Origin of the sequence: Micromonospora sp. NPDC049274 (genome assembly GCF_040678875.1) — a bacterium.
GTDB lineage: Bacteria > Actinomycetota > Actinomycetes > Mycobacteriales > Micromonosporaceae > Micromonospora.
Map to the genome: position 1 here is coordinate 1 of NZ_JBFAQS010000003.1, position 56013 is coordinate 56013.

Consider the following 56013-nt stretch of genomic DNA (forward strand, 5'->3'; position numbering starts at 1 on the left):
CGGCGGGCGGCCCAGCGAGGGCCAGCACGAGCAGGGCTGCCACCGCGAACGTGACGGCGTCCAGAGCGAACGGCAGGGCGGGCGCGGCAGGCACCCGAAGGTGCCTGCCCCGCCCGGTGGGAAAGGTTCTGCTCAGCTGCTCAGCGCAGTGATCGTGAGGGTGGTGCGGTAGCTGCCCTTGGCGATGCTGTCCGGGATCTTCAGGTCCAGGTCGGCACCGAGCTTGGCGCCGCCCCGGGGGTGGCCCTGAACGGCCGCGCCGAGCCCGCTGGAGGCCGAGAGGCCCTTGCCCTGGTCGTCGAGGGACGACAGGACGGCGGCGCCGGCCTGTGCGCCCGCGCCTGCGTCCAGGACGTACGGGGTCCAGCCCAGGTACGAGCCGGAGAACGTCTTGTCGGCGTCGGAGAAGTCGCCGACGCTGGCCGAGATCGACCACGGGGCGAGCGAGCGGCGGCTGTCCGACACCAGGATCGGGTTGATCTTGCCCGTCGCCTCGAAGTAGGTGCCGTCGCGCTCCTGCGCGGTGCCCAGGTCGACCAGACCGTTGTAGCCGTCGATCGTCCAGCCGAACTCGCCCGGCGCCGCGTTGGGAACGTTCACCTGGATGGCCTGGCCGTCACCGTGGTACGGGTGCACCGTGACCTTGTCGACGATCGAGCCGACCGGCTGGCCCTCAGGCGTGTTGACGCAGGAGAGGCCGTTCTCGACTGCCGCGTTCGGGGCCGCGCAGGTGCCGCTGCGGACGTTCGCCAGGACCAGCTTGTCGCCGCGCACCTGCACCTTGACGTAGCTGCGGACGTGCTCCTGGTTCTGCACGGAGTTGTACCAGTACTTGTTCGGGTCCAGCGGGTCCGCGCCGTTGCCACGGATGCCCGTGCCGGTGTCGTCGGGCTTCTTGATGTCGTAGTACTTCGAGCCGGACGCCGAGTTGGCAGTCACGTAGATGACGCCACCCGGGCCGGGGTAGACCTCGGGCGCACCGGGCTTCTCAGCCGGGTTCTCCTTCTGGCCGTTCTTGATCGAGTAGCTGCGCGAGTAGCTGTGGTCGTGACCCTGCAGCACCATGTCGACGCCGAGGTTGGAGAAGGCGGTGGTGAAGTCTTCCCGCCGCTGCTTGTTGTCGGTGTCGGTCGCGTGGCTGGCCGGGGAGTAGATGGAGTGGTGGTAGACCAGCACCTTCCACTTGGCCTCGGAGCCGTGCTTCTTGATGACGTCGGTGACGTACGCGACGTGCGCCGCGTCGCCGCCGGCCGAGCCGTCCGCCGGGTTGGCGTAGCTGTTGCTGTTCAAGTCGATGAACAGCACGTCCTTGTGGATGAACCAGTAGTCGCCACCGGACCGGGTCGCCTGGTCCCCGTTGTAGTACTGGGCCGAGCGGTCGGTGTTCGGGGTGAAGTGGTGCTGCTCGTAGGCCTTGCCACCGACGTCGTGGTTGCCGATGGTGGCGACGAGCGGGATCTGACGCAGCTGGTCGGGGGCCAGGAACGAGGTCCACTGGCCCTCGTCGTTGGCGCTCTCCACGTGGTCACCGGCGGAGACCAGCAGCTCGGCGTTCGGGTTCGCGCCGGTGGCGACCTTCAGGGTCTCCTCCCAGCCGGCCTGGTCCTTGAGCCGGTCACCGGAGGAGCCGATCTGCGGGTCACCGAAGAACAGGAAGTCGTAGTCGCCCTCGAAGTCCTGGGTCTTGAAGGCGTACGCGGGCGACCAGCTGCCCTCGGCGCCGACCCGGTACGAGTACGCCGTGTTCTCGCGCAGGTTGCTGATCGTGGCGTGGCGGTTGAAGCCGGTCGTTGAGGTGTTCGCCGCGCCGACCGCGTCGAAGCTGACGGCGCTCGCCGGGAACTCGCCGTTGACGATCTCGGCGGTCGGGGCGAGCTGGATCTTCTGGGCGGTGTCGGCCGAGGAGTACCAGGACACGATGCGCTGGGTCTCGTTGGCGCCGACCCCGAGGACGACGCCGGACACCGTGGTGGGGTCGGCGGCGCTGGCGGCGGTCAGCAGGCCGCTACCAAGGGCCGCGCCCATTCCCAGGAATCCGGCTACGACCCCGGCGACAACGCGTCGCCGCACGGGCCCGGGGACCCGTGTCGAGGTGCTCAATGTCATCGACATTGTTCCCTTTTCGAATAGAGAAATGGATTGCTCTTCACCCGACGCCGGGGAAGCAGATCCAAACTTTCTGCGGCCGATGAACCGGTCATGAACGTGATCTTGCGAATGGCTGCACTTCACGAAGTAGTTAGCCGTACTCAGGATCCGGTGACGCGCTGAACAAACCAGATCAGCCCCATGATGGACACCGCCGCCGAAACAGCACCGGTCACCCAGAGGCCGGCTTTCGGCGCACGACGACGCAGCAGGAACAGCAACGGGAAGACCGCGGCGATAATCGTCAACTGGACGACCTCGATACCGACGTTGAACACCAGCAGCGACCACAGCAGGGTCCACGACCACGCCTCGTCGATGCCCAGCGCGCCCGCGAAGCCCAACCCGTGCACGAGCCCGAAGCAGAAGACGACCCCGAGGCGGATCCAGCCCCGGCGGTCCAGGCTGAGGTGACCGCGCCCGGCCGTCTCCAGATCGCCTGCGTGGTCACCGCGCCGCCAGATCCCCCACAGGTGCCAGCCGGCCACGATGGCGATCGACAGCGCGATGACCGGCTCCACGACCCGCGCCGGCACCTCGACCAGGCCGAGGGCGGCGAGCAGGAACGTCACCGAGTGCGCCAGGGTGAAGCTGGTCGCCGCGAGCACGATCTCCCGTAGACGCCGCGACCCGGCGATGAGCGCCAGCAGGAAGAGGATGTGATCGATGCCGGACAGCAGATGCTCGGCACCCAGCAGGAAGAACTCACCGAACCGCTGGTAGGCGGTCTGCGCCGTCGAGAAGGACGGATTGGCGGCGTCGAGCGCGGCGCTGCCGGAGCGGCCGTCGATCTCGTAGGTGACGATCGTCTTGGTGCCCTTGACGTACGCCTCGTCGTCCGGGAAGAGACCGCTGCGCACCTCGTGCTCGTCGGCGCGCTCGGCGCAGGTCCAGTCCAGCAGCAGGTCCGCGTACGGCACCCCCTCGCGTGCGCCGATCGTGGCGTCGCGCACCTGGGTCGGCCGGCAGGCCGCGCCTCGCGCGGTCACCGAGAAGCGGTCGGCGACATACTGCAGGACCGTCGGGGCGTGCGCCTTCAGGGCGGCGGCCTGCGCCGCGGAGTCGCCCGCCTCGAAGGCGGAGGTTCCCACCCGAAAGAGCGGATCGTCATCACCGGAATCGGCGGCCGACACGACCAGGAGGTCGTATTCGAGCTCCACCTCGGAGCGAATGTGACCCTCGTCTCCGGCGGTAATTTTCGCGTACACGGTCGATGAGAAGCCGTGCGCGAACGCCGGTCCGCCGCCCAGAAACGGGAGCACCGTCGCGAGAAATGCGACAACGGCTACGACAACGGTACGGCGGATGTGCCTCAGCATGCGACTCCCTCGGTTGGCCAGTGCACGCTGCACCCCGCGGGTGAACACCAACCCGCCCGCCGACGAACCGATGGAGAACAAACAGCCGGGGCGACCGTCCACGGATTGTCGGCGTTCAGATCTGGGATAGGAATACGAGGCGTACGCGCACTTCCCACCGCCACCCGAAAGGACGATCACCTTGCGCCCCCCGCTTCGGGCCGTCGCCCTGTTGGCCGCGACCGCCGCGCTCCTCGCCGCCTGCACCTCCGGCGGCGACTGGTCACAACCGCGCCCCGCGCCCAGTGCCGTCGGCTCGCTCGGCCCCGGATTCGTCGACCCCTCGACGCCGCCCGCCCCGGAGGCGACCATCACGCCGCAGCCCGGATCGTGGGCCGAGGTCCACCCGTCGAAGGACTACCGGGTGGTGCTGCTGACCGCCGGCACGGACGCCCCGACCAAGGCCCTCGTGACGGCGGTACGGGCCTGGGCCGACGACGAGCACGTCGACCTGAGGACAGTCGTGGTCGACGACGCGCACGATGCCGTCCCCAGCATCAGCAAAGCCATGGAGATGGGCCCGGACCTCATCGTCAGCGCGGGCAACGAGCTCATCGACGCCCTCGCGCTGGTCACGCCGAACCACCTGGACGAGAAGTTCCTGGTGGTCGGCGCGGAACTGGCCGAGCCCACCCACAACGTCACCGCTGTCGACTGGGACGGAGCGTCGTACCGTGGCGAGGGGCTCGGCATGTCCTCGTCGTACGACGCGGGCTCGTTCACGGCCGGGCGCTGCGCGGACGCCATCCGGGCGGGCGTGGCCGCCGTACTCAACGACCTGACCGGGATCGTCGTCTGGCTCTGACGCTGGTTCGGCCATCGGTCGATGACTATGTTATCGATAACCCTCGTCTCTCCCGACGAGCGCGACGGTCGCCGAGGTGACCTGGCGCAGCGCACCGGGACGACCCCGCTGACGTGCCCAAACGGCCGCGTGGCGGCGCCCGTCCGCCTTCAAGGCATCGAGGTTGATGGTTTGGGAGCGCTCCCGTAACATGGCCGACGCGGCTGTTAACGCTCACCTAACAATGACTCCCACGAATGTGGAGGCCGCCGTCCCGTCAGGAGGGTGCTTGATGACCATATTCAGACCAACCAATGTGGGCCTCGTCTCGGCCGGTGTCGCGTTGCTGGCGTCGGCCACTGTCGTCGTGGCAATGCCGGCCGGTGCCGCCGCTGCGGGCTGCTCGGTGAACTACGCCGTGTCGTCGCAGTGGCAGGGTGGGTTCGGCGCCAGTGTGACGATCACCAACCTGGGCGATCCGTTGAGCAGTTGGGCACTGACGTGGTCGTACGGCGCCGGGCAGACGGTCACGCAGTCGTGGAACACGGCGTTGACCCAGAGCGGTGCCGCGGTGACCGCGCGCAACGTGAGCTACAACGGGTCGGTCGCGACAAACGGCACTGTGTCGTTCGGCTTCAACGGGTCGTGGACGAGCAGCAACCCGGACCCGACGAGCTTCGCCCTGAACGGCGTGACCTGCAACGGTGGGACCACGCCGACGCCACCGGTGACCGACACGCCCGCACCGCCGACGAGCCCACCGCCCACGACCCCACCGCCCACGACGCCGCCACCCACGACCCCACCGCCAACGACGCCGCCACCCACCACGTGTGACCTGCCGTCGTCGTACCGGTGGTCGTCGACAGGCGCGTTGGCGCAGCCGAAGTCGGGTTGGGTGTCGTTGAAGGACTTCACCGTCGCCCCGTACAACGGCCGGCAACTCGTCTACGCCACCACCCACGACTTCGGCAGCCGGTGGGGCTCGATGAACTTCGGCCTGTTCACCAACTGGTCGGACATGGCCTCGGCCAGCCAGAACACCATGAACAGCGGCACCGTGGCGCCCACCCTGTTCTACTTCGCCCCCCGCAACATCTGGGTCCTGGCCTACCAGTGGGGCGGCACCGCCTTCTCCTACCGCACCTCCACCGACCCCACCAACCCCAACGGCTGGTCCGCCGCGCAGACCCTGTTCACCGGCAGCATCTCCGGCTCCGGCACCGGCCCCATCGACCAGACCCTCATCGCCGACAGCACCAACATGTACCTGTTCTTCGCCGGCGACAACGGCAAGATCTACCGCGCCAGCATGCCGATCGGGAACTTCCCCGGCAGCTTCGGCAGCAACTACACCACCATCATGAGCGACTCCACCAACAACCTGTTCGAAGCCGTGCAGGTCTACAAGCTGCAGGGCCAGAACCGCTACCTCATGCTCGTCGAGGCCATCGGCTCCCAGGGCCGCTACTTCCGCTCCTTCACCGCCACCAGCCTCGGCGGCACCTGGACCCCCCAGGCAGCCACCGAGAGCAACCCCTTCGCCGGCAAGGCCAACAGCGGCGCCACCTGGACCAACGACATCAGCCACGGCGAGTTGATCCGCACCAGCGCCGACCAGACCTTCACCGTCGACCCCTGCAACCTGCAACTGCTCTACCAGGGCCGATCCCCCAGCTCCAACGGCGTCGACTACGGCCTGCTGCCGTACCGCCCCGGCCTGCTCACCCTGCGCCGCTGACGCTCCACCACCCATGACTCGGGGCGGGTCCGGCACCACGCCGAACCCGCCCCGGGTCGCGTGCCGGGCCGTTCGTCCCCGGCGGCCGCGACCTGCTGGGGCAAGCGTCGACGGGCGCTACCGCTGGCCGCCGTCCAGGTAGCGCAGCACGGCGGTGACCCGGCGGTCGGCACTGTCGTCCGGCGGCAGCTGGAGCTTCGCGAAGATGCTCCGGATGTGCTTGTGCACCGCACCGTCGGTGACGAACAGCCGCTCGGCGATCGCCGTGTTGCCGAGCCCTTCGGCCATCAGCCCCAGCACCTCACGCTCGCGCGGCGACAACTCGCCCAGCGCCGTGTCCGGCCGGCGGTTGCGGGCGAGCAACTGCGCCACCACCTCCGGGTCGATCACGCTGCCGCCGTCCGCCACGCGACGCAGGGCGGCGAGGAACTCCTCGACCCGGCCCACCCGCTCCTTCAACAGGTAACCGAGCCCGGCGGCGCCGACCGAGAACAGTTCGGTGGCGAACGCCTGCTCCACGTACGCCGACAGGACCAGCACCGCGAGGCCGGGTCGACGTCGCCGGGCCTCCACCGCGGCCACGATGCCCTCGTCGGTGTGGGTCGGCGGCATCCGTACGTCCACGATCGCCACGTCCGGCGCGTGCTCGTCGACCGCGACCAGGAACTCGCCCGGGGTGCCCGCCGTGGCGACCACATCCAGCTCCTCCGCACGCAGCAGCAGCGCCAACCCCTCGCGCAGCAGCGGGTCGTCCTCGGCGATCACGATCCGCATGGCAGCTCCACGTGCATCCTCGTCGGCCCTCCCGCTGGGCTGGTCAGCGCCATTCGCCCGTCGTACGCCTCGACCCGCCGGCGGATGCCGGTGAGCCCGGAGCCGCGTGCCTCGTCGGCGTCGCCGCGCCCGTCGTCCTCGATGGTGACCAGCAGCCGGCCGTGCTCACGCCGCACGGTGACGTCCACCCGGCTCGCGCCGCTGTGTCGGACCACGTTCGTCAGCGCCTCGGCCACCACGAAGTACGCGGTGGCCTCGACCGACGCCGCGCAGCGGACGGCCACGTCCACCGCGAGCCGGCACGGCACCGCGCAACTGCCGGCCAGACCCGTGAGCGCCCCGGCGAGGCCCCGGTCGTCCAGCACCGGCGGCAGGATGCCGCGCACCACCGTCCGCAGTTCGCCGAGCGCCTGCTCCGCCGCGTCCTGGGCCTGCCCGAGGATCTCATCGGCCCGGTCCGGGTCACGCCGTACCGCCCGGCGCGCGGCGCCCAGCAGCACGTTTACCGCGACCAGCCGATTCTGCGTACCGTCGTGCAGCGACCGTTCGATGCGGCGCAACTCGACGGCGTGGGCGTCCAGCGCCGCGGCGCGGGTCGCGGTCAGCGCGGCGACCCGCAGCGACAGGTCGACCCCCGGTGGCGGGGGCAGCAGCCACCGACCCGGCCAGGACTGGAGGCGGGCCAGCGCCGGGCCGAACCCGACCGCGGCGACCAGCCAGCCCACCCCGAGCACACCGACGACGAGCGCCTCGGAGAGCCCGTCGATGCGCCACCAGAAGAACCCCGGTGCGCCGTCCTCGGGCCGGACCAGCCGGTACCACAGGGGGAACGTGATGTCCTGAAGGGCGTAGAGCGGCAGGGCGATGCCGACGAGTCCGGACACCAGGCCGGTGATCGAGTGGAGCGTGACCCAGCCGAGCTCCCGGCGGACGAACGGGTCGCGTACCGCCTCCCGTAGCTCCTCCGGCACCGGCCCGGGCGTCGGAATCGGGCTGCCCCGACGGGACAGCCGGGCGCGCTCCCGGTCGGCCACCGAGCGCACCGCCCGCAACACGCCGGGCACCAGCCGCAGGCCCACCCCCACCAGGCAGGTCATTGCCACGACGACCGCCCAGAACAGCGCGCCCAACGCCAGCAGCGCGGTGCCCAGCCCGCCGACGAGGTGTTCGACGGCGTCCACCGACGCGCGCATCCGGCCCCGCACGTACGCCATCGCCGCCCACCTCCCGGGCCAACATAGGCCAGTGCGAGCACGGCCGGCAGCGTCCGCGGCGGAAAGTACAGCCTGCTGTACCTGGGTCGTCGAGCTGGCGGGATCGTCCCCGCCGCTGTCATCCGCCTAGCGTCGGTGGTGTCGTCGAAACGTCACCGAAGGAGACAGTCATGACCGATCCGTACCGCAGCACCGAGGCCCCGGCCGCCGCGCCGGAGCGGCCCGGCGGCCTGCTACGCCCGCTGCTGTGGCTGGTGCTCTTTCTCGCCGCGGCCACCAACGCCGTGTTCTCAACAGTCGTGGACAACCCGTGGATCGGCTCGGTGTTCGGCCTGGTCGCGGTGCTCTGCGCGGCGGCGCTGATCGTCCACCACCGCCGCAACAGATGACGCCGACCGGTCGGCGCGACTAGCGCTTCGCGGCCCAGAAGACGTACACCGCGCCGTACGGCACTGCCGTCGTCGCGCCGTCGACGCAGGCGCCCGCCGGGGCGACGCCACCCGAGGTCAACAGACGGCTGACGTACGCGACGTTGCCGAGACGGCCGCTGCCGGCGTGGGTGTCCACAGTCAGCAGCAGCTCGGGGATCGTCCCGGGGCGGGGGCTCTCCGCCGTCTTCTTCGCCGTGATCAGCGAGCCGTCGCGCTCGGACTGCCAGCTCGGCCCCTTGAAGTGGTGGACCCGGCCACCGGTGCCGATGAGCTGGGCCTCCGGCACGGACGCGCCGGTGAACACGCCACCGGCACACGTGTAGGTCTGCGTTCCGCGAGTAACGACGTACGCGCCGACCGGGCGGGATCCCGCCGGTGGCTTGATTGCCGAGGCGATGCGTGGGATGTCGACCCGGGCGTTGGCCCCCATGGTGGCACCCTCGGCGACCTCGGCTGCGGACGCCTGCTGGGTCACCGGGCCGATCGCCGCCAGGACACCGGCCATCCCGATGACCGCAAGCGCTCGGACCCGGGAACGAGACGTGCTGATCATGTGATTCCTCCGATCGAGGCAGGCGCATCCACGCCCACATGAGTCCTCACGGAGAGATTGCACAACGCGATCAATTTCGCGCCGAACTTGAACGGTCATTCACCTGACCGAGGTGACGGCGGGTGACTGACCGGTCCGACCCCGACATGTCCCTTGATCAGATCATCACGAGCCGTTTAATAGATGCTGACAAATTTTGGCCAGTCTTGGCGACATGGCTATCACCAAGCGCCGCCTCCTCGCCACCACAGTCGTAGCAGGGCTGGCTCTGCTCGCCGCGTGGGCACCGGCACGCGCCGCGGCACCCACCCCGACATCCACCGCCACCTCGCCCAACATCATCTTCGTCCTCGTGGACGACCTCGCGTGGAACCTCGTGCAGTACCTGCCGCAGGTCCGACAGCTGCAGAGCGAGGGGGCCACCTTCACCAACTACACGGTCACCGACTCGCTGTGCTGCCCGTCGCGCTCGTCGATCCTCACCGGCCAGTTCCCGCACGACACCGGTGTGTTCACCAACGGCGGCGCCGACGGCGGGTTCGCTGTCTTCAAGGGCCGGGGCAACGAGAACCGGACGTTCGCGACGGTGTTGCAGGGCAAGGGCTACCGGACCGGCTTCCTGGGCAAGTACCTCAACGGCTACCTGCCGGCGGACACGCAGGGAGGCGCGCTGCCGTACGTCCCGCCGGGCTGGTCGGAGTGGTACGTGGCCGGCAACGGGTACCCGGAGTACAACTACGACCTGAACGAGAACCACACGGTCGTCCACTACGGCAGCCAACCGGCCGACTATCTGACAAACGTCCTGTCCCGCAAGGGCAAGGACTTCATCCAGCGCTCGGCGGCCGCCAACACGCCCTTCCTGCTGGAGGTCTCGACCTTCGCCCCGCACAGCCCGTTCACCCCGGCCAACCAGGACCTCGACGACTTCCCCGGGCTCACCGCCCCGCGCACCGCGGCGTACGACCGGCTGCCCACCAACGCGCCGTCCTGGCTGGCCGACAACGGACCGCTGACCGCGCAGGAGAAGAGCACCCTGGACACGAACTTCCGCAAGCGTGCCCAGTCCGTGCAGGCGGTCGACCGGCTGATCGGCAACCTGCGCGCCCAGCTCACGACCAGCGGCATCGCCGACAACACCTATGTCGTGTTCAGCTCCGACAACGGCTTCCACATGGGCGAGTACCGGTTGACAGGCGGCAAGCAGACCGCCTTCGACACCGATGTGCGAGTGCCGCTCGTCGTCGCCGGGCCGGGCGTCGCTCCCGGATCGGAGCGCGCGGAGATCGTGCAGAACATCGACCTGGCACCGACCTTCCAGCGCATCGGCGCCGCCGACGTCGGCACGCACGTCGACGGGCGTAACCTGCTTCCGCTCGCGCAGGGCGAGGCGGCACCGAACTGGCGTACCGGGGCGCTGATCGAGCACCACGGCCCCAACCAGGCCGCGGACGATCCCGACGCCCAGGACCGCCGCAACGGCAGCCCGATCACCTACGAGGCTCTACGGACCGCGACCTACACCTACGTCGAGTACTCCAACGGTGAACGGGAGTACTACGACCGGACCGTCGACCCGCACCAGCTCAACAACATCGCCGGCGGGCTCTCGGCCACGCGGCGGGCCGCGCTGCACGATGCCCTGGCGGCGTACGTCGCCTGCCACAGCCACTCGGCGTGCTGGACGGCCGGTCACGTGCCGGCCTGACGACGGACTCGGTGGGGCCGCTCGTCCGACGAGCGGCCCCACCGTCACGCTTGTTGGCGAGCCGACGTCACCCCACGGACGTGGCTCCCGGCCGGGGTGGAGCTGAGCGACCGGCTCGGTAACGGCCCGGCGTCGTGCCGACGATCGCGGTGAACGCCGCGATGAAGCTGCTCGGGTTGGCCCACCCGCAGGCGTGGGCGGTCCGGGTGGTGTCCCGGCCGTCGGCCAGCAGCACGAGTGCGTGGTAGACGCGTAGCTGCGTGCGCCACTCGTAGAAGGTCATGCCGAGCTCGGTGCGGAACAGTCGGCTGAGGGTGCGAGGGCTCGCTCCGATCATCTTCCCGAGCTCGGCCAGCGTCGCGTTGTCCGCCGGCGTCTCGTACAGCATCCGGGCGATGGCCCGCACGCGGTCGTCGCGTGGCTCCGGCAGGTGCAGGGGCTGTTCGTGTGCTTCGCGGAGTTCGTCGACGAGCACGCGAAGCAGACGAGAGCGCGCGGGACGGCTGTGGCCGGGCGTCGCGTCGTCGTAGTTGCCGGGGCCGGTCAGGGCGAGCAGGACCTCGCGGGCGAGGGCCGAGGTCAGGAACACGGCGGGGCGTTCCGGCAGCAGCCGGGCGAGGGACGGCGCGAGGAACACGATCCGCATGTCGGTGTCGCCGTGCGCCCGATGGGCGTGGATGAACTCGGCGGGGGTCCAGGCGACCCGGTTGGCGGGAACGATCGACGTGCCGCGCTCGGTCTGCACGGCCAGGATGCCGCTGGCCGCGTACACCAGGTGTCCTCGATCGTGGGTCTGCGCGGCGCTTGCCCCGCCGGAGGGCCAGAGGTGGCGGCCGCCGGAGGGCCAGAGGTGCGACGTCACTCCGGCGACCGGACGAGATTGGCGGGGAACGGGCATGCGATGGCTTCCTGTCGGTAGTAAGCCACTCCCTGACCTGGCGACACTACCTCCGTGCGGTGATTCCCCGCCGCGCCGAGGGCCCGACCGGCATCGGGGCGGCGCCTCGGTGCCGAGTCTGGAGAGAGGAAGAACCATGACGACGTACGTGCTCGTGCCCGGCGCCTGGAAGGGTTCCTGGTCGTTCGAGGCGGTGGTTCCACTGCTGGAACGCGCGGGGCACACTGTGCACGCGCTGACCCTGACGGGTCTGCGTCCGGGCGACGACGACGCGACAGTCGCGACCGCCAACCTCGACACGCATGCCGACGACGTGCTGCGGCTCCTCGATCGCGCTCACATCACCGACGCGACGCTCGTCGGTCACAGCTACGCCGGGATGGTGATCACCGCCGCCGCGGACCGGGCCGACGGCCGGATCGCACGCCTGGTGCATCTCGACGCCTACGTGCCGCGCGACGGGGATTCGTGCTGGTCGGCGACGAACGAGCACTTCCGGAAGGTGTTCGCCGAAGGCGCGGCGGACACCGGCCACTCCGTACGACCACCCGAGGGCGGCGATCCCCGCCGCCGTCCCCATCCTCTCGCCTCGTTCCTGCAGACGATCCGGCTCACCGGGGCCGCGGCCCAGATTCCGCGACGCGAATTCGTCTACTGCTCGGGATGGGAGGACCGTTCGCCGTTCGCCGCACTCCGCGCCCGGCTCGACGCCGATCCCGACTGGCAGGTCCACGACCTCCCCACCGGTCACGACGCCATGCACGAGGCCCCGGAGGCGGTCGCCGCACTGCTGCTCGACGAACGCCGCGACGTGGGTCAGACCGCGCCCCGGTCGACCAGGCTGAACGTGGTGTCGATCGGGGCGTCACCGAGAAACTCCACGTAGATGTGCTTCCTGGTCGGACTCCACTGCACCACGCCGTACTCGTCGTTGCTGATGACGTAGGAGGTACGCCCCTTGTCGTCCTTAGCCTCACTGGAGATCGCGAAAAGAGTCGCCGCAGTGGGCCGGCAGTCGGTTCCCACAAGCAACTTGTTCTCCTTGGCATCGATCTTGACGCCGAGGCACGGCCGGTGGGCGATCTCCGGATTCACCGACTTGATCATGTAGTCGACCCCTACCGGTTCGAGCACGAAGAGCGCATCCTTGCCCGTTCCGTCGCCGGTCTCGAGCTCGCCGTACGACGGCAGCGACAGGTCACGGTCGACCTCCACCACGTGCAGCAGGATCCGTCGCTGCCCGGCCAGGATGGCCCGGCTGGGATCCCCGCTGGCCGACGGCGACCTGGTCGGCGTACCCGAGCTGGGTTTTGGCGTGGACGCGGTGGCCGCGGGCCCGGTGGGCCCCGAGCTGCCGGCCGCCGTCGAGCCGGTGGGGTCGGGTTTGGACCGGCCGTTCAGCAGCTTCGGAACGATGACGAAGGCGAGCGCCAGCACCACGATCACCGCGGAGATCGCACTCAGCCCGGCGAGCCAGCCACGCCGGCCCGAGCCCCCACGACCGGCCGTGGTCAGACCCGGCGGCATCGGCTGACCGCCACCACCGGCAGCCGGCGTCGCTCCCAGAAGTTGGACCGACCTGGCGGCAACTCCCCGATCCGCTGCGGTCAACAACCCGTCGAGCAGCTCCCGGGCGGTCGGCCGGGCGGCGGGATCCTTCTCCAACGCCCGGGAGACCAACTCCCGCAGCGCCCCGCCGAGGCCGGTCAGGTCCGGCGGTTGGGTGAGAATCCGCATGGCGGTGGCGGTCGGGGAGTCGCCCCCGAACGGGTTACGGCCGGTCGCGGCATGGGCGACAACGGCACCCCAGGCGAAGATGTCCGCCGCTGGGCCGACCGGATGGCCGGACGTCGTGTCGAACCGCTCCGGCGCCATGTACGAGACGGTCCCGACCACCTGGTTGGTCCGGGTGTGCTGGCTCGTCACCTCGAACGCGCGGGCGATGCCGAAGTCGATGACCTTGATCCCACCCGGCGCGACCAGCACGTTCGCCGGCTTCAGGTCCCGGTGGATCACTCCGGCGCCGTGGATGGCGGTGAGCGCGGTAGCCACCCCGACGGCGATGCTGTGCACCTGCGCCGCCCCCAGCGGCCCCCGTTCCCGGATCACCTGGGCCAGGCTGGGTCCCTCGACGTACTCCACGACCAGGTACGGCGGGTCGTGGTCCGGGTCGGCGTCCAGGACCTCGGCGGTGCAGAACGGTGGCACCTGGCGGGCGCGGTTCACCTCACTGCGGAACCGACCACGGAACTCCTCGTCGTGCGAAAACTCCGAGCGGACGACCTTGACCGCGACCCGCCGTCCCTGCGGCGACCGGGCCAGGAAGACGCTGCCCATGCCGCCGTCGCCGAGCCGGTCGAGCACCTCGTACGCGCCGAGCCGGGCCGGGTCACCGGGGCGCAACCCGTTGCTCACGCCGAACGCCCGCAGACCGTGGCCACCGCGCGAGCCGATCCGCCTATCACTCGTTCCCCTTAGGTCACCGGACGCCGCCCCGCAGCCTATCGTCCACCCACCCAATCTCGTCGATGCCGTCCGTCAGTGGGGCGGCCTCATCGCCGCAGGTGAACGACGAGGGTGTCTTTCAGCGCGGCCGCGACGGGTTGTCCCTGTGGTGGGGGACCCTGAGGAGTACGGCCGCAGGTCCGCCGGGCCGGGGCACGCTCTGCACCGTCCGACTGCCGGGCTTCGACTCGTCCTTCCCCCATCGCCGTCGATGAGATTGTTCCCTGCCGGCGAACCGGACAGGGCCGTCCTTCACTCTCCGCGAGTGCGGTAGCGGAGCTGTATGACGCCGTTGCGGAAACGGCGCTCATCGAGGAGCTCGAGGTCGGCGCGCAGGCCGGTCGGCAGGCCCGGCTTGCCGCCGCCGACGACGACGGGCCAGATGAACAGCTGGCACTCGTCGACCAGCCCGGCCTGGAAAGCCCGCGCCGCGAGGTTGGCGCCTCCCACGGTGAGATCGCTGCTGGCCGTGGCCTTCAGCTCGCGTACCGCGGCGGGCTCGAACCGGCGTTCGATTCGTGTGTCGGCAGTGGACACGTCCGCGAGGGTCGTGGAATACACGACTTTGCTCGCGGCCTGCCAGACGCTCGCGAAGTCGGCCATGAGGTCGGACTTCGCGGCCAGCGCGGGCTCGGTCTCCCAGACCGCCATCGCCTCGTACAGGCGCCGCCCGTAGAGAAGCGTGCCCACCGACCGCAGGAGGTCGGTGTGGACCGTGAACAGCTCGTCGTCGCCTGGACCAAAGTTGAAGTCGCCGCGATCGTCCTCGATGTAGCCGTCAAGCGACACGTTCGTCACGTACATCAGCTTTGCCATGCCTCTACCCCTCAGCTCCAGCAGGGCGGACGCTCGCCAGCGCGGCGTCCAGCTTGATGAACGCCTGGCGCCAACCCTCGTCGCTGGGGTGCGCCAGGTGTTCGGGGAGCCACTGGCGGATCTCCAGTCGCGTCCGCCCGTCAGGCTCGTCGTGGAACTCGACCCGCAATCTCGTCTCGAACGGCTCGATGCCCTCCTGCAGCCGGCCACCGACGTGCATGACGCCGTCGAGCAGTTCGCCGTCGGCGACGTCGGTGAGGTCGATCTGGATGTGCACGCGAAGGCCGGGTTGAGCGGGGTTGACCTCCGTCCACCGTTGGAAGCCGCCGGGGCGCACGTCGAACTCGATCTCGTCACGCGGCAGCGAGTTGCCGATCGGGCCCCACCACGCCGCCAGGTGATCGGGGTCGGTGAAGGCTCGGTAGACGAGCTCCCGCGGCGCGTCGAACACACGTGAGATGACGAGCTGCGGAGTTTCGGTGTTCATTCGAGCTCCCTGGGGTCGTCGGCCATCCGGTCCGTTGCTGCTCCGGCGGCCTGCACCGCGGCGAGGTGGGCATCGAGGCGGGTGAGCGACGAGTCCCAGAGCCGCCGGTAGCGCTCGATCCAGTCGGCCGCCTCGCGCAGCGGGCCGGCCTCGAGGTGGCTCGCGCGCCACTTGCCCGACCGCGACCGCGAGATGAGCGCAGCCCGCTCGAGCACTTTCAGGTGCCGTGACACCGCCGGCATCGAGATCGACAGAGGAGCGGTGAGCTCGGTGACAGTGGCGTCACGTGCGGCCAACTCGGCGATGATCGCCCGTCGAGTCGGGTCGGAAAGCGCCGAGAACACCGCGCTGAGCTGATCGGTGCCCGCCATCGGAAGCTCCCCTCACTTAACCGGCCTGTTAAGCGTATTGGGGCACGAGCCACGTAGTCAACGAACTGGGGGGCGGAACGGCAGTCCACCCCCCAGCACGAAGAACGATCGCCACCGGCCCGGGCCGTCTCCGGCCTGAGCCGCGCCGTCAGGCGGGGGCGGCTGGGCAGCTCGCGCCGGCCGGCGGTACGGCTCTCTCGATGAGGTACCGCTCCACGTAGGTCCGAGTGCACGCTGTCCGCGGGTAGCTCGCGTGGCCCGACCCCTGGTAGGTGACGAGTGCGCCCCGCCTGCCGAGCTGGTCCACCACCCGTAGGGCCCCGTCGTACGGGGTGGCCGGGTCGTACCGTCCGTTGAGCACCAGAAGCGGGGCTCTGGTCTCCAACCGCAGCCGATGCTGGGGGTTGACCGCCGTCCAGCCCAGGCAGATCGCGGCGAACCTGACGGTCAGTGGGGAGGCCCTCAGGTGGGGTGCCGCAGCGCGGGACAGTTCGAGATACCGGTTCCAGTCGGCGAAGCTGTCGACCGGCAGCGACCAGTCCTGGCAGAACGCCGGTAGCGCGTACTCGGTCAGCTCCTGACTGGTGTCGACCGGCACCATCGGGGACGCGAGCGATGCGGGCTCGCCCCGCTCCAGTGCGAGAAGCATTGTCGCGAGGTCGGCCCAGGTCGCGTCGAAGAAGTTCACGAAGGTCGCGAACCCCAGCTCGAACCAGGTAAGCGTGGCACCGGTGGACGCGTCGACGAGCGTGCCGGCGTCCGCGCGGCGCATCAGCCGGTCGAACAGCGCCGGTACGTCGCGTCCGTGCAGTGCACAGCTGGGGGTCCGCTCGCACCAGGTGACGAACTCGTGGAACAGGGCCTCGTTACTGGCCGCCCCGCTGCGGAAGAACCTCCCGACCCCCTGGCTGTGGTCCATCACGCTGTCCATGACCAGTGCGCGGACGCGGTCGGGAAACAGTTCGGCGTAGGACTGCCCGATCAGGGTGCCGTAGGACCACTGGTAGAAGCTGAGTTGCCGCTCGCCGAGCGCCGCCCGGATGGCGTCGGTGTCACGTGCGACGCTCGCACTGTCGATGTGGTCGAACAGTGGGCCACTGTGCGCGCGACAGTCGTCGCGCAACTGGCTGTTGTAGGCACGAAGTCCCTCGAACTCCGCCGCGTTGGTGGGCGTCAGGGAGGGGTGCCGGGCCAGCAAAGCCGATGAGCAGCGCACCGGTGCGCTACGGACGGTACCCCGAGGATCGAAGCTGACGAGGTCGAAGCGACGCAGCACATCCGGCCCCAGTTGGCTGGGAGCCGTCAGCACCGTGTCCACCCCGGACAGACCGGGACCGCCGGGGTTGAAGACCAGGACGCCGATGCGGGCGGCCGGGTCGGTGGCGGCACGCCGGGCCAGGGCCAGTGGGAAGGTTGCCCCTCCCGGCCGGGCCCAGTCCACGGGCAGGCGCAGGGTGCCGCAGCGCGTGCCCGGATCATCGGGCCGCTCGGGGCACGCCTGCCAGTCGATACGGCCGGCCCAACCGCCGGTGGCGTCGTCGACGGCCGAACCGTTGCCATCGGCGGCCGCCGGCGAGGCGCCCGCGAACGACGGCGGGGCGGTGAGCGACAGGGTGACGAGGACGGCGAGGACGGTCCAGAGGCTGCGGAGGAGCCGCCGGCGTCGACGATCGACCCCGCTGGGATGCCAGGAGGTGGTTCTCTTCGTGGTCAGCATTCGCCCAGCCTGCCGACGCCCGGTCCACGTCGGATCCATGCCGGCCCCGTGCGGTCGGCGCAGGGCGTTCAGCGGTACGACGCCAGCCGCTCGGACAGCACCATGGCCTGCGGATGACCGATCCGATCGAGGATCGCCAACGCTTGCCGCCACAGGTCGACCGAGGTGTCGTGGTCGCCCGCCGCCTGATGGGTGTCGCCGAGGTGGACGAGAGTGTCCGCCCTCCCACACGGGTTCTCGACCTCCGCATAGAGCGCGAGAGCGCGCCGGTAGCAGTCAGCCGCGGTCGGGTGCGCCCCGAGGCCGTGATAGGCGAGGCCGAGACTGTCCCAGGTGTTGGCCGCGCCCAGCCGATCCTCGGCCTCCGCATAGAGCGCGAGCGCCCGTTCGCAGTAGGCGATGGCCTGTTCGTACTCGTCCAGTCGAGCGTGGCCCCAGCCGAGCCCGTTGAGCGCCGCCGCCATGCCGCGCCGGTCACCGGTGCTGCTGGCCAGCGTCAGCGCCTGCCTGGCATGCGGCAGGGCTGCGCGGGGGTCGCCCTCGGTGTCGAACAGCCAGGCGAGATGCAGGTGTGCGTTGGCCTGTCCCGGGCGGTCGCCGACCTCGTCGCACCGGGACATGGAGCGCCGAAGGTGATGGTGGGCCGCACGGAACCGGCGGAGCTGGATGTACGCCAACGCGAGGTCCCGGTGCGCCAGCGCCTCGACCAGTGGATGATCGCGGCGTTGCGCGACCGTGACCGCGGTGGCCTGCACGGCGGCCAGGTCGTGCCACTGTGCGAGCTGGCTGAGCAGGGGAGTGAGGGCCTGGGCGAGCTGTCCGGCGTGCGCGTCGAAGCCACGGGCGGCCGCGTCGTCGACGGCGGCCAGCAGTATCCGCTGTTCACTGCCGAACCAGGCGAGCGCGGCCCGGTGATCGGCAAATGCCGGGGATGACGCGTCGGGGGGCACGGGCAGCGGATCGACCGGCTGCCAACCGGCGTCGACAAGCCTCGCCGCGTCACGGGCGGCACGCAGGTAGTGGTCGAGCAGGCGCTTCCGGGCGGCTTCGCGGTCGGCCGCCGAGTCGTGCGCGTCGGTCATCTCCTCCCCGTAGGCGCGGAGAAGGTCGTGACAGTGAAAGCGGTTGGGGGACTCCTCGGCCAGCATGTTCGCCCGGGTCAACTCGTCGAGCGCCGGCCGGATCAGGCGTGGCGGCGCGCCGGCGAGGCCAGCAGCCGCCGCCGCGCTGATGTCCGCCGCCGGGTGCAGGCTGAGCTGCCGGAACAACCCGGCCGCGGCCGGGCTGAGCAGGCGGTACGACCAGGAGAGCACGGTACGCAGGTCGGTGGCGGCGTCGTCGGTGAGCAGGGCGGCGAGCCCGCCGCGACTCGCCGCCAGGTCGTCCGCGATGGCCTGGAGCGGGAATGTGGGCCGGGCGGCGGCGCGCGCCGCCACGATGGACAGGGCGAGGGGCAACCGTGCGGTACGGCGGATCAGCTCGTCCACCGCCGCCGGCTGGGCGGCGGCCCGCTGCGCTCCCAACCGGCGTACGAGCAGCTGGTGTGCTTCGGCGGTGCTGGGCAGGTCCAGTGCGACCGGATGTGCGCCTTCGGCGGCGACCAGCCCGGGCAGTGTGTGGCGACTCGTCACGAGCACGGCACAGCGGGTCGACCCGGGAAGCAGCGGCCGCACCTGTTCGGCGTCGCGCGCGTTGTCGAGCAGGACGAGCAGCCGCCGGTCCGCGGTCAGACTGCGGTACAGGGCGAACTGGGCCGCCGGTTCGGCGGGGATCTCCAGCGGCTTGACGCCCAGGGCCGGAAGGAGTGAGCGTACGACGACGGCCGACGGTGACGCCTCCTGCGCGGAGCTGCCGAAACCGCCCAGGTCGACGTGGAGTTGCCCGTCGGGGAAGTGGCGCAGGTTGTCGTGTGCCCAGCGCAGAGCCAGCCACGTCTTCCCGACGCCGCCGGTGCCGGTGACGACCACGGTGCCGGCTGGACCCGCGTCGCCGAGCAGCAGCGTCGTGAGTTGAGCCAGCTCGCGGGCCCGGCCGGTGAACAGCGTCGGCGGGGCCGGCAACTGCCGGGGGACGACCTGTGGCGTGGGTTTCTCCGCCGGCCGCGTCCCAGGCGTCAACAGCTCCCGGTCGGCCCGCAGGATGCGGGTGTGCAGGTGTTGGAGATCGGGACCGGGCTCGACCCCCACCTCGTCGGCGAGCAGCCGATGGAGCTTGCGGTACGTCGTCAGCGCGTCGGCGCGCCGGCCGGCCCGGGCCAGGGCCACCATCAGCTGCCCCCACGGACGTTCACGCAGTGGGTCCCCGTCGATCTGCGTCCGGAGCGGCTCGATCAGCTCGTTGTGCCGTCCGATCCGCAGGTGGAGGTCGGCGACCTCCTCCAGCAGACTCGCCCGCTGCTCCTGGAGCCGTGTTCGGACGGTGAGCAGCACCCCACAGCCGGGGAGGCCCGCGAACGGCTCGCCACGCCACAGCGCCAGCGCTGCCTCGAACGCCCGCAGGGCATCGAAGCAGCGGTCCTGGCGCAACGCGTGGTACCCGCGCTGGGTGAGGTCGTCGAAGGCCGCGCTGTCCAACGCCTGTGCGTCGAGGACGAGACGGTAGCCGGTAGCCCCGGCGCGGATGGCCGGGTCGGGGTCGCCGGCGGAGTGCAGCACCCGGCGCAGCGCCCAGATGTAGGTCTTCACGTTGCCAGCCGCCGTCTTCGGCGGGCGTCCCTGCCACAGCTCGTCGACGAGCTTGTCGATGGACCACGCGGTGCCCGGCTGCGCCATCAGAATGGCCAGCAGGCGCACCCGCAACGGCGTGCCAAGGGCCAGCGGCGCCCCGCCGGAGGACCGCACCTCCACCGGCCCGAGTAGGCGGTACCGCATCGCCGAAGTCCCCTGCGCAGGGTCCATCACGTCATCGTACGGACCTGACCCGTTGCGGCCGGCCGGCGCGTGGCCTGGGCAGAAGAAACGGGGCCAAGGACCAGCGTGAGCTCGTCGATCAGGGGCGCCGCGGGTGGGTGTGGGTCGCGACGCGGTGTGATCGTGTAGATGCCGCAGGCCGGGGGATCAACAAGGGCCACCATGGTGACGTCCGTCCGCAGGCCAGACGCCGCGTCGCTTGTCGCAGTAGGCGGAGGTTGTCATGATCCGTCCATGACGACAACTCTTGGCACGAACGGCGGTCCCGTCGCCGTCCGTGACCCGGCGGGGCGGTGCGGCTCATGACTCTCTCGTCGCAGGACCCGACGAGTGTCGAGCCGTTCCGGGTGCACGCCAGCCCTGAGGAGTTGGAGGACCTTCGCGCGCGCCTGCGTGCGACGCGCTGGCCGGACGCGCCGCAGGACGCTGGATGGTCGCTGGGCACAGACATCACCTATCTGCGCGAACTCGTCGACTACTGGGCGGAGGAGTTCGACTGGCCGGCGCAGGAGACCGCTCTCGCGCGCCTGCCGCGCTTTCGCACGCGGATCCGGGAGATTGGCGTCTCGTTCATTCATGCGCGTGCCGTCGCGCCGGTTGGGCCGGTGCTGCCGCTGGTCCTCTGCCACGGATGGCCGGACTCGTCGTGGCGCTACGAGAAGGTGGTGCCCCTGCTCACCGACCCCGGCGCGTTCGGCGCGGACCCGGCCGACGCCTTCGACGTGGTCGTGCCGGACATGCCGGGATTCGGGCACTCGGACCCTCCTGCGGGAGGACCCCTCGACTCGATCGCGGTCGCCGACCTGTGGGCCGAGCTGATGACCGCGCTCGGTCACGCGAGTTTCGGTGCCGTGGGAGGGGACATCGGCAGCTCAGTGAGCCGCTACCTCGCCCTGAACCATCCCGAGCGAGTCGTTGCGGTGCACCGCATGGAGGCCAGCCTCCCGGTTCTCACCGCCGTTGACCTCGCACCGGAGGAGCGGGCCTGGCTCGACGCCGCCGCCGCGTGGAAGGCCAGCGAAGGCGCGTATGCCGAGATGCACCGCACCAAGCCGCAGACCGCCACCGTGGGGCTGACCGACTCACCCGCCGGACTGGCCGCATGGATCGTTGAGAAGCTGCGGTCGTGGAGCGACTGTCACGGCGACATCGAGCAAAGCTTCACCAAGGACGAGATCCTCACCCTGCTCACGCGCTACTGGTTAACCGGAACGATCGGCTCGTCCATGCGCATGTACGCCGCCAACGCCGCGATCCCACCGGAACAACACGCCCGCAGGGTCGAAGTACCGTCCGGCTTCGCGCTCTTCCCCGGCGACACGCTCCACCCGCCGCGCGCCTGGCTCGAGCGCACGGCCAACGTCGTGCGCATCACCGAGCTCGACAAGGGCGGCCACTTCGCGCCCTTCGAGGAGCCCCAGCTGTACGCGCAGGAGCTGCGCGAATTCTTCCGGCCCTACCGCTCGGTCGGCCGGACCTGACCAAGCCCGCGTGGGCTACTCGGGGGGAACCTCAACAGGTTGAAGACGGAGGAGGCCATGGCGTTGCGGTTCGAGCATCGCGACACCGATGTCGACGTGAACCTCGTCGACCGCGTGTGGCGCACCCGCTCTGACGCCGAGGAGACGATGACGTCCGCAGCACGTACCTGCTGGCATCTGATCCTCTCGCGGGCGCAGGGACGCCTACTCGCCAGCCTGCGCGGGCCGGAAACGCGGGCGACCACGGCACCGGTCCCGGCGGGCACCGAGTTCCTCGGGGTCCGGTTCGCGTTCGGCGCGGTTCTTCGGCCGCATCCTGCCGCCTCGATCGTCGATGGATACGTGCCGTTCCCGGTGACGGAATCGGGCAGGATCGTCATCGGCGGCGAGAGCTGGGAGGCGCCGACGTTCGAGAACGTCGAGCACTTCGTCCGGCGATTGCAGGACGCGGGTCTGCTGGTGCGATCGCATCTCGGGGACGAGGAGCACATCGCCGAGCATCCCGAAGCCAGCCCGACCGAGCGAACCCTGCAGCGTCGCTACCGAGCGGTCATTGGACTATCGCAAACCGCCGTACGGCAGATCGACCGCGCGAACGCCGCAGCCACGATGCTGCGCGACGGCCTCGACTGGCGCACAGTCGTCGAGACGTTGGGGTACTTCGACCAAGCCCACCTCGCGCACGCGCTGCGTCGCTACGTCGGGTGCACCGCACGCGATCTGCAGGCGGAGCACTGTGCCGCGATGTCGTTCCTGTACAAGACCCACGCTGGGCCCGGCAGCTAGCGTCCGTCTGCCCGCCAGCCCTGGCCGGCTGCCCGCAACCAGAACGTGAAGGAAAACCGTGCTACTGAGCGTCAACATCTTCGTCAGTCTCGACGGCGTCATGCAGGGACCCGGAAATCCCGACGAGGACCGCTCCGGCGGCTTCGACAACGGCGGGTGGCTCGTTCCGCACGCCTCGACGCACACCAACGAAGTCGTCGAGAGCTGGTTCCGTGCGGCCGACGCGTTCCTCTTCGGCCGTACCAGCTTCGGCCTGCTCGGCGGGTACTGGCCGAAGGTCACCGAACCTGACAACCTGATCGCCACCAAGCTCAACACGCTGCCGAAGTATGTCGTCAGCTCCACGCTGACCGACGATGAAGCCGATTGGAACCCGACGACGGTCCTCCGCGGTGACCCGGCCGACGAGGTACGCCGCCTCAAGGAGCTTCCCGGTAAGGAACTCCAGGTTCACGGAAGCTGGCAACTCGTGCAGACGCTGCACCAGGCAGGACTCGTCGATGTCTACCGGATACTCCAATTCCCGGTCGTCGTCGGCACCGGAAAACGCCTGTTCCCGGACGGGTCGACGCCCGCGACGTTCGCAACCGTCGAAGAGGGCTCGCGCGTACTGCCCGGCGGCGTCGTCTCGCTGACCCTCAACCCCACGAGCCTCGGCGCGATCTCCGCAGGCGCGTACGAGGTCGACGAAGGGCGCTCGGCGACGGTCCTCGACTGACAACGGTGCCCGACCGGCTTGGAGGCCCTGATCTCCCGGCCAGGACCTGTGTCGAATTCGATCACAGCCACTCGTTGACAGCGACGAACTGGCTGGTGCTTGTCCCGTGAGTGGGCGTCCTGGTCACATCCGCTGCTGGACAAGTTCGTCCGCGACACTCAGGGGCTGGAGTTCATGGAAGGCACCTCGAACATCCAGCGGCTCACCGTGAGACCGGGACTGCTCGGGCACGACCTGCGCTGAGTCTCGTCGCGGTGTTCGCCGGCCGGGTTCACTGGCCCAGGTAGGCGAGCACCGCCATCACGCGCCGGTTGTCGTCGGTGGACGGCGGTAGCTGCAACTTCGCCAGGATGCTGTTGATGTTCTTGGCGATCGCCTTCTCGGTCACGAACATGGCGGCCGCGATCGCCGCGTTGGACCGGCCCTGGGCGACCAGCGCCAGCGTCTCCAGCTCCCGGGCGGTCAGCTGGGCCAGATGGTCGCTGCGGCGCACCATGCCGGAGACCACGTCCTCGTCCATCACCGTCCCGCCGCCGGCTACCGTCCGCAGCGCCGAGATGAACTGCTCACCGTCGAACACCCGGTCCTTGAGGAGATAGCCGACGCCGCCCGCGCCGTCGGCGAGCAACTCGGTGGCGTAGAGCTGCTCGACGTCTTGGAAATCGACGCGATGGCCGTCACCCCGCCGGGTCGGCGGACCCGGCGGTGACATCACTCAATCAATGACCGAGCATGTGACGCGACGACACGTCACGAGAAACGAGGAAGCCGAACCGCCTTGTCCACCGTCCGGCAGAGGCCACGGTAGAACTCGACCATCTCCTCGTCTGTCGGCTCCTGCTCCTGCGTCTTCTCCAGGGCCCTGCGGGCGCCCACGGACAGCGCACGCACGAGCCGCTTGGCCGCCTCCGGATCTTCGATCTTCCGGATGTCCAGATATCCCATTGCCCGGCCGGGGCTGAGCCACTCGTCGAACTCGTCGACTGCGGCCACGTCGGCGGGGACCAGCCTCATGACGTGCGACAGCACCCTGCCCTGGATCCACCACTCCAGGTCGTCGTCGAACAGCACCGCCAACACCAGGATCCCCATGCCGAGTAACAGATCTGGAACATCAGAAGCCGATCACGCAGGCCAGACAGCAAGAAGGGCCTGACCCGCGTTTCCGCAGTTCAGACCCATCATGATCTTGTGCGCCCGAAGGGACTCGAACCCCTAACCTTCTGATCCGTAGTCAGATGCTCTATCCATTGAGCTACGGGCGCTCGTGCTCAGCCAGTGTACACACCCGGCTTTCGCGCGGAGACTCCGGGATTCGAACCCGGGAGGGGCTTTAAGACCCCAACCGCATTAGCAGTGCGGCGCCATAGACCAGACTAGGCGAAGTCTCCCTGGTGGCCCGTAGACCACCGCGCCCGAGGATACAGGTCGTCACCCACCGGGAGCAAAACGACTTCCGGGGTGCGCCCACCACGGCCCTCGGTCCCCGTGTTTCACCCCTGTGCGGTGGCGTGATCGCGACTACGCTCCATCGATATGCAGGAGCAGCCGCCGAGCGAGCCGACCCGCCGAGAGCCTGCTGAAAGAGCGCGCCGGCGCTCTCCGCGGCCCACCTTCACGCCGCCTACCGCCGCCGAGCAGCCCGAGGAGACGGCAGCCCCGCCGGCAGCCGCTCCGGTGAGCCCGCGTCCTCGACGGGCCAAGGCCGCCCCGGCCGTGCTGTTCCAACCACCGGACCCGGAGCGTCCCCTGCCCCGGCAGCCGGTCCGCTCGTCTCCGGCACCGAGCATCCCACCCGCCGTCGACCAGGCGAGCCCGCCACCTGACGCCCCACCGGCGGACCAGACCGGCCCCCCACCTGACGCCCCATCGGCGGACCAGGCTCCCCCACTGGAGAACACCCCAGCACGCGACCAGGCCAGCCCGCCGATGAACACCCAAGCCACCAGCCCGCCGATGAACACTCCAGCCAAAGGTCAGGCCAGCCCGCCGACGGACACCTCGGCCAAGACCCGGGCCAGTTCGCCGGGAAAGACCCCGGCCACCAGCCAGGCCAGCCCGCCGGCGACCGCCCCGGCCAGCCCCGTCGACGGCATCCAGGGATCGGGCGTGGACCAGCCGGGCAACAAGCGGGCGACCCCCAGCAAGAAAGCCACCCCCAGCACGAAGGCCACACCCGCGAAGAAAGCCCTCCCGACCAAGAAGGCTCTCCCGACCAAGAAGGCCACCCCCACCCAGCGGGCCACCCCCGCCAGGGACGCCACCCCGGCCAGCGAGGCCATCCCCGCCAGGGCAGCCGCCCCGGCCAGCGAAGTAACCCCGGCCAGTGCAGCCGTCCTGGCCAGCGAGGCAACCCCGGCCAGGGCAGCCGCCCCGGCCAGCGAGGTAACCCCGGCCAGGGGCGCCACCCCGACCAACGAGGTCGCCCCGGCGAGGAAGGTCTCCCGCGCCAAGAAGGCCGCCCCGGCGACCAGGCGCGCCGCGGCCCCGCGTGCGAACACCACGCCCGCCGAGGTCACCTCGACACCGCAGCCCTCGACCGCGCTGGCCGGAGCAGACGACCTGGCGCCGGCTTCGGGGCGTACCCCGGAATCAGATGTGCGGGCGGTTGTCGCCCGCCTGCGCGACCACCCGGGCTTCGCGCCGGAGTTGCTGGCGGTGGAGGCGGTCCGGGCGCTCGGTCCGGGTGCCGCAGAGTGGGCCGCGCGGCTGCGGGCCCGGTATCCGGACGCTCCGGCGGACGGCCTGGCCCGGCTGGCGACCCGGCGGTACGTGCGGGCGGCGGGCGCGGGAGGGGCGGCGGCCGCGCTGGCCGGGCTCTTCGCACCGCTGGCGGAGTTGGTGTCGGTGCTCTGGACCCAGTCGAACCTGGTGCTGCACCTGGCGGCGGCGTACGGGCGGGATGCGGCGCATCCCGACCGGGTCGCGGAGCTGCTGGTGTTGACCCAGGTGCATCCGGACGCGGCGAGCGCGCGGGAGGCGTTGGCCGGCGCGCGGGAGGCGGGCGAGCCGGTCGAGGGGACGTGGCCGAGGGCGGCGGAGGCCGCGTGGCGGCTGGCGGCGCCGCTCACCGCCCAGGCGGGCGGCTGGGTGGCGTTGCGGTTGGCGTCCCGCCTGTTGCCGGGTGCGGCGGTTGTCGCCGCCACGTTGGGTGACGCGGCGGCGGCCGACCGGTTGGCCGCACGTGCGGTGGCCGTCTACCGGCCGGGGCGGCGCTGACCGGTCACAGCCAGGTGAACCAGTCGCGGGGCAGCAGCGCGTAGCCGACGAAGGCGACCACGTCGAGCACTGTGTGCGCGATGACCAGCGGCAGCACCCGACGGGTCCGCAGGTAGAAGAGGCTGAACACGACGCCCATGATCGCGTTGCCGACGAACGCGCCGAAGCCCTGGTAGAGGTGGTAGCTGCCGCGGAGCAGCGCGCTGGCCGCGATGATCGCGGCGAGCCGCCACTGGAGCTGGCGTAGCCGGGTGACCAGATAGCCGACCACGATCACCTCCTCCAGCACGGCGTTCTGCACGGCGGAGAGGATCAGCACCGGAACCGCCCACCAGACGTGCGGCAGGGCGGCCGGCACCAGCGTGGCGTTGATGCCGAGGTGCGCCGCCGCCCAGAACAGGGCCAGGCCGGGCAGGCCGATGAGCGCGGCCAGGCCGGCGCCCCGGGCCAGGTCCTGGCCGGGCCGCCGCGCGTCCAGGCCGAGGGTCCGCGCCGGGTCGCCGGGGTCGCGGCTGAGCAGGTGTACGGCGAGCAGCACGGGCAGCAGCGCGAAGACGATGCCGAGGAGCTGGTACGTCAGGTCCAGCCAGGGGCGGGCCGACGCGGAGGTGTTCAGCGAGGCGGTCTGCTTGGAGAGCGGGCCCTCGGCGGTCAGCTTCGCGATGATCGAGACCACCGCGTAGACCGCGGACTGGCCGAGGGACAGGCCGAGGACCAGCAACGTCTCGGTCCCCAGCAGCCGGCGGGACACCGGACGGGTCAGCTCAACGGTCACCGCCCCACTGTGCCCGACGGACGGCCTGGCGGGCACGCCTGATCGGCCGGCGTGAACCGATCGCACATTCTGTGCGACCAGTGTGCACGCTCCGTGGAGATTCTATGAGCGCCCGATCCGCTGCCGTCTGGAGAAGGAGCACCGGTGGACAACGTCGCACGGTTGCTGAAGGAGAGCTGGACCCTCGTCGAGGAGGACCGGGACCGGCTGAGCGGGCACTTCTACGCTCGGCTGTTCCTGCTCGACCCCGCCCTGCGGCAGCTCTTCCCGGTGCAGATGACCGGCCAGGGTGACCGGCTGCTGGAAGCGATCATCACGGCGATCCACACCCTGGACGATCCGGAGGGCTTCGACGAGTTCCTCCGAGGGCTGGGCCGCGACCACCGCAAGTACCACGTGGCCGACCGGAACTACGCGACGGTGGGAGTGGCCCTGCTGGACGCGCTGCGCAGCACCGCCGGCGGCGGCTGGAACCTGGAGTACGACCAGGCGTGGCGGGACGCGTACGCGGCGATCGCGGCGCGGATGATGGCCGGGGCGAGCGACGACGACAACCCGCCGTTCTGGCACGCCGAGGTGCTGACCCACGAGCGGCACGGCTCGGACATCGCCGTGCTGACCTGCCGGGCCCTGCAACATCCGCTGCCCTGGCGTGCGGGCCAGTACGTCAGTCTGGAGCTGCCCCGCTTCCACCCGAGGGTGTGGCGGAACTACTCGGTGGCGAACGCCCCGAACGACGACAACGTGCTGGAGTTCCACGTACGCAGCCCCGGCGCGGGATGGGTGTCCGGGGCGCTGGTCCGCCGGGTGCAGCCCGGGCACCTGCTGCGCCTTGCGGCACCGATGGGGTCGATGACCCTGGACCGCGCCTCCGAGAGGGACATCCTCTGTGTCGCCGGCGGCGTCGGACTGGCCCCGGTCAAGGCGCTGGTGGAGGAGTTGATCACCTACAACCGGACGCGCTGGGTGCACGTGTTCTACGGCGCTCGGCACGCAAGGGACCTGTACGGGCTGGACGGCCTGCGGGAGCTGGTGTCCGCGTACCCGTGGTTGTCGGTCACCGCGGCGTGCAGCGACGAACCCGACTTCGACGGCGAGGTGGGCGACATCCCCGACGTGGTGGCCCGGTACGGCCCGTGGACGACGCACGACTGCTATGTCTCCGGTTCGGCGCAGATGGTCCGGTCGACGCTGCGGGTGCTGGCCGCGGACGAGGTGCCGCCGCCGAACATCCGCTACGACACGTTCGGCGAAATCTAGACGTTCCTCCCCCCACACCGGGGCGCGTGCCCCTGCCCCCTGGGGCACGCGCCCCGGTCCCCCTCGTCGCTCAGTAACGCCAGGGTTGGCCCGTCTCCCGGTATTCCTCGACCGGCACCAGCGGCACGCCGGGCGCCATCCGGTCGACGTAGAGCCGCCCCTCCAGGTGGTCGATCTCGTGCGCGACGAGTCGGGCCATGCCGAACTCGAACGAGGTGATGATCCGGCTGCCGTCCCACTGGGCGTGTTCCACGTCGAGTCGCAGCGGTCGGGGCACCAGACCCCGGTGGTCGAAGAAGGAGAGGCACCCCTCGTACTGCTCGTCGGTCTCCGGGTCGGCGTCGACCACCCGGGGGTTGAGCAGGACGACCGGTTCGGCCGACCGGTCGGGGGGTCGGACCACGGCGGCGGCGCGGCCGATGCCGAGCTGCGGGGCGGCGATGCCCACTCCCTTGCTGAACTGGTGCAGCTCGTCGAGCCGGGACAGCGCCGTGGTGAGCCGGTCCACGACGTCCCGGGCCACCTGTTCCTCGCCGGGCAGGTCGAACTGCCGGACCTGCTGGCGGAGGAGGTCCGCGCCGCGCTGGACGATGCCGATCCCGCGCATCCGCTCGCTGGGGCGGACCCGGGTGCCGCCGGAGGCGACGTCCGGGTCGGTTTCCGGCCGCGCCCGAAAGCGCCACTGCATCCGATAGCGGGCGTTGAGCGGTGGGGCGTCGGTCTGCCAGTCGTAGATCGCCCGGTCGCCCTCGTCGCGGCGCTGCGGCGCCGTCCGCAGCGGGCCCTCCTCCGCGGAGAGCGAGGTCTCCGCGCCCCAGACCTGCGGGTCGAGGGCCGCCGGCAGATCCAGGCGTACGGCGAGGTGCCGGGTGGGCAGCCGGACGGCCCGCTGGAACCAGGGGCCCCACTTCTCGTGCCCGACGCTGTACGCGTACTCGATGATCGCCCGGTCACCGGGGTAGAGCGGGAAACGCCGTTCACCGTTCTCGAAGAGCAGCCAGATCTCCTTGAACGCGTCCCGGTCGTGCTTCGCCCGCCAGTGCATCGGCTCCGGGTCGCCGACGCCGTCGTCGCGGCGGGCCTGGAGTTGCAGCTCGGCGAAGGTGAGCGGGTGTTCCCGGTGGTGCCGGTTGGAGCGCCCGGGGTCGTTGGGGTAGCGGTCCACCGCGACGCGGACGAGGTAACGGGTGACCGGTTCGGTGCCGGCGTTGTACAGCTCCCGGTGGATGACGCACCGGTAGGCGTCGTCGGTGTGGGTGAGGGTGGCCAGTTCCCGTTCCACGACGAGGCCGGTGCCGGGAGGCAGCCACTGGCCGGGCAGCGAGGGCTCGCGGTGGGGTTGGCCGGTGCGGGCGTGCCGGAGGTCGTCGTACTCCCGGAAGCGTTGCCAGATCGCGCCACTGGCCTCCAGGACGGCCTCGGCGCGGCGGGCGAAGTCCTCGGTCGGGCGGTGTCGGCGCCCCTCGACGTGGCTGACGTAGGACGGGTCGAAGCCCATCAGGATGGCCAGTTGCTTCTTGGACAGGCCCCGCCCGGCACGGTGGCGGGCGAGCTCGGCCGCGAAGGAGTCGGCAGCACGTTCGAGGGGTGACGTCGTCATCGGCTTCCTCGTGGCCGGGAGTATTAGTTTCACGTTCCGTGGCGAAGCGCACACGTATCTGCCACCTTGTCGACACAACACTTGACAATCCACCGACGGTGATCGATCCTGCCGCGGCGTTTTCGGAGGCCGGGCGCGGGTAGTACGCCGGGGGGCGGAGCACTGCTCCCGCCGGGGGCCGGAGTGACCCGGACCTCCCGATCCGACCGAGGCAAGGCTTCCCTTAGACCGACGGGCGTGGTTAGGCTAGCCTTAGCTCAGGACGGCGCTTGTCGTCCGCCGGGGCATGTTCCCCGGTCACGCGGACGGGGGATGACACGGTGACAGCGGTGATGCCGAGGCGGGACGTGACCGCCACGCCGCTCGCCCCCGTCACCGCCGCGCTGCGGGCCATGTTCGGCACCGACGACCTTCCCGGTCTCGCCCGGGGTCTGGTGGTCGACGACGAGTTCGGCTGGGCACCCGCCACCACCCTGATCGACGGCACCCGCCTGCCGGAGCTGCTGGACGCGGCAAGCGTCCGCTGGGGTGGCACTCCGCACGCCTGCGCCGCGTTGGCCTGGAAGTCGTACAGCTACTGGACGGCACTGCCGGTCGTGCTCGGCTGGGCCTCGGCCCGCCGGGTGCCGCTGCTCGACCCCTCCGATGTGCTGATCCACTTCGAGGACCACAGGCCCCTGCTCACGCTGGGCCTGCGCCACGGCACCACCGTGGCGGTGCTGCCGAGCGACCCGCTGGCGCTCTCCGGCCTGCCGGAGGTGCGCGTCGTCGCCGGCGAGGTGGAGCTGCTGGCCGAGCTGCGTGCCTCCCTGCTCGACGCCCACCTGGCACCGCTTATCGCGGCGATCCAGGCGGAGGTGCGGGTGGGCACCCGTACGCTGCTCGGTTCGGTCGCCTCCGGCATCGCGCACGGCATCCTGCGGGCCGCGGACGCGCTGCCCGGCTCGACGGTGCAGAGCATCGACACCCTGCTCGGCGCGCTCGACCTTGCGGACCTGGTCGAGCTGGTGCCCGGCCCGACCGGTGAGCCGAGCGTGCAGCGACGCACCTGCTGCCTGGCCTTCACGCTGCCCAGCCCGAAGGTCTGCCAGGGCTGCTGCGTCCGCTAGGGCTGAGCCCGCGCGTCCGGCCCCGGGCCGAGCCCGCTCAGTCGGCCCGGACGCAGCCCGCTCAGTCGGTCAGCGTTCGGACGTCCCACACCCACACCCCGCCGGTGAAGGTTGGCTGAATCCCGGTCAGCTCGGTCATGCCGCGGCGCAGTTCCATCTCGTGCTCGTGCGGCCCGAGGATCACCACGCCGGCCCGCCAGTAGCGCAGGTCGTCGACCGCCTTGACCCGGCTCTGCGGGGTGATCGGCGGCACCGCGCCGGTCCGTCGGATGGTCGCGAAGAAGCTGCTGGTCGGCCGGGGCGGCGCGGTGAACAGCGCGACCTTCGGCGGCTCCGCGCTGGGGCGGGTGTCCGGTCCGAGGAAGTAGCCCCGGGCCAGCGGCATGTCCAGCCGGGTCGCAGCGGACCAGCGCAGCGGCTCCGCGTAGTTGGTGTCCGGCAGCGGCAACGTCACCACACTGCGCCCACCCGCCACGTACGGCCGCCACGCCCCGCTGGTCACGAAGGTGGGGACCGGGTCCAGTTGGACCACGGGCAGCGGGGTGGGCAGGATCGGCAGCAGGGCCATCGTCAACACGGTCGCGGTGGCGAAGCGGATCTGCGGACGGGCGGCCGGCCGCGCGCGGGCCAACTCGCGGGCACGCTCGGCGCCGTAGGCGAGCAGCACCCCGACGATCGGGGTGATCGCCAGCGCCCACCGGGTCGGCACCACCGAGTGCAGGATCGGCAGGTTCTCCAGCGCGGCCCAGGGCCCCGGCACGCCGGTGCCGTGACCGGCGAAGCGGATCTCCCGCCCGAGGGAGAGGACCGCGAAGAGCAGCCCGAGCCCGGCCAGCGCGAGCACCACCGCCGACCGTCGTAGCCACCAGACCAGGGCGACCACCAGCACGAGCAGCGACCACCCGAAGAAGCTGTTCTCCTCGGTCGGGTTCTTGGCCAGCCCGGCTGCGGTGCGCGGACTGCCGGCCAGCGACTCCCGGGAGTACGCGACGAACGAGGCCAGGTCGCTGGAGTACCCGCGGATCAGGCTGGACAGCCCGGAGTAGGCGCCGGGCCCGAAGAACTGGACATACAGCGGGTACGCCAGCAGCAGGCCCGCGACCACGGCAGCGACGGCGAGCCCGGCGAGGAAGGATCGGACCCGTGATCGCAGGGCGGGGCGGCCGACGGCCAGCGCGCCGACGATCACGCCGAGGCCGATCGCGGTCATCAGCAGGATCTCCAGATTGAGGAACGCCTGCCAGACGATCACCAGTGCGAGCAGCACCCCGTTGCGCAGCCAGCGGCCGGCGTCGGCGAGCCGCAGCGTACGCCAGATGATCAACGGGACGACGAACTGCGACACGATGTTCGGGTGCCCGTTGGCGTGCGACACCATGGCCGGCGCGAACGCGCAGAAGCCCGCGCCCAGCCAGGCCGGCCCCCGGGCCAGGACCAGGACGCGGGAGAGCAGGAAGTACCAGGCCGTGGCGGTGGCGATCATTCCGAGGGTGAGAAAGAGCAGGAATGCCGCACGCGGACCGAACAAAAGGGTGATTGGCGTCATTGGCAGCGAAATGGATAATACGGACGTATTCGCCATGAGGTTGACGCCGTCCGGCACGTTCATCCGATCGGAATGGAACGGGTACGCGAAATGCGTGACCACCCGCGCACCGTGCGCCATCATCCATTCGAACTGCGACTGGTCCGAGCGGTTGTCCCGCACTCCGCTGCCCGGGTCCCACCAGAGGCGCCCGGTGATCCAGAAGCCGAGCACCACGAAGCTCAATACGGCGGCCAGGTCGGCCCACTTCCCGTTGCGGCGCACCCGATCGCCGCCGCCGGCCTCCTCCACCGGCGACGCGGTGGCCGGGCCGTCGCCGGGCGCGTCCGGTTCGGGAGTAGTCATGACAATTCATAGGGTAGTCAGGCTATGGCGGTGCCGTGACATGTTTCGGGGTACTGCCGTACTATGTGCCGGGTTCGCCGACCGCCGATCACGTGCCCACCCCCCGACCGCAATTCGGCCAACCGCTCCCCCGATTCTTCTGCCATCCAAGCGGATGATTCACTCTGTCGGTCCAGGCACGGGTCGAGTTCATATCGTGAGGAATCGACGCATGGCAGAAATCACTGGGGATCAGCGCGTCCAGTCCGAGGTGCTGGAGGGGCTGGCAACGGCCGTCAACCACCGTCGCTGGTTCGTCGAGCTGGCGGTGCCCTACCTCGGTGACGACCCCATCGAGATCGGCAGCGGCCTCGGTGACTACGCGCTGGAGTGGTCGCAGCGGCTGCCCCGGTTCACCGCCACGGAGGCCGACCCCGACCGGCTGGTACAGCTCAAGGAGCGCCTCGCCGATCAGCCGGGCATCGACGTCCGACAGATGCTGCTGCCGCACAACGACCGGGGAAACTACAGCGCTGCGGTGTCGTACAACGTCCTGGAGCACATCGAGGACCACGTGGGCGCGCTGCGCAGCATGCGCGACCTGGTCCGCCCGGGCGGCGCGGTGATCATCATCGTGCCGGCATTCCAGTTCGCCATGAGCCCGGCGGACATCGCCACCGGCCACGTCCGCCGGTACACGAAGAAGACGCTCGGTACGGCGATGACCGAAGCCGGCCTGACGGTGGAGAAGATCCACTACGCGAACGCGCTCGGGTTGATCGGCTACTTCATGGCCACCAAGGTCTTCCGGCTGATGCCGAAGGAGGGGCCGATGGTCAAGGTGTACGACACACTCGTCCTCCCCGCCACGAAGGCCGCCGAACAGGTCGTCCGACCCCCGTTCGGCCAGTCGGTCTTCGCGGTTGCCCGCGTCCCCGCCTGACCCGTCCCAGCCCACGGCACGGTGCCGCGCGACATGATCCACTCCAGGTCGCCGACCTGGGGGCATCCAGACGCCTGGACACCCCCGTCTCGCCGGCCTGGGGTGGATCAGCCGCCGGGGTCACTCCTTGATCTGGTACGTCGGGCGGATCACCGCTCGCGCCAGGGTGTGGAAGGTCAGGTTGAAGCCGACGTAGGCCGGGCTCGCGTCCGGGGTGAGGTCAAGCCGGTCGACGTCCAGGGCGTGCACCGCGAAGACGTACCGGTGCGGGCGGTCACCGGGCGGCGGCGCCGCACCGCCGTACCCCTGCTCGCCGTAGTCGTTGCGGACCGAGAAGGCCCCACCCAGGTCGGAGCCCGCCGCGCCACCCGCGCCGCTGGGCAACTGCGTGACGCCGACCGGGACGTTCACCAGCACCCAGTGCCAGAAGCCGCTGCCGGTCGGGGCGTCGGGGTCGTAGCAGGTGACGGTGAAGCTCTTGGTCTCGGCGGGAAAGTCCGACCAGGTCAGCTGCGGGGAGACGTTCTCACCACCGGTGCTGCCATGCGCGTGCCGGGCGTCCATCGGCTCGCCGTTCTGCACGTCGTCACTCGTCAGGGTGAACGAGGGCACGGTCGGCAGCAGCTCGTACGGGTCCGGGGCGATCGGTCGTTCGAGGGTCATCGGGACGGCGTCCTTCCGGTGTGGGCGGATACCTGCCCTTCATACCCCGTTCCGGGCCAACCAACGACCGGATGCGTCGGGTGTCCGGCGTCACCGGCCGGACGCTATGGTGGGCAGCCTGCAACGTTCCACGGGGGGAATACTTGCTAGGGATCTGGCGCGACTTCCTGGTCGCCGTCGCCACCGCGCTACGCAGACCGAACGAGCAGGCGCTCGCCGAGGAGCGCCGCCGCGCGATCGAGCGGCTGGCCGACGAGACGATCCGCGCGAGCCGGCGGACGGTCGACCCATCGGAGTAGCGGTGGCGGAGGGTGTGGGATTCGAACCCACGAAGACATCGCTGCCTTACCGGTTTTCAAGACCAGCGCCATCGGCCACTAGGCGAACCCTCCCGGACCGGCACCCGCGGGTGTACGGCCGTGAACAGTCTGCCACGACACCCGCCGGCCGGCTCGGCGTCCCTCCCCGAAGTGCCGGCCAGGCGGTGGCCACAGCGTCCACTGTGGCGCGGATCGGCGTCACCTCGGACACTCGTCGCGGCGTGCAGCGGCGTGATCGACTCGGATTCCATGAAACCGGGGCGTCAGATCGCCATGGATGCCCCGGTTTCAAGGAACCCGGGACCGAAGGCCGCCCGACCGGGGCGCTCCTGCGGCCCACGGGCGCATCGGGTAAGACTGAGGCATGCGAGCCATCACCGTTCCGCAGCCCGGTGGACCCGACGCGCTGGTCTGGGCCGAGGTCCCCGATCCGGAGCCCGCTCCGGGCGAGGTGATCGTCAGGGTGCGGGCCAGTGGCGTCAACCGCGCTGATCTGCTGCAACGGCAGGGGCACTATCCGCCGCCGCCGGGAGCGCCCGCGTACCTCGGGTTGGAGTGCTCCGGAGTGATCGACGCGATCGGCCCGGAGGTGACCGGGTGGTCCGTCGGCCAGGAGGTCTGCGCGCTGCTGGCCGGCGGCGGGTACGCCGAGCGCGTCGCCGTGCCCGCCGGGCAGTTGCTGCCGGTGCCGGCCGGCGTCGACCTGGTCGACGCCGCGGCGCTGCCGGAGGTGGCCTGCACGGTCTGGTCGAACGTGGTGGGGGTGGGTCGGCTCGGCTCGGGTGACGCGCTGCTGGTGCACGGTGGGGGCAGCGGGATCGGCACGTTCGCGATCCAGTTCGGGGCGGCTCTCGGCGCCACTGTCCTGGCGACCGCCCGCACGGCCAAGCACCCTCGCCTGCGCGAGCTGGGCGCGGCGCACACGATCGACTACCGGGAGCAGGATTTCGTGGAGGAGGTCCGCAAGGTCACCGACGGCCACGGCGCGGACGTCATCCTCGACATCGTCGGCGCGTCCTACCTGGGCCGGAACGTCGCCGCGCTGGCGACCGGCGGCCGGCTCGTGGTGATCGGGATGCAGGGTGGTCGCAAGGCCGAGCTGGATCTCGGCGCTCTGCTGGCCAAGCGGGCCAGCGTCGCGGCGACCGCGCTGCGCTCCCGGCCGCTGGCCGAGAAGGCGGAGATCGTCCGGGGCGTACGCGATGAGGTGTGGCCGTTGGTCGAGGCCGGCGCGGTCCGCCCGGTGGTGGACCGGCGGCTGCCGATGGCCGAGGCTGCCGAGGCGCACCGGCTGGTCGAGTCGAGCGACCACGTCGGCAAGGTGCTACTCACCGTCGGGTGAGGTGCGGGGCAGCATGAGCCGGGCGCCGGGCCCCTCGCCGGCCAGCGCGTCCCCCGGGTTGTAGAGCGTGCAGCGTTGCAGGGACAGGCAGCCGCAGCCGATGCAGCCGTCCAGGTCGTCGCGGAGCTTGGTGAGCAGCCGGATCCTCTCGTCCAGCCGGCCGCGCCAGCTCGCGGAGAGCCGCTCCCAGTCCTGTGGGCTGGGGGTGCGGCCGCCGGGCAGCGACTCCAGCGCATCGCGGATCTCGTCCAGCGAGACGCCGACCTGCTGGGAGATCCGGATGAAGGCGACCCGCCGCAGTTCCGCGCGGGCGTAGCGGCGTTGGTTTCCGCCGGTGCGATCGGCGCGGATCAGACCGAGCCGCTCGTAGTAGCGCAGCGCCGACGGCGCGACGCCGGAGCGGACGGACAGCTCGCCGATCGTCAACGCGTCCTGCATCACCGGTCCCTTGAATTGAAGTGGACTTCAACTCAAGGTTAGCGGCGATCAGCGCGCGGACGAGACCGCGGGACGACGGCGTGCGCGCTCGCGACCGAGGATCCAGATCGCCTCGACGCCGTCCTTCCAGGTGATCTTCTTACCCTCTTCGCGGCCCCGCGCCCGGTAGCTGATCGGCACCTCGTACGGGCGGATCCGGCGGCGCAGCAGCTTGCCGGTCACCTCGGCCTCCATGCCGAAGCCCCGCGAGCGCACCTCCAGCGACCGGTAGAGCTCCACCGGCATCAGCTTGAAGCAGGTCTCCAGATCGCCGATGTACGAGTTGAACAGCACGTTGGCCGCCGTCGTGACGCCCTTGTTGCCCATCACGTACCAGAAGCTGTAGGCGCTGTGGCTGCCGAAGGTGCGATTGCCGTAGACCACCGTGGCCCGGCCGTCTAGCACCGGGTCGAGCAGCCTGGGGATGTCCTGGGGGTCGTACTCCAGGTCAGCGTCGAGGATGACCATGTAGTCGCCTTCAGCGCTGTCCACTGCCGTCTTGATGGCCGCGCCCTTACCGGCGTTGCGCTGGTGGGTGATGACCCGCAGGCGGGCGTCGTCGGTGCGACCGAGGATCTCGCCGGTGCCGTCCCGGCTGCCGTCGTCGACCACGACCAACTCGATCTCGCAAGGGTAGTCAACCGCCAACGCCTGCTTGAGGGCGTCTGCGATGCGTTCTTCCTCGTTGTAGACCGGCATGAGGATCGAGAGCTTCACGGGAATCTCCACGGTGGCGACGACACGTCGGGCATAGCCTAGCCCGGCGTGTCGGGCTGACGGTTGCCCCCACCGTCGGTCATTGGGCGGGACGGGTCCAGCCGAATGGTGTTTACTTCCCGCCATGTCGGCTGCCGGCTCCCTGCTCGCGGTGCTTCCCATCGCCTCGGTGCTCCTGCTCACGGTCGCGACGACACCGCGCGGGGTCGACCCGGTGGCGCCGTCTCGGCTCGCCGCGGTGCGCGCCGCCCTGGTCACCGGGGCGTACGCGGTGCTCGTCGTCGAGGTGCTCGGCGCGCTGCACGCGCTGACCCGGCCGGCGTTCGTCGCCGCCTGGCTGATCTACCTGCTCGCCACCGCGGCGGCGGTGGGCCTGCGCTGGCACCGGGACACCCCGCCCGCCGACGTGCCCGCGACACCCCGCCGGGTGCCGGTCGGCGCGGCGATGGCCGCCGGCGCCGGCCCGGAGACGTCCGCCCCGCTCGCCGACCGTGGCCCGGAGGGCGGGCACGACGCCGCAACGGTCCAGACCGGTGGGGTACGCGCCGGTCTGCGCGCCAGGGCAGCCGAGATCTGGCGTACGACGAGTCGGGGCGAGCGGCTGCTCGCGGGCACCGTAGGCGGGCTGGTGCTGCTGGAGCTGCTTGTCGCTCTGTTGGCCGAGCCGAACAACTTCGACTCGCAGACGTACCACCTGCCCAAGGTCGAGCACTGGGTTGCCCAGGGTGACCTGGACTTCTGGCCCACCGCCATCCACCGGCAGGTGACCATCCCACCCGGCGCGGAGTACCTGCTCCTGCACCTGCGTCTGCTCACCGGTTCAGACGCGCTGCACAACCTGGTGCAGTGGGCCGCCGGGGTGCTCTGTCTGCTGGTGGCCGCGCGGATCACCGCGCAGCTCGGCGGCGGCCGGCGCGCCCAGTTGATCACCGTGTTCGTGCTGGCGAGCACCCCGATGGTCGTACTCCAGGCGACCAGCACGCAGACCGACCTGGTCTGCGCGGCGTGGGTGGCGTGCGCGGCGACACTCGTCCTGGACGGGCTGCGCCGGCCGACCGGTTGGGGGACGCTGCTCGGTCTGGGTGCGGCCACCGGGTTGACGGCGGTGACCAAGACCAGTGGCCTCATCGCGGTGGGCCCACTGCTGGTGCTCTGGGGCCTGGCCCAGCTCCGGCTGGCCCGGGCCGCCCGAGCACCGGCCGCCGCTCGGATTCGGCCGGTCGGCGGGGTGGTCCGCGTCGCCGCCGGTTCGGCGCTGATCCTGGTGGTCGCGGCGCTTGTGGTCGGCCCGTTCCTGGCCCGCGTGAGCGCCGAGTTCGGGAATCCGCTGGGCCCGCCGCGGCTACGGGAGTCGATCCCGATGGAGCGGCACGATCCGGCGTCGGTACTTGTCAACGCGCTGCGGATCGGGCACACGGCGTTCGACACACCGCTCGCGCCACTGCGCAGCGCCAGCGCGGACGCCATCATCGACGGCGCGGACGCGATAGGCGTCGACCCCCAGGACCGGGCGATCACCTTCGGTCGGGAGGTCTTTCCGGTGCCCGCCTGGTACCCCGACGAGGACCGGGTGGCGTTCCCGATCGCCGGGACGGTGGCGTTGCTCGGCGCGCTGGTCGCGCTCGTCCGCCCGCGCCGGATCGACTCCGGGCAGGTGGGGCCGCTGCGGGCGTACGCCGTCGTGGTGCTGGCCACGGTGCTGCTGCACAGCGCGATGCTCAAGTGGCAGCCGTGGGGCAACCGGCTGCTGCTCTACGCCCTGGTCCTCGCCGTGCCGCTCGCCGGGCTGTGGCTGGACGCGCTCCTGCGCCGCCACGCCAGCCGTGCGACGAGCGCCGCCCCGACGACTGGCCGGGGGCGGCGATCGGTGGCCACTCGGGCGGTGGTCGCCGTGTTGGCCACCTCGGCGCTGGCCGGGGTGCTGGCACTGTCGTACGGCTTCCCGCGCCGGCTCGTCGGCTCCGGCTCGGTGTTCACCACCTCGGACTGGGACACCCGGTTCCTACGCCGGCCGCAGTGGGCCGACGAGTTCCGCTGGGCAGCGGCGGCGGTCCGCGACAGTGGCGCCCGACGGATCGGGCTGGTGGAGCAGAACGACAACTGGGAGTACCCGTGGTGGCTGCTGCTGCGCCAGCCGGACGGCCGCTCGCCGGACCTGGTGTCGTTGCAGTCGGTCCTGCCGGAACGGCCGCCGACCGACCCCGCCTCGGTGGACGCGATCGTCTGCACCGGCAGTCAGCCGGCCTGCGCGAAGCTGGTGCCGGCCGGCTGGCGGTTGGAGTTCCGCGGCTACGTGGGCTACGCCCTGCCGCCCAGCCGCTGATCGCCGGGCGCTCGGCCCGAACCCCTGCTTGATCAACACGGGTTCGGCGATGTCGGGGCATCACACCGACCGGGATGCGCCCGATTCACCGAACCCGTGTTGATCACGCCTGAGCAGTGCGGGCCCCGGGCGTACACCCGGGGGCCCATCGCTCACTTGTCGCGCGGGATGAGGATGAGCCGGGCGACGCCCTTGTCGCCGTCCTTGGCGCCGGCCACGCCGAGCTTCGCGCCGACCTTGACCTCGCTCGGCTGCACCGTCGCGCGCCGCTCGACGACCCGCAGGTCGTCCCCGAAGGCCCAGGTCATCGTGAAACCGTCGGTGGACTTGACGGTCATCGAGTCGCCGTCGATGGCGGTCACCTCACCACGCTGCACGGCGACCGTCTGCGTACCGTTGTCCTTGGTCTGCACCACCGCCTCGCCGTGCAGGGTGTTCTTGCGCAGCTGCACGCGGGCCTGGTGGCGCTTGCGCCACTCCTCGCCGCGCTTCTGCTTGTCCTTGTCCTTGTCCTTGGCCGTCGGCGAGGCGCCGGGCGTCGGGGTGGCCGGTGCGGCGACGGTCTGCACGTCCAGGTCGGTGGCGTCGAAGCCCATCGCGGTCAGCGCCTGGCCCTCCGCACCCATCGCCGCAGCGACCTCGACCGCCGCGTCCCGCGCGGGCTGGCTGGCCACCTCGGCCGCACCGCAGCCGCTGACGCCGAGCGCCACCGCCGCGAACAGTGCCGTGGTGCCGGTGACGAATCCCCAACGTGGCATGACTCTCCCTCTCGTCCGTGGAGCCCTCAGCCTTCCCCGCGAGGACGAGCGGACCGTCAGGCCGATGTACGGATCCGGTAAGGATCACCGGGCAGCCGGACCGTGAAGGCGGCCCCGCCCTCGGGCGCGTGACCCGCGACGATATCCCCGCCCAGCCGGCGGACCAGCCCGGCGGCGAGCGCCAGCCCCAGCCCACTGCCCACCTTGCGCACGCCCCGGTAGCGCTCGTGCAACGCCCCCCGCTCGAACGCCACCGCCAGGTCGTCGTCGGTGAAGCCGGGTCCGCCGTCGCGGACCTCCAGCACACCTCCGGCCGCCGGGTCCGGGCCGACCGGCCGGACCGCGAGCACCACCGGCGACCCCGGCGGTACGACCCGCAGCGCGTTCTCCAGCAGCCCGTCCACCACCTGTCGGATCCGACCCGGATCGGTGTACACGGACACCGGCTGACCGGGCGTCTCCACCCGGAACGACACGCCCACGGCGGCGCAGCGGCCCGACCAGGTCGGTTCGGCGTCGGCGGCCAGCCGGGTCAGGTCGACGGGCACCGGTTCCAGCGGAAAGTCGGCGGCCTCCAAACGGGCCAGCGCCAGCAGGTCGCCGATCAGCCGGTCGAGGTGCTGGGCCTCGGCCAGCATGGTCCGGCCGGTGTCGGCGGTCCCGTCCGCCTCGATGACGCCGTCGGCGAGCGCCTCGGCGTACCCCCGGATCGCGGTGAGCGGGGTCCGCAGCTCGTGCGAGACGGAGAGCAGGAACTCGCGCTGCCGGCCCTCGCTGGTGGTCAGCGCTGCGGCCAACCCGTTCAACGCCTCGGCCAGGTCGGCGACCTCGTCCGGCGACTCGACAGGCACCCGGATGGCGCGGTCCCCGGCGCGCAGCCGGGCGGCGGCGGTGGCCGCGACGCGGATCGGTCGGGCCAGCCGGCGAGCCAGTAGGAGGCCGGCCACCACGCCGGCGGCCAACCCGGCCAGCAGCGGCAGCCAGAGGCTGAGCAGCACCTGCGCCCACAGCCCGTCCGACGAGACGCGGGACAGCACCACCCCGTTGCCGCCGGGCAGGGCCCGGCCCTCCACCAGGGCGCGGTGGCCGTTGACCGGGCGGCGAGCCGACACGTTGCGGCCCTGCCCGATCCGCTGCACCACGCGGGTCGGCAGGCCCGGCCGGTCGACGGCCCCGCGCCGGATCAGGTACGCGTCGATGCCCTGGGTGCGCAGTTGCTGGATGAGCCGCTCCTCGTCGGCGGTGCGACCCCGGTCCAGGCGGGTGCGCAGCACCTCGGCGGCGAGTCGGGCCTGCGCGGCGAGGGCCTGCTGATCGCGTCGCTCCACGCCCCGGATCGCCAGTGGCACCGCGACGATGGCCGTGACGAGCACCGATACCAGTGCCACCGCGCAGGTGACAAGCACCGCGCGGGCGGTAAGCGTCCGGCCGAGCCGGCTGCGCCTCGGTGCTGCCGGCGGGCGGACGCCGATCACCGGCAACGCCATGGTCGGCGACTCGGCGCGCACGGGCTGCTCAGGCATCGACCGCGTACCCCACGCCACGATGGGTGCGGATGACGCTTGCCGGGCCGAGCTTCGCCCGCACCTGGGCCACGTGCACGTCGACAGTGCGGGTTCCGGCGTGCGCGGCGTAGCCCCAGACGCCGGCCAGCAGCTCCTCCCGGGTGAAGACCCGGCCGGGCCGGGCCATGAGATGCGCCAGCAGGTCGAACTCGGTGGAGGTGAGCTGCACCGGTACGCCGGCGGCGGTGACCGTCCGACGGGCCGGGTCGAGGGTCACCGGGCCGACGACACGCGGCCGTTCCGCCCCCTCGGGGCCCCCAGCGGTACGACGCAGCACCGCGCGTACCCGGGCGACCAACTCGCGCGGACTGAACGGCTTCGTCACGTAGTCGTCGGCGCCCAGCTCCAGGCCGACGATCCGGTCCACCTCGTCGTCGCGGGCGGTGAGGAAGATGACGGGAGTCCAGTCACCGGCCTCGCGCAGCCGGCGGCAGATCTCGGTGCCGGGGAGGCCGGGCAGGGCGATGTCCAGGACGCAGGCGACCGGGCGCAGCCGGCGGGCGGCGCTCAGGCCGGCCTCGCCGTCGCGTTCGAGGTGGACGCCGAACCCGTCGCGGGTGAGATAGAGCCGGACCAGGTCGGCGATGGCCGGCTCGTCCTCGACCACGAGGACGAGCCCGCGGTGCGGCGGTTCGACTGTCACCGGCCCATGATTGCCGACCCGGTCGGCTCGGCGCGATCGGTGCGTGTTCGAGTTCGGTAAAGGCGCCGTGCGGGGCGACCGACCCGGGCGACGTCAGCGCGCGACGGCGGGGCGGAAAACGCTGGGCCGTACGGTGGCCGGCGTGTCGCCGATGGTGGCGACGATCCGCTCGCGGGGTGCCCGCAGGCGGGTCCGGAAGGCGTGGTTGAGCAGCGCGTCGAGCTGCCACACCTGCTTCGGGTGGCTGGTGCGGATGAGGAACCGCTCGCGGATGCCGTCGATCGCGGTGGCGGCCAACTCGACCGATCCCAGTCGGGGGTCCGGGCTCCAGGTGACGTTGCTCAACTCGCGCAGCTCGGTGTTGAGGTGCAGGCGCAGCCGGTGCAGCAGCCGGGTCTGCTGGGTCACCACCAGCCGGCGGTGGGTGAGCAGCAACAGGTAGTCGCCCGTGACCGGGCGGTCGGGGCGGCTGCAACGGGTAACCAGGATGGTGGCGTCGCCGGAGCCGACGCAGCGGCGGAAGACCGGCATGTGCCGGCTCACGGTCTGTACGGCAAGGCCGGCCTCGGTGGCGGCCGGGAGGAACGTTCGGGAGAAGACGTCCATGACGTGCCCAACGACCTCCCCGGCACCGGTGACGTGGGTCACGTCGAAATTTTGGAAGTTCCACGCGGCGGGTCGCACCGCCTGTCCGACTTCCGACCTGGACGGATACCGGTCAGCGATCGGGCTGAAGGGGGGTGGCGGCGAACAGCTCCGCGAGCCATCCGGGCACGGCCTCGGCGTACTCCGCACGGGCCGGGTCGGCCGTGTCCAGGGCACGCCGCCAGGAGAGCGACCGGCTCACCGCGCCCAGGTTCAGGGCCAGGTCGACGGCCTCGACGAGGGTGCGACGGTCGAAGCGGTCGGTCCACGCCTCCAGGTAACCGTCGCGCAGCCGGGCCAGGCTGGCGTCGTCGGCCGACAACGCGGTGGCGTACCGGATGGAACGCAGGGTCACCAGCAGCGTGCCGAACGGATGCGCCACCGAGGCGTCACCCCAGTCGAAGTAGCGGTACCCGACCGGGCCGGCGAAGACGTTGCCGTCGTGCAGGTCGTCGTGCTGCACCGTGGCCGGAATGCCGATGTCCGCGAGCCGGCGACACCGCTGCGCGTACGCCGGAAGCTCCGCCCGCAGCCGCTCGTACGTCTCGACGGGGAGCCCGCCCTCCCCGCCGACGCGCAGGGACTCGTCATCGTCGAGCAGCTCGGTGAACAGCCCGGCCAGCACCTCCGGGCGGTGGTCCGGTACGCCGAGGGCGACCAGTTCGTCGGCGCGCGAAGCGGTGGCGAGTTGGAGCGCCGCGTACCCGGGTAGCGCACGCTCCCAGTGCGTCAGGTCGGGATCGCGCTCCAAGACGTCACGCAGCGACTCGCCACCGTCGGGAAGCAGCGACCAGCCGCGCTCCCGGTCCACGGCGATCGGGGTCAGCACCCGCTCGGGCGTCAGCCCGGCAAGCGTCGCGATCAGGACCGCCTCGTGCGTCGTGCCCCGGTTGTTGGCCTTGAACCAGACCGGCCCACCGTCGGTCGGCACCCGCCAGACCAGCGACCACGGCCGGACGCGGGGCTCGACGGGCCCGGTGACCCGCCGGCCGGCGCTGCCCAGTTGCTCGTCGACCCAGGTTCGGGCCTCCTGCTGCCACTCGTCGCTGGACCAGTCGGGGGCGCGCTCGTCGGCGATCGTCGTCACGATGGGCACCCTAGGCGGCGTGCCTGACCGGGGCGAGGCCATTTCGCCGCGGGGTTCCTCGGCCGGCGGCCGAGCCGGCGGGTCAGACCAGCGCGACGTCCTCGGTTGGCGGCGATCCGCCGGATCAGAGCAGCGCGACGTCCTCGGTTGGCGGCGATCCGCCGGATCAGAGCAGCTCGACGATCGTGGCGTTGGCCATTCCGCCGCCCTCGCACATGGTCTGCAGGCCGTAGCGGAGCCCGTTGTCCCGCATGTGCTGGAGCATCGTGGTCATGATCCGGGCGCCGGAACCGCCGAGCGGGTGCCCGAGGGCGATCGCGCCACCGCGCGGGTTGAGCCGCTCCGGGTCCGCCTCGGTCTCCGCCAGCCAGGCCAGCGGCACCGGGGCGAACGCCTCGTTCACCTCGTACACCCCGATCTCCTCGATGCCCAGCCCCGCGCGGCGCAGTGCCTTCGCGGTGGCCGGGATGGGCGCGGTGAGCATGGTGACCGGGTCGTCGGCAGCGACCACGGCGGTGTGGATGCGGGCCAGCGGCCGCAGGCCGTGTCGGCTGGCCCACTCGGAGGTGGTCACCGCGAGCGCGGCGGCGCCGTCGGAGATCTGGGACGCGGACCCGGCGGTGACCACGCCGTCGGCGCGGAACGGGGTGGCCAGCTCGCCCAGCTTCTCCAGCGAGGTGTCCCGGCGGATGCCCTCGTCGGCGGTGAACTTGCCCCCGTCGGCGAGCGGCACCGCCGTCAACTCCGGGTCGAACGCCCCGGCGTCCTGCGCGGCGGCGGCCTTCTCGTGGCTGGCCAGCGCGAACTCGTCGAGCTGGGTACGCGAGAGGCGCCACCGGCGGGCGATCAGCTCGGCCCCGACACCCTGGTTGAACGGCAGCGGCGCGTCGTCGGCGAAGCCCTCGACGCCCCGGTAGCGGGCGCGGAGCTGGTCGCTGAACGGCATGCCGCCCGCCACGCTGGAGCCCATCGGCACCCGGGTCATCGACTCCACCCCGCCGGCGACCACCAGGTCGGCCTGGCCGGAGAGGACTGTCGCGGCGGCGAAGTGCAGGGCCTGCTGGCTGGAACCACACTGCCGGTCCAGCGTGGTGCCGGGCACCGTCTCGGGCCAGCCGGCGGCGAGCACGCCGTTGCGGGCGATGTTCCACGACTGTTCGCCGACCTGGGACACGCAGCCCCAGAAGACGTCGTCGACCTGGGCCGGGTCCAGGCCGGTGCGCTCCGCGAGGGCGCGCAGCACGTGGGCCGACAGGTCGACCGGGTGGACACCGGCGAGGCTGCCCTTCCGCCGCCCGACCGGGGTGCGTACCGCGCCGACGATGACCGCGTCACTCATGTTTACTCCCCGGTAACCTGGCTGATCCGATCCTACGTCGTCCGTGGACCGACTGACTGCCCCCGGGCTCGCTCTCCCTCCGCCGGCACGCGGGCGCGCGCCGATGGTGCGGCGCACGAGCGCGGATGCCCGCGCTGCCGGGCCGGGCCGGCACTGCCGGGAGCGGGCCGCCGCTGGCATGCTGGGCGGGTGGATGACATCTCCCCGGTCCAGCAGTGGCGGGTGCCGGCGAGCCTACCGGCGGCGAAGCTGGCCGGTGCGGTCCTGCTGGTCGCGCTCGGGCTGATCTTCGCCGACGGCGACCCGCTGCGGTTGGTGCTGGCCGCCCTGGCCGCCGCCGCGCTGGCCGGTTGGGCGGTACGCGACCTGATCGCCCCGGTCAGATTGGCGGTGGATCCGGCAGGACTCACAGTCATCAGTGGGTTCGCTGGTCGCCGACGGCTGCCCTGGCCGGAGATCGAGGCGATCACCGTGGAGCGGCGACCGCGATGGGGGCTCACGTCCGAGGTCCTGGAGATCGACGCGGGCGAGTCACTGCACCTCTTCGGCCGCTACGACCTGGGCACCAACCCGGAAGAGGTCGCCACCACGCTACGCGCGGCCCACCGCTTCTGACGCCCCGAGGTCTCAGCCGAGGAGCTGGGCGGTGCGGAAGAGGACCAGGCCGAGCAGGATCAGCAGGATGATCACGGCGCCCACGGCCTGCACCAGCGTGCGTCGGCCGCGTGGCGCGTACGCGAGCACCAGGGACATCGCCGCGCCGACCACCAGGCCACCGAGGTGCCCGGGAATGGAGATGCCCGGCACGGTCAACGTGAACACCAGGTTGATCACCAGGATGGGGATCACCTGGGAGATGTCCCGGCCGAGTTTGCGCTCGATGATGATCAGCGCGGCGAAGAGGCCGAAGACGGCAGTGGACGCGCCGGCCGTCGCCGAGTTCGAGGCGCTGAACAGGTAGGCGGCCACGTTGCCACCGAGGCCGGCGACCAGATAGAGCGCGCCGAAGCGCAGCGGCCCGAGGTTGGCCTCCAGCGACCGGCCGAGCACCCACAGCGCCCACATGTTGAGCAGCAGGTGAATGACGCCGTAGTGCAGGAACATCGCGGTGACCAGCCGATACCACTGGCCCTCGGCGATGCCGCCGAGCGTGCCGTCGGGGAAGACGGCCAGCCCGAGCACGGAACCCCAGTTGGTCAGCGGAGTGCCGCCGCCCATCAGGCCGCCGAAGCCGGAGCCGCCCACGGCCGCGTCCCCACCCCGGTCGGAGGCGATCGACAGCAGCATGACCAGCACGTTCAGAGCGATGATGCCCTTGGTGACGTAGCCGTGCCGGCCGGCCGTACCACCACCGAAGGCGGTACGTGCCGGCCGGACGGTGCGACGTCCCTCGTTGACGCACTCCGGGCACTGGTGCCCGACCGACGCCTCCCGCATGCACTCCGGACAGATCGGCCGATTACAGCGGGTGCACCGGACGTAGGTCTCCCGACCGGGGTGCCGGTAGCAGACCGGGATGGTCGGAGGGGACTCGCTCACCGGGCCGATCCTCCGTCCGCCACCGCGCGGCTCACCGACGCTGGCCGGCGCGGTGCTCCGGAGCGCTCAATCATGCGAGCAAAGGTACCTCGCGGGTTCGTCAGGCGGCAGACCGCTCGATCTCGACCCGCTCGATGACGACGTCCTGAAGCGGACGGTCGCTCGGGCCGGTCGGGGTGTTCGCGATCGAGTCGACGACCTTCACCGACTCCTCGTCGGCGACCTGGCCGAAGATGGTGTGCCGGTTGTTGAGGTGCGGCGTCGGGGACACGGTGATGAAGAACTGCGAACCGTTGGTGCCCGGTCCGGCGTTCGCCATCGCCAGCAGGTACGGCCGGTCGAAGCGCAGCTCCGGGTGGAACTCGTCGGCGAACTTGTAGCCCGGTCCGCCCCGGCCGGTGCCGGTCGGGTCGCCCATCTGAACCATGAAACCGCTGATCACGCGGTGCGAGATGGTGCCGTCGTAGTACGGCCCGCTGCCCGGCTGACCGGTGCGCGGGTCGGTGTACTCCCGGTTGCCCTCGGCCAGGTCGACGAAGTTGCGGACCGTCTTCGGAGCGTGGTTCGGGAAGAGCTCCAGCCGGATCGGGCCAGCGTTGGTGTGCAGGGTGGCGTAGACAGCCTCGGCCACGGGTACTCCTCACTCGTTGGTCAGTTCCATGCGGATCCTCCCATGTGCCCGATCTGGCATCGCGGAGGCATCCGTTGGTGGAGGATGACGAAGGAACAACTCCCAGGAGGTAGGACCGTGTTTGGAATCGGGCGGCGTCAGTCCCAGGGCCAGCTCGCCAAGGCTGAGCTGAACCAGAGCATCAGCCACCTGATGCAGGCAGCCAACCACGCGGCCAAGGGCGCCGGCGCGACCGTCGGTCCGCGGGTCCAGGTAGCCCGGGGCTACGTGGGACCGGCTGCGGTGAAGGTGCGCGACCGTGCGTCGACCGGCTGGGGAACCACACTCACCACGCTGGCACCGCTGGCGGCGGCAGCCCGGGACGGCGCCGCGCAGGCAGGGCCGCTGACCAGGAAGGCCAAGTCGAAGACCATGCGGATCACCGGTAAGAAGAAGCAGCCGCGCCGTCGCGGTTCGATGATGACCGGCCTGCTGGCCGTGGGCGCCATCGCCGGCCTGGCCGGTGCGGTCGCCCTGCGTCGCCGCCGGGAGCAGCAGGAGTGGGCCGAGTACGACCCGACCCGCACCCTTGAGCCGATGCGCGACGAGGTCGACTCGATCGAGGTGCGTACGCCGGCCGCTACCAAGGGGACCGACGGGTCCGCCATGAGCGGCGCGGCCGGGATGACAGGCGCCGGCAGCTCGGCGGTGGCCGGGGGCAGCAGCGCCAGCACCACCGCCCCGGCCAAGCAGACCGGGATCCGCCCGACCGACAAGGTCCCCTCGGTCGCCGAGGGTGCCACGGACGTCACCGGTCGGCCGACCGACGACCTCACCAAGGCGCTGGGCAAGGACACGGCCCGCACCAACGGCCGTCGCTGACCCCCGACACAGCAACGCGGCGAGCGTCGGCGACGCGGGTTCTTCCCGCTCGCCGGCGCTTCCGCGTCGAGCGGCGCACCCCGCGTGAGCTGAGCTCCCGCAAGACCCACTCGGGTTGCATGAAATCGGGGTGTCCGGATCCGCGGGATGCCCCAACTTCACGGAAGCCGAGTGGATCAAGCGGCGCGGTCCAGGCGCCGCCGCCGGGCGGTCAGAGCCAGCCGTTGCGGCGGAACCAGCGGTAGAGGGCCAGGGAGACACCGAGCATCAGGGCCAGGGCCACCGGATAGCCGTACGTCATCTTCAGCTCGGGCATGTTGTCGAAGTTCATGCCCTCGACGCCGGCGATGGACGTCCAGACGGCGGCGATGGCCGCCCACGCGGCGATCTTGCGCATGTCGTTGTTCTGGTCGACGCTGACCTGGGCCAGCCGCGCCTGCAAGATCGAGTTCAGCAGGTCGTCGTACGAGTTCACCTGCTCGACGGTGCGGCTCAGGTGGTCCTGCACGTCCCGGAAGTACTTGCGGATCTCCTTGGGCACGTCCCGGTTCATCTGGGAGGTGAGCGTCATCAGCGGTCGCTGCAACGGGATCACCGCCCGCTTGAACTCCACCAGCTCCCGCTTCATCTGGTAGATCCGCTGGATGCGGCCATGGCTGTTGCGGTCGAAGACCTCGGCCTCCAGCACGTCCAGGTCGTCCTCGAGCTGCTCGGCCACCTCCAGATAGAGGTCGACCACCCGGTCGGTCACGCCGTACGCGACGGCCCACGGGCCCTGGAGCAGCAACTCCTGCTTGGTCTCCAGGTCGGCGCGGACCGGGGAGAGCCGACAGGCGTCGCCGTGCCGGACGCTGATCAGGAAGTTCGGGCCGATGAAGAGCATCACCTGGCCGGTCTCGACGACCTCGGAGGTCTCGGTCAGCTCGGTGTGCTCGCAGTACCGGGCGGTGCGCAGCACCAGGAACGCCACTTCCCCGAAGCGCTCCAGCTTGGGCCGCTGCTCGGCCTTCACCGCGTCCTCGACGGCCAACTCGTGCAGGCCGTACGTCTCCGCGATGGCGGTCATCTCGGCCAGCTCCGGCTGGTGCAGCCCGATCCAGACGAAGCCGTGCTCCTCCCGACGGGCCGCCTCCAGCGCCTCCGCGTACGTCCAGTCGCCGGGCTGCCGCTTGCCGTCGACGTAGAGGGCGCAGTCGACCACCCCGCTGCGGCCGGTGCCGGTGGATGCCGGAGTGGGTGGCGACCCGTCGGCGTTGAGCATCCTGGTCACCGCCCGGACCGGCGACGGCCAGGCCCGGGGTCGCAGCACCCGGGACGTGTTCTCCGGGACCGTCCGGCCCCGCTCTGCCCGATCCGTCATCGCGACACCTCCCCGCGCTCGCCTGCGGGTTGCAGGCTACGCCGATGGTCGTCATCGGCAGGTGTGACGGCGGTCGCGGGTGCGGCGCCGGGCGGGCCGGGCCGCATCGGGGGGTGAAGGACGACACGGCCCACCCGGCGCCCGTGGGGGCGGGGGTTGTGCTGCACGCGTGGCCCGAGGTGGCGGCGGGGCGGTGAGCCCCGCTACGCGTGACGGGTGACGCTCGCAGCATTGTGAGCCGCCGGCCGCCCGCTGGGGAGTCCCGGGACGGCCGGCATCGTCGTTCTGTCGGGAACCCGACAGAAATCAGCTCCGGATGGCCTCGACAGCCGCGGCGAGCCGGCGGACACCCTCGTCGATCTTGTCGGCCGTCACCGCCGAGAAGGCCAGGCGCAGGGCGTGCCGCCCACCGTCGAGAACGAAGTCGCTGCCCTTGACCACGGCGACCCCACGCTCGGCCGCAGCCGGGGCGAGCCGGTCCACCAGCACGTCCTCGGGGAACTCCACCCACAGGAAGTAGCCGCCGTCGGGCTCCACGAACCGGGCCTGCGGCAGGTGCTGGCGCAGTGACTCGGCCAACACCCGGGCGCGCTCGCCCAGGGCCGCCCGGACGGTCTCGATCGAGCGGTCGATGTCGCCGGAGACGCAGAACTGGTGCACGATCGCCTGCGACACCATGCCGGGCGAGATGTAGAGACTCGTCGCGTTCTTGGCGATGTCGGCGATCAGATCCGCCGGCCCGACCAGGTAACCGACACGTACGCCCGGGCAGACCGTCTTGGTGAAGCTCGACGCGTGCACGACCACGTTGCGAGTGTCCAGCGAGAGCATCGACGGCAGCGCCTCGCCACGGAAGCGGACGTCCGCGTACGGGTCGTCCTCGAAGATCGTGAACTCGTACTCGGCGGCCAGGTCGAGCAGCTCGCGGCGCTTCTCCAGCGACAGCGTCATGCCAGCCGGGTTCTGGTAGTTCGGGATGACGTGCGCGAGCCGGGGGCGGACGCCGGACTCCAGCAGCTTGCGCAGTTCGGCGGTGTCCAGACCGTCCGGCTGGACCGCGACGCTGTGCAGCTCGCTGCCCATCCGCTGCAGGTTGAGCAGCGTGCGGTCGTACGTCGGACGCTCGACCACCACCGCGTCGCCGGGCCGGACCAGGTGATCGAAGAGGAACGCGTCGGCCTGGAGCGAGCCATTGGTGACCAGCACCTGGTTGGCTTCCACCCCGTGCTTGTCGGCGATCCACTTCCGCAGCGGAAGGTAACCGACGGAGGTGCCGTAGGCCGTGACCCCCGCGGGGTCGGCGTCGAAGGCGCGTACGGCGGCGGCCTTGAGCCCCTCGACATCGACGATGTCCAGCGAGGGCGCCCCACGGGCAAAGGAGATCAGCTGCTCGGCGGTCATGGACATTGAGCGTACGGGCGGCGGCGGGGAACGCGCGGACGGCACGGCGATGTCCGCATCCTGAGCCACCAGGACGGGTGAACCGAGCCGACCGGTCGACCCCAGATCAGACCGGAAGTGCGAGCGAGTCGTGCTGCGCCGCCCGGGAAAGGCCCTCCAACTGCACGCCGAGCGCGTCGAGGAGATGACTCCAGTCGAAGTAGGAGCGCCACGCGACGATCCGGCCCCGGCGGGCCCGGACCACGTCGGCCACCTCCCAGCTCACCGAGCGGCCGGTAGGCGCGACGGTGCCGTACGGCGAGTGCAGCGTGCCGGTGTGGGTGCCGCTGAGGCGTAGCTCGACGGCCGCGCCACCGGACGTGCGGACCACGCCCAGCGGGTCGACCCGCAGGTCCGGGAATGCGCCAGTCCAGGTGCGCAGCAGCGCGGGCAGCTCGATGGGCCGGACTGTGACACCCGGCATGGCGTAGAACGCCTCCGGGGCGTACAGATCCGGCAGCCGGGCCACGTCCCGCCGCAGAAGCATCGCGTACTGCTGCTCGACCAGGCGCTCCGCGTCACGCATCGGGCCCTCCCTCACGGGCCACGGCACCTCCGTGCCCGCGAGGGATCCTTACCCGTCGATCCGGCCCCGCACACCTGCCCGGGTCAGGTCGCGGCGGCCACCTGACTCTCCGCCCAGACCCGCATGATGTCCCGCACCGAGATCACCCCGGCCACCTCCCCGCCGTCGAGCACCACGAGGTGCCGGAAGCCGCCCCGGGCCATCGCCGCGGCGGCCTCGGCCACCGTCCACTCCGGGCCCGCGTAGACCACGTCCCAGGTCAGGTGGGCGCCCGTGCGTTCGGTGTCGCAGTCGAGGCCCGCGCCGATGGCCTTCAACACGTCGCGTTCGGTCATGATCCCCACGCCCTCGGACTCAGGGTCGATCACTACCGCCGACCCGACACCGCGGGCCGACATCATCCGGGCCGCCTGACGCAGCGTGTGCTCCGGACCGACGACGAGGACCTGGCTGGACATCGCTTCCCGTACCTGCATCACACATCACCCCTTTGGGACGGTGGCATTCGGTACGGACATCGTCGTCTGTTGATGTTTCAGGGACAAGACCGGGCGTCGTCGCGATGTGGGCACGCTCGCTACTGTCGAAGCGTGTCCACCGAGCCCCTGCGCTGCGCCGGCGCGCTGATCGTCGACCACGACGGCCTGGCCCTGCGGTCGATCGGTAGGTGAACACCGTCGAGCTGGCGCCGCACCGGATCGCCGGGCTGCTGGCCCCGGCCGTGGACCGGGCGTTCCATGCCGGCATGCTCGCCGGCCGGCACGGCGGCGCGGCGGAGCTGGGTCAGCGGTACGGCGGCCCGGCCGCGACCGGCCTCCTGGTGGACCTGCGCACCCGGCTCGCCGCGCCGGGAGGCACTGTCGACGGGCCGGGCTTCGCGGCTGTCACCCGCCACGCCGACCCGGTCACGGTCCGCCGGGCCGTCGACAAACACATGGCGTACGGCATGCTCCACCGCCACCCGGACGGCGCCCTCTCCGCCACCGAGCGGGGCTCCGCCTTCCTCGGCGAGCTGTACCAGGTGCACTCCGAGGTCACCGAGGAGCTGTGGGCCGGGCACGACGAACGGGTCACGCGGCTCGTGGCGGCGCTCGGTCGGCTGCTGACGTACGCCCTGGTGTTGACCGACGCCGACAGCGACCGGGACGGGTCGGCGTTCGCGGCGCTGGCGCCCCCGCACGAGCCGGACGGCACCCTGCCCGGCGTGCTGCTGCTCAACCGGCTCGGCACGCTGCGCCACCACCGGGCCGACGCGTACGCCGCCGCCTGGACCGCGGCCGGACACACCGCGTCGACCGTCGCCGGCCTGCCAGCCGGCCCCGAGCGGCTGGCCATCGAGCTGGAGACCGACCGGCGGGCCGCCGGCCCGTACGCCGCGCTCGACGCCCAGGAGCGGCTGGAGATGCTCGCCGACCTGGCGGCGCTGCCCGGCTGACCCGGCTGACCCGGTTGGCCGGAGCCGCACGGCCGGCCGGCGCTATCCTCCACCGGTGACGGGGAGCAGGACGAGGGAGGATGTCGCGATGATCGGAATGGTGCTCGCGGCCGGAGCGGGACGACGGCTGCGCCCGTACACCGACACCCTGCCGAAGGCGTTGGTGCCGGTGGACGGCGAGACCACGATCCTGGACATCGCGCTGGGCAACCTCGCCGAGGTCGGGCTCACCGACATCGTGATCGTGGTGGGCTACGCGGCGGACGCGGTCCGCGAGCGGCAGGCCGACCTGGAGAAGAAGTACGGGGTCACGCTCACCCTGGTGCACAACGACAAGGCCGAGGAGTGGAACAACGCGTACTCCCTCTGGCTGGCCCGGGAGTACTTCGCGCGCGGGGTGCTGCTGGTCAACGGGGACACCGTGCACCCGGTGAGCATCGAGAAGACCCTGCTGGCCGAGCGCGGCCCGGGCATCCTGCTCGCGGTGGACACCCTCAAGCCGCTGGCCGAGGAGGAGATGAAGACCACCTTCGACGCCGCCGGCCAACTCACCCGCATCACCAAGATCATGGATCCGGGCGAGGCGTACGGGGAGTACATCGGCGCGACCCTCATCGAGCCGCAGGTCGCCGACGCCCTCGCCGACGCGCTCGAGGCGACCTGGCGGCGGGACCCGAACCTCTACTACGAGGACGGCTACCAGGAGTTCGCCGACCGGGGCGGTGAGGTGCGAGCCGCGCCGATCGGCGACGTCCCGTGGGTGGAGGTCGACAACCACGCCGACCTGGCCCGCGCGCGGGAGATCGCGTGCCTCTACTAGCTCGCAGCGTCCTCACCCCGCTGCACATCGACGTGCGACGCGGGGCGGTCGCCGACCTGGCCGCGATCCTGGTCGACGGGCGGATCTCCTCCGGCGGTGACGTGGCGGTGGTGGTCGGTCCGGGTCAGGGCGCGCAGATCGCGGAGCTGATCCGACCGTCGCTGCGCTCGGCGGACGTGTTCACCGTCTCCGGCGGGACGCTGGACGCCGCCGACGACCTGGGCGGCAAACTCCGCGCCCGGTCGTACGACGCGGTCGTGGGCATCGGCGGTGGCAAGACGATAGACGTCGCCAAGTACGCGGCGACCCGCCGAGGGCTGCCGATGGTGTCGGTGGCGACAAGCCTCGCCAACGACGGGATCGCCTCCCCGGTGGCCAGCCTGATCACCGACGGGATCAAGGGCTCCTACGGCGTGCACATCCCGATCGGGGTGATCGTCGACCTGGACTTCGTGGAGAGCGGTCCGGACCGGCACAACCGGGCCGGCATCGGCGACGTGATCAGCAACATCAGCGCGCTTGCCGACTGGGAACTGTCCCGGCGGGTACGCGGTGAGCCGGTGGACGGACTGGCCGCCTCGCTGGCCCGGGCGGGCGCCGAAGCGGTGCTCAACCACCCCGGCGACATGAGCGACGACGCGTTCGTGACCGTGCTCGCCGAGGCATTGATCTCCAGCGGCCTCGCGATGGCGGTCTGCGGCACCAGCCGCCCGTCCAGCGGCGGCTGCCACGAGATCATGCACGCGGTCGACTCGCTCTTTCCGGGGACCGCCTCGCACGGCGAGCTGGCCGGGCTGGGGGCGCTGTTCTGCACCTGGCTGCGGGGGGACCTGCGCCGCTTCGGGGAGATGTCGGCCTGCCTGGCCCGGCACGGTCTGCCCCGGCTCCCCGCCGAGGTGGGCCTCACCGACGACCAGTTCGTGGAGGCGGTGCAGTTCGCGCCGCGTACGCGACCGGACCGCTACACGATCCTCGAGCACCTGGCCCTGTCGCCTACCGAGACGCGGGAGCGGCTGGCAGACTACGCCGGTGCAATCCGCGACCAGCTTGGCTGACCCCCGTCCCACAGTCGCCGACTTCCACCGGGTGAACCGGGGCGGCGGCCTGTTCAGCGAGTCGATCAGCCAGTGGCTGGGCGCCGTCTTCGCGCTCGTCGCCCAGCGGCTCGGGCTGCGCCCCACGGCGTTGACGATCACCAACCTGGTGCTCGGCCTGGCCACCTCGGTCACCGTGGTGGCGCTCGCCGGACCGGTCGCCGACGGGGACGTACCGGCCTGGGTGGTCGGCCTGCTCGCCCTGGTCGGCTGGCAGGTCGCGTACTCCCTGGACTGCGCCGACGGGCAGCTC

General features: G+C 71.2%; 54 protein-coding genes and 3 tRNA genes (1 of these 57 only partly in view). 22 read left to right on the top strand and 35 right to left on the bottom strand.

The features are described 5' to 3' along the window. Window positions 1-132 precede the first annotated feature (132 nt). Window positions 133-2106, bottom strand: a complete 1974-nt coding sequence (locus AB0K10_RS06365) for an FN3 domain-containing metallophosphoesterase family protein (RefSeq protein ID WP_363680547.1) — start codon at window positions 2104-2106, stop codon at window positions 133-135. Window positions 2107-2249: 143 nt separating this feature from the next. After that, on the bottom strand, window positions 2250-3308 hold the full coding sequence (locus AB0K10_RS06370) for a HupE/UreJ family protein (RefSeq protein WP_363680549.1): 1059 nt from the start codon (window positions 3306-3308) through the stop codon (window positions 2250-2252). Window positions 3309-3648: 340 nt separating this feature from the next. Here AB0K10_RS06370 and AB0K10_RS06375 point away from each other — a divergent pair, with 340 nt between their 5' ends. Continuing rightward, complete coding sequence (locus tag AB0K10_RS06375; protein WP_363680551.1) at window positions 3649-4311, top strand: hypothetical protein; 663 nt, start codon at window positions 3649-3651, stop codon at window positions 4309-4311. A gap of 271 nt (window positions 4312-4582) precedes the next feature. Continuing rightward, on the top strand, window positions 4583-6031 hold the full coding sequence (locus AB0K10_RS06380; protein WP_363680553.1) for a non-reducing end alpha-L-arabinofuranosidase family hydrolase: 1449 nt from the start codon (window positions 4583-4585) through the stop codon (window positions 6029-6031). Window positions 6032-6148: 117 nt separating this feature from the next. On the opposite strand, the gene AB0K10_RS06385 is transcribed toward AB0K10_RS06380, so the two are convergent. Together AB0K10_RS06385 and AB0K10_RS06390 are read right to left on the bottom strand one after the other, a co-directional pair. Continuing rightward, a complete protein-coding gene (locus AB0K10_RS06385; RefSeq protein ID WP_363680555.1) occupies window positions 6149-6805 on the bottom strand; it encodes a response regulator transcription factor in 657 nt (218 codons plus the stop codon). Next, window positions 6793-8019, bottom strand: a complete 1227-nt coding sequence (locus AB0K10_RS06390) for a sensor domain-containing protein (protein ID WP_363680557.1) — start codon at window positions 8017-8019, stop codon at window positions 6793-6795. Before AB0K10_RS06390 ends, AB0K10_RS06385 begins: the two co-directional genes overlap by 13 nt. Before the next feature lie 170 nt (window positions 8020-8189). On the opposite strand from AB0K10_RS06390, the gene AB0K10_RS06395 reads away from it, so the two are divergent. After that, on the top strand, window positions 8190-8408 hold the full coding sequence (locus AB0K10_RS06395) for a hypothetical protein (protein ID WP_363680559.1): 219 nt from the start codon (window positions 8190-8192) through the stop codon (window positions 8406-8408). Window positions 8409-8427: 19 nt separating this feature from the next. Here the strand turns inward: AB0K10_RS06395 and AB0K10_RS06400 are convergent, their stop codons facing one another. Then, window positions 8428-9003 (bottom strand): DUF3455 domain-containing protein, encoded by a 576-nt coding sequence (locus AB0K10_RS06400; RefSeq protein WP_363680561.1) that lies wholly within the window; start codon window positions 9001-9003, stop codon window positions 8428-8430. 214 nt (window positions 9004-9217) lie between these two features. Here AB0K10_RS06400 and AB0K10_RS06405 point away from each other — a divergent pair, with 214 nt between their 5' ends. Next, a complete protein-coding gene (locus AB0K10_RS06405) occupies window positions 9218-10711 on the top strand; it encodes a sulfatase (protein WP_363680563.1) in 1494 nt (497 codons plus the stop codon). Between the two features lie 67 nt (window positions 10712-10778). Here the strand turns inward: AB0K10_RS06405 and AB0K10_RS06410 are convergent, their stop codons facing one another. Next, window positions 10779-11609, bottom strand: a complete 831-nt coding sequence (locus AB0K10_RS06410) for a helix-turn-helix transcriptional regulator (RefSeq protein WP_363680565.1) — start codon at window positions 11607-11609, stop codon at window positions 10779-10781. Between the two features lie 136 nt (window positions 11610-11745). On the opposite strand from AB0K10_RS06410, the gene AB0K10_RS06415 reads away from it, so the two are divergent. After that, a complete protein-coding gene (locus AB0K10_RS06415) occupies window positions 11746-12495 on the top strand; it encodes an alpha/beta fold hydrolase (protein WP_363680567.1) in 750 nt (249 codons plus the stop codon). On the opposite strand, the gene AB0K10_RS06420 is transcribed toward AB0K10_RS06415, so the two are convergent. The 6 genes from AB0K10_RS06420 to AB0K10_RS06445 all read right to left on the bottom strand — a co-directional run bounded on the left by AB0K10_RS06420 (window position 12426) and on the right by AB0K10_RS06445 (window position 20402). After that, complete coding sequence (locus tag AB0K10_RS06420) at window positions 12426-14024, bottom strand: serine/threonine-protein kinase (RefSeq protein WP_363680569.1); 1599 nt, start codon at window positions 14022-14024, stop codon at window positions 12426-12428. The genes AB0K10_RS06415 and AB0K10_RS06420 overlap by 70 nt on opposite strands. 342 nt (window positions 14025-14366) lie before the next feature. After that, window positions 14367-14930: a dihydrofolate reductase family protein gene (locus AB0K10_RS06425; RefSeq protein ID WP_363680571.1), complete on the bottom strand. Its 564-nt coding sequence runs from the start codon at window positions 14928-14930 to the stop codon at window positions 14367-14369. A 4-nt stretch (window positions 14931-14934) separates the two neighbouring features. Then, a complete protein-coding gene (locus tag AB0K10_RS06430; protein WP_363680573.1) occupies window positions 14935-15417 on the bottom strand; it encodes an SRPBCC domain-containing protein in 483 nt (160 codons plus the stop codon). Then, the gene (locus AB0K10_RS06435; RefSeq protein WP_363680575.1) at window positions 15414-15788 is read right to left on the bottom strand and encodes a metalloregulator ArsR/SmtB family transcription factor; all 375 of its coding nucleotides are present in this window, start codon (window positions 15786-15788) and stop codon (window positions 15414-15416) included. The genes AB0K10_RS06430 and AB0K10_RS06435 overlap by 4 nt, the downstream gene beginning before the upstream one ends. Window positions 15789-15936: 148 nt before the next feature. Beyond that, a complete protein-coding gene (locus AB0K10_RS06440) occupies window positions 15937-17505 on the bottom strand; it encodes an alpha/beta fold hydrolase (RefSeq protein WP_363680577.1) in 1569 nt (522 codons plus the stop codon). Window positions 17506-17573: 68 nt separating this feature from the next. Then, the gene (locus AB0K10_RS06445; RefSeq protein WP_363680579.1) at window positions 17574-20402 is read right to left on the bottom strand and encodes a BTAD domain-containing putative transcriptional regulator; all 2829 of its coding nucleotides are present in this window, start codon (window positions 20400-20402) and stop codon (window positions 17574-17576) included. 314 nt (window positions 20403-20716) lie between these two features. Between AB0K10_RS06445 and AB0K10_RS06450 the strand changes: the two genes are divergently transcribed. The 4 genes from AB0K10_RS06450 to AB0K10_RS06465 all read left to right on the top strand — a co-directional run bounded on the left by AB0K10_RS06450 (window position 20717) and on the right by AB0K10_RS06465 (window position 23642). Next, on the top strand, window positions 20717-21895 hold the full coding sequence (locus AB0K10_RS06450) for an epoxide hydrolase family protein (protein WP_363680581.1): 1179 nt from the start codon (window positions 20717-20719) through the stop codon (window positions 21893-21895). Window positions 21896-21934: 39 nt separating this feature from the next. Next, window positions 21935-22681, top strand: coding sequence for a helix-turn-helix domain-containing protein (locus AB0K10_RS06455; RefSeq protein ID WP_363680583.1), 747 nt, complete (start codon window positions 21935-21937; stop codon window positions 22679-22681). A 58-nt stretch (window positions 22682-22739) separates the two neighbouring features. Then, window positions 22740-23399: a dihydrofolate reductase family protein gene (locus tag AB0K10_RS06460; protein ID WP_363680585.1), complete on the top strand. Its 660-nt coding sequence runs from the start codon at window positions 22740-22742 to the stop codon at window positions 23397-23399. Between the two features lie 99 nt (window positions 23400-23498). After that, window positions 23499-23642, top strand: coding sequence for a hypothetical protein (locus AB0K10_RS06465; protein WP_363680587.1), 144 nt, complete (start codon window positions 23499-23501; stop codon window positions 23640-23642). A gap of 28 nt (window positions 23643-23670) precedes the next feature. On the opposite strand, the gene AB0K10_RS06470 is transcribed toward AB0K10_RS06465, so the two are convergent. The 4 genes from AB0K10_RS06470 to AB0K10_RS06485 form a co-directional block, all read right to left on the bottom strand. Then, window positions 23671-24111, bottom strand: a complete 441-nt coding sequence (locus AB0K10_RS06470; protein WP_363680589.1) for a LuxR C-terminal-related transcriptional regulator — start codon at window positions 24109-24111, stop codon at window positions 23671-23673. A gap of 38 nt (window positions 24112-24149) precedes the next feature. Next, window positions 24150-24491 carry a hypothetical protein gene (locus AB0K10_RS06475; RefSeq protein WP_363680591.1) on the bottom strand — a complete coding sequence of 114 codons (342 nt, stop codon included), beginning with the start codon at window positions 24489-24491 and terminating at the stop codon, window positions 24150-24152. Window positions 24492-24591: 100 nt separating this feature from the next. Beyond that, window positions 24592-24664: transfer RNA gene (locus AB0K10_RS06480), tRNA-Arg, on the bottom strand. Between the two features lie 35 nt (window positions 24665-24699). Then, window positions 24700-24790 (bottom strand) — tRNA-Ser (locus tag AB0K10_RS06485). Window positions 24791-25076: 286 nt separating this feature from the next. Between AB0K10_RS06485 and AB0K10_RS06490 the strand changes: the two genes are divergently transcribed. Further along, a complete protein-coding gene (locus AB0K10_RS06490) occupies window positions 25077-26618 on the top strand; it encodes a hypothetical protein (protein WP_363680593.1) in 1542 nt (513 codons plus the stop codon). 4 nt (window positions 26619-26622) lie between these two features. Here the strand turns inward: AB0K10_RS06490 and AB0K10_RS06495 are convergent, their stop codons facing one another. Beyond that, window positions 26623-27393, bottom strand: coding sequence for a CPBP family intramembrane glutamic endopeptidase (locus tag AB0K10_RS06495; RefSeq protein WP_363680595.1), 771 nt, complete (start codon window positions 27391-27393; stop codon window positions 26623-26625). A gap of 144 nt (window positions 27394-27537) precedes the next feature. Here AB0K10_RS06495 and AB0K10_RS06500 point away from each other — a divergent pair, with 144 nt between their 5' ends. Further along, window positions 27538-28653: a globin domain-containing protein gene (locus AB0K10_RS06500; protein WP_363680597.1), complete on the top strand. Its 1116-nt coding sequence runs from the start codon at window positions 27538-27540 to the stop codon at window positions 28651-28653. A 70-nt stretch (window positions 28654-28723) separates the two neighbouring features. Here the strand turns inward: AB0K10_RS06500 and AB0K10_RS06505 are convergent, their stop codons facing one another. Next, window positions 28724-30253: a peptide deformylase gene (locus AB0K10_RS06505; RefSeq protein WP_363680599.1), complete on the bottom strand. Its 1530-nt coding sequence runs from the start codon at window positions 30251-30253 to the stop codon at window positions 28724-28726. Window positions 30254-30585: 332 nt separating this feature from the next. On the opposite strand from AB0K10_RS06505, the gene AB0K10_RS06510 reads away from it, so the two are divergent. Beyond that, window positions 30586-31362: an IucA/IucC family C-terminal-domain containing protein gene (locus tag AB0K10_RS06510; protein WP_363681391.1), complete on the top strand. Its 777-nt coding sequence runs from the start codon at window positions 30586-30588 to the stop codon at window positions 31360-31362. A gap of 61 nt (window positions 31363-31423) precedes the next feature. Here the strand turns inward: AB0K10_RS06510 and AB0K10_RS06515 are convergent, their stop codons facing one another. Beyond that, window positions 31424-33253 (bottom strand): hypothetical protein, encoded by a 1830-nt coding sequence (locus AB0K10_RS06515; protein ID WP_363680601.1) that lies wholly within the window; start codon window positions 33251-33253, stop codon window positions 31424-31426. A 211-nt stretch (window positions 33254-33464) separates the two neighbouring features. Here AB0K10_RS06515 and AB0K10_RS06520 point away from each other — a divergent pair, with 211 nt between their 5' ends. Then, window positions 33465-34175, top strand: coding sequence for a class I SAM-dependent methyltransferase (locus AB0K10_RS06520; RefSeq protein WP_363680603.1), 711 nt, complete (start codon window positions 33465-33467; stop codon window positions 34173-34175). Between the two features lie 120 nt (window positions 34176-34295). On the opposite strand, the gene AB0K10_RS06525 is transcribed toward AB0K10_RS06520, so the two are convergent. Further along, complete coding sequence (locus tag AB0K10_RS06525; protein ID WP_363680605.1) at window positions 34296-34838, bottom strand: YbhB/YbcL family Raf kinase inhibitor-like protein; 543 nt, start codon at window positions 34836-34838, stop codon at window positions 34296-34298. Window positions 34839-34981: 143 nt separating this feature from the next. Between AB0K10_RS06525 and AB0K10_RS06530 the strand changes: the two genes are divergently transcribed. After that, entirely contained in the window at window positions 34982-35137 is a 156-nt protein-coding gene (locus tag AB0K10_RS06530) for a hypothetical protein (RefSeq protein WP_363680607.1), read from the top strand. 3 nt (window positions 35138-35140) lie between these two features. Here AB0K10_RS06530 and AB0K10_RS06535 read toward each other — a convergent pair. Then, a tRNA-Ser gene (locus AB0K10_RS06535) sits at window positions 35141-35230 on the bottom strand. Between the two features lie 292 nt (window positions 35231-35522). Here AB0K10_RS06535 and AB0K10_RS06540 point away from each other — a divergent pair. Further along, a complete protein-coding gene (locus tag AB0K10_RS06540) occupies window positions 35523-36500 on the top strand; it encodes an NAD(P)H-quinone oxidoreductase (protein ID WP_363680609.1) in 978 nt (325 codons plus the stop codon). Here AB0K10_RS06540 and soxR read toward each other — a convergent pair. After that, window positions 36483-36938: a redox-sensitive transcriptional activator SoxR gene (soxR, locus tag AB0K10_RS06545; protein WP_363680611.1), complete on the bottom strand. Its 456-nt coding sequence runs from the start codon at window positions 36936-36938 to the stop codon at window positions 36483-36485. The two genes, AB0K10_RS06540 and soxR, sit on opposite strands and share 18 nt — an antisense overlap. A 48-nt stretch (window positions 36939-36986) precedes the next feature. Beyond that, the gene (locus AB0K10_RS06550; RefSeq protein WP_363680613.1) at window positions 36987-37694 is read right to left on the bottom strand and encodes a glycosyltransferase family 2 protein; all 708 of its coding nucleotides are present in this window, start codon (window positions 37692-37694) and stop codon (window positions 36987-36989) included. Window positions 37695-37818: 124 nt separating this feature from the next. On the opposite strand from AB0K10_RS06550, the gene AB0K10_RS06555 reads away from it, so the two are divergent. Next, a complete protein-coding gene (locus tag AB0K10_RS06555) occupies window positions 37819-40017 on the top strand; it encodes a glycosyltransferase family 39 protein (RefSeq protein ID WP_363680615.1) in 2199 nt (732 codons plus the stop codon). A 152-nt stretch (window positions 40018-40169) separates the two neighbouring features. Here AB0K10_RS06555 and AB0K10_RS06560 read toward each other — a convergent pair whose 3' ends face one another. From AB0K10_RS06560 to AB0K10_RS06585, 6 genes are all read right to left on the bottom strand, one after another. Beyond that, the gene (locus tag AB0K10_RS06560) at window positions 40170-40775 is read right to left on the bottom strand and encodes a hypothetical protein (RefSeq protein WP_363680617.1); all 606 of its coding nucleotides are present in this window, start codon (window positions 40773-40775) and stop codon (window positions 40170-40172) included. Between the two features lie 56 nt (window positions 40776-40831). Beyond that, window positions 40832-42298 carry a histidine kinase dimerization/phospho-acceptor domain-containing protein gene (locus AB0K10_RS06565; protein WP_363680619.1) on the bottom strand — a complete coding sequence of 489 codons (1467 nt, stop codon included), beginning with the start codon at window positions 42296-42298 and terminating at the stop codon, window positions 40832-40834. Next, complete coding sequence (locus AB0K10_RS06570) at window positions 42291-42983, bottom strand: response regulator transcription factor (RefSeq protein WP_363680621.1); 693 nt, start codon at window positions 42981-42983, stop codon at window positions 42291-42293. Before AB0K10_RS06570 ends, AB0K10_RS06565 begins: the two co-directional genes overlap by 8 nt. A gap of 93 nt (window positions 42984-43076) precedes the next feature. Beyond that, entirely contained in the window at window positions 43077-43589 is a 513-nt protein-coding gene (locus tag AB0K10_RS06575) for a hypothetical protein (protein ID WP_363681393.1), read from the bottom strand. 112 nt (window positions 43590-43701) lie between these two features. Further along, complete coding sequence (locus tag AB0K10_RS06580; RefSeq protein WP_363680622.1) at window positions 43702-44715, bottom strand: aminoglycoside phosphotransferase family protein; 1014 nt, start codon at window positions 44713-44715, stop codon at window positions 43702-43704. Window positions 44716-44881: 166 nt separating this feature from the next. Next, window positions 44882-46054: an acetyl-CoA C-acyltransferase gene (locus AB0K10_RS06585; protein ID WP_363680624.1), complete on the bottom strand. Its 1173-nt coding sequence runs from the start codon at window positions 46052-46054 to the stop codon at window positions 44882-44884. 189 nt (window positions 46055-46243) lie between these two features. Here AB0K10_RS06585 and AB0K10_RS06590 point away from each other — a divergent pair, with 189 nt between their 5' ends. Continuing rightward, entirely contained in the window at window positions 46244-46669 is a 426-nt protein-coding gene (locus tag AB0K10_RS06590; protein WP_363680626.1) for a PH domain-containing protein, read from the top strand. Between the two features lie 12 nt (window positions 46670-46681). On the opposite strand, the gene AB0K10_RS06595 is transcribed toward AB0K10_RS06590, so the two are convergent. Together AB0K10_RS06595 and AB0K10_RS06600 are read right to left on the bottom strand one after the other, a co-directional pair. Next, window positions 46682-47593 (bottom strand): rhomboid family intramembrane serine protease, encoded by a 912-nt coding sequence (locus AB0K10_RS06595; RefSeq protein ID WP_363680628.1) that lies wholly within the window; start codon window positions 47591-47593, stop codon window positions 46682-46684. A gap of 100 nt (window positions 47594-47693) precedes the next feature. Then, window positions 47694-48224, bottom strand: coding sequence for a peptidylprolyl isomerase (locus AB0K10_RS06600; RefSeq protein ID WP_363680630.1), 531 nt, complete (start codon window positions 48222-48224; stop codon window positions 47694-47696). An 84-nt stretch (window positions 48225-48308) separates the two neighbouring features. On the opposite strand from AB0K10_RS06600, the gene AB0K10_RS06605 reads away from it, so the two are divergent. Beyond that, a complete protein-coding gene (locus AB0K10_RS06605) occupies window positions 48309-49085 on the top strand; it encodes a hypothetical protein (protein WP_363680632.1) in 777 nt (258 codons plus the stop codon). Between the two features lie 211 nt (window positions 49086-49296). Here AB0K10_RS06605 and corA read toward each other — a convergent pair whose 3' ends face one another. From corA to AB0K10_RS06625, 4 genes are all read right to left on the bottom strand, one after another. Continuing rightward, a complete protein-coding gene (corA, locus tag AB0K10_RS06610; protein ID WP_363680633.1) occupies window positions 49297-50445 on the bottom strand; it encodes a magnesium/cobalt transporter CorA in 1149 nt (382 codons plus the stop codon). 306 nt (window positions 50446-50751) lie between these two features. After that, complete coding sequence (locus AB0K10_RS06615; RefSeq protein WP_363680635.1) at window positions 50752-51846, bottom strand: PLP-dependent aminotransferase family protein; 1095 nt, start codon at window positions 51844-51846, stop codon at window positions 50752-50754. A 106-nt stretch (window positions 51847-51952) separates the two neighbouring features. Then, window positions 51953-52411, bottom strand: coding sequence for an ester cyclase (locus tag AB0K10_RS06620; RefSeq protein WP_363680637.1), 459 nt, complete (start codon window positions 52409-52411; stop codon window positions 51953-51955). Between the two features lie 83 nt (window positions 52412-52494). Continuing rightward, complete coding sequence (locus AB0K10_RS06625) at window positions 52495-52887, bottom strand: CBS domain-containing protein (protein WP_363680639.1); 393 nt, start codon at window positions 52885-52887, stop codon at window positions 52495-52497. A 191-nt stretch (window positions 52888-53078) separates the two neighbouring features. Here AB0K10_RS06625 and AB0K10_RS06630 point away from each other — a divergent pair, with 191 nt between their 5' ends. The 4 genes from AB0K10_RS06630 to AB0K10_RS06645 all read left to right on the top strand — a co-directional run. Further along, a complete protein-coding gene (locus AB0K10_RS06630; protein ID WP_363680641.1) occupies window positions 53079-53846 on the top strand; it encodes a hypothetical protein in 768 nt (255 codons plus the stop codon). Between the two features lie 88 nt (window positions 53847-53934). Then, window positions 53935-54666 (top strand): phosphocholine cytidylyltransferase family protein, encoded by a 732-nt coding sequence (locus tag AB0K10_RS06635; protein ID WP_266247281.1) that lies wholly within the window; start codon window positions 53935-53937, stop codon window positions 54664-54666. Beyond that, window positions 54654-55721, top strand: a complete 1068-nt coding sequence (locus AB0K10_RS06640) for an iron-containing alcohol dehydrogenase family protein (RefSeq protein WP_363680644.1) — start codon at window positions 54654-54656, stop codon at window positions 55719-55721. Before AB0K10_RS06635 ends, AB0K10_RS06640 begins: the two co-directional genes overlap by 13 nt. Beyond that, window positions 55696-56013: the beginning of a CDP-alcohol phosphatidyltransferase family protein gene (locus AB0K10_RS06645; protein WP_363680646.1), read on the top strand. Its footprint extends 405 nt past the window's final position; 318 of the gene's 723 nt are visible here — the first part of the coding sequence; the start codon lies at window positions 55696-55698; its stop codon lies beyond the right edge, outside the window. The genes AB0K10_RS06640 and AB0K10_RS06645 overlap by 26 nt, the downstream gene beginning before the upstream one ends.

Excerpts from the sequence above, each read along its gene's own strand:
- AB0K10_RS06365 (WP_363680547.1), bottom strand. The coding sequence starts at position 2,106 with ATGACATTGAGCACCTCGACACGGGTCCCCGGGCCCGTGCGGCGACGC.
- AB0K10_RS06380 (WP_363680553.1), top strand. The coding sequence starts at position 4,583 with ATGACCATATTCAGACCAACCAATGTGGGCCTCGTCTCGGCCGGTGTC.
- AB0K10_RS06385 (WP_363680555.1), bottom strand. The coding sequence starts at position 6,805 with ATGCGGATCGTGATCGCCGAGGACGACCCGCTGCTGCGCGAGGGGTTG.
- AB0K10_RS06390 (WP_363680557.1), bottom strand. The coding sequence starts at position 8,019 with ATGGCGTACGTGCGGGGCCGGATGCGCGCGTCGGTGGACGCCGTCGAA.
- AB0K10_RS06395 (WP_363680559.1), top strand. The coding sequence starts at position 8,190 with ATGACCGATCCGTACCGCAGCACCGAGGCCCCGGCCGCCGCGCCGGAG.
- AB0K10_RS06400 (WP_363680561.1), bottom strand. The coding sequence starts at position 9,003 with ATGATCAGCACGTCTCGTTCCCGGGTCCGAGCGCTTGCGGTCATCGGG.
- AB0K10_RS06405 (WP_363680563.1), top strand. The coding sequence starts at position 9,218 with ATGGCTATCACCAAGCGCCGCCTCCTCGCCACCACAGTCGTAGCAGGG.
- AB0K10_RS06410 (WP_363680565.1), bottom strand. The coding sequence starts at position 11,609 with ATGCCCGTTCCCCGCCAATCTCGTCCGGTCGCCGGAGTGACGTCGCAC.
- AB0K10_RS06415 (WP_363680567.1), top strand. The coding sequence starts at position 11,746 with ATGACGACGTACGTGCTCGTGCCCGGCGCCTGGAAGGGTTCCTGGTCG.
- AB0K10_RS06425 (WP_363680571.1), bottom strand. The coding sequence starts at position 14,930 with ATGGCAAAGCTGATGTACGTGACGAACGTGTCGCTTGACGGCTACATC.
- AB0K10_RS06430 (WP_363680573.1), bottom strand. The coding sequence starts at position 15,417 with ATGAACACCGAAACTCCGCAGCTCGTCATCTCACGTGTGTTCGACGCG.
- AB0K10_RS06435 (WP_363680575.1), bottom strand. The coding sequence starts at position 15,788 with ATGGCGGGCACCGATCAGCTCAGCGCGGTGTTCTCGGCGCTTTCCGAC.
- AB0K10_RS06440 (WP_363680577.1), bottom strand. The coding sequence starts at position 17,505 with ATGCTGACCACGAAGAGAACCACCTCCTGGCATCCCAGCGGGGTCGAT.
- AB0K10_RS06445 (WP_363680579.1), bottom strand. The coding sequence starts at position 20,402 with ATGGACCCTGCGCAGGGGACTTCGGCGATGCGGTACCGCCTACTCGGG.
- AB0K10_RS06450 (WP_363680581.1), top strand. The coding sequence starts at position 20,717 with ATGACTCTCTCGTCGCAGGACCCGACGAGTGTCGAGCCGTTCCGGGTG.
- AB0K10_RS06470 (WP_363680589.1), bottom strand. The coding sequence starts at position 24,111 with ATGTCACCGCCGGGTCCGCCGACCCGGCGGGGTGACGGCCATCGCGTC.
- AB0K10_RS06475 (WP_363680591.1), bottom strand. The coding sequence starts at position 24,491 with ATGGGGATCCTGGTGTTGGCGGTGCTGTTCGACGACGACCTGGAGTGG.
- AB0K10_RS06505 (WP_363680599.1), bottom strand. The coding sequence starts at position 30,253 with ATGACGACGTCACCCCTCGAACGTGCTGCCGACTCCTTCGCGGCCGAG.
- AB0K10_RS06510 (WP_363681391.1), top strand. The coding sequence starts at position 30,586 with ATGCCGAGGCGGGACGTGACCGCCACGCCGCTCGCCCCCGTCACCGCC.
- AB0K10_RS06515 (WP_363680601.1), bottom strand. The coding sequence starts at position 33,253 with ATGACTACTCCCGAACCGGACGCGCCCGGCGACGGCCCGGCCACCGCG.
- AB0K10_RS06520 (WP_363680603.1), top strand. The coding sequence starts at position 33,465 with ATGGCAGAAATCACTGGGGATCAGCGCGTCCAGTCCGAGGTGCTGGAG.
- AB0K10_RS06525 (WP_363680605.1), bottom strand. The coding sequence starts at position 34,838 with ATGACCCTCGAACGACCGATCGCCCCGGACCCGTACGAGCTGCTGCCG.
- AB0K10_RS06540 (WP_363680609.1), top strand. The coding sequence starts at position 35,523 with ATGCGAGCCATCACCGTTCCGCAGCCCGGTGGACCCGACGCGCTGGTC.
- soxR (WP_363680611.1), bottom strand. The coding sequence starts at position 36,938 with ATGCAGGACGCGTTGACGATCGGCGAGCTGTCCGTCCGCTCCGGCGTC.
- AB0K10_RS06555 (WP_363680615.1), top strand. The coding sequence starts at position 37,819 with ATGTCGGCTGCCGGCTCCCTGCTCGCGGTGCTTCCCATCGCCTCGGTG.
- AB0K10_RS06560 (WP_363680617.1), bottom strand. The coding sequence starts at position 40,775 with ATGCCACGTTGGGGATTCGTCACCGGCACCACGGCACTGTTCGCGGCG.
- AB0K10_RS06565 (WP_363680619.1), bottom strand. The coding sequence starts at position 42,298 with ATGCCTGAGCAGCCCGTGCGCGCCGAGTCGCCGACCATGGCGTTGCCG.
- AB0K10_RS06575 (WP_363681393.1), bottom strand. The coding sequence starts at position 43,589 with ATGGACGTCTTCTCCCGAACGTTCCTCCCGGCCGCCACCGAGGCCGGC.
- AB0K10_RS06585 (WP_363680624.1), bottom strand. The coding sequence starts at position 46,054 with ATGAGTGACGCGGTCATCGTCGGCGCGGTACGCACCCCGGTCGGGCGG.
- AB0K10_RS06605 (WP_363680632.1), top strand. The coding sequence starts at position 48,309 with ATGACGAAGGAACAACTCCCAGGAGGTAGGACCGTGTTTGGAATCGGG.
- corA (WP_363680633.1), bottom strand. The coding sequence starts at position 50,445 with ATGACGGATCGGGCAGAGCGGGGCCGGACGGTCCCGGAGAACACGTCC.
- AB0K10_RS06615 (WP_363680635.1), bottom strand. The coding sequence starts at position 51,846 with ATGACCGCCGAGCAGCTGATCTCCTTTGCCCGTGGGGCGCCCTCGCTG.
- AB0K10_RS06620 (WP_363680637.1), bottom strand. The coding sequence starts at position 52,411 with ATGCGTGACGCGGAGCGCCTGGTCGAGCAGCAGTACGCGATGCTTCTG.
- AB0K10_RS06625 (WP_363680639.1), bottom strand. The coding sequence starts at position 52,887 with ATGCAGGTACGGGAAGCGATGTCCAGCCAGGTCCTCGTCGTCGGTCCG.
- AB0K10_RS06635 (WP_266247281.1), top strand. The coding sequence starts at position 53,935 with ATGATCGGAATGGTGCTCGCGGCCGGAGCGGGACGACGGCTGCGCCCG.